This window comes from Bradyrhizobium macuxiense, assembly GCF_001542415.1.
In the GTDB taxonomy this organism is placed as follows: domain Bacteria; phylum Pseudomonadota; class Alphaproteobacteria; order Rhizobiales; family Xanthobacteraceae; genus Bradyrhizobium; species Bradyrhizobium macuxiense.
The window spans coordinates 10,124-51,522 of the sequence record NZ_LNCU01000049.1 but is presented as its reverse complement, the minus strand read 5'-3'; the positions used below and the strand labels follow the sequence as shown (position 1 = coordinate 51,522).

Annotated in this window: 38 protein-coding genes and 6 pseudogenes; 28 read left to right on the top strand and 16 right to left on the bottom strand. The window is 65.2% G+C overall.

Features of this window, described 5'->3' with window-relative positions:
• The first annotated feature begins 201 nt into the window (after positions 1 to 201).
• Entirely contained in the window at positions 202 to 771 is a 570-nt protein-coding gene (locus tag AS156_RS17460; protein WP_066506644.1) for a glycosyltransferase family protein, read from the top strand.
• A 43-nt stretch (positions 772 to 814) separates the two neighbouring features.
• A complete protein-coding gene (locus tag AS156_RS17455; protein WP_066506678.1) occupies positions 815 to 1,756 on the top strand; it encodes a bifunctional helix-turn-helix transcriptional regulator/GNAT family N-acetyltransferase in 942 nt (313 codons plus the stop codon).
• Positions 1,757 to 2,034: 278 nt separating this feature from the next.
• Here the strand turns inward: AS156_RS17455 and moaB are convergent, their stop codons facing one another.
• Both moaB and ypfJ read right to left on the bottom strand, forming a co-directional pair.
• A complete protein-coding gene (moaB, locus tag AS156_RS17450; RefSeq protein ID WP_066506642.1) occupies positions 2,035 to 2,598 on the bottom strand; it encodes a molybdenum cofactor biosynthesis protein B in 564 nt (187 codons plus the stop codon).
• A gap of 168 nt (positions 2,599 to 2,766) precedes the next feature.
• On the bottom strand, positions 2,767 to 3,705 hold the full coding sequence (ypfJ, locus tag AS156_RS17445; protein ID WP_066506639.1) for a KPN_02809 family neutral zinc metallopeptidase: 939 nt from the start codon (positions 3,703 to 3,705) through the stop codon (positions 2,767 to 2,769).
• Positions 3,706 to 4,085: 380 nt separating this feature from the next.
• Between ypfJ and AS156_RS17440 the strand changes: the two genes are divergently transcribed.
• Both AS156_RS17440 and AS156_RS17435 read left to right on the top strand, forming a co-directional pair.
• Positions 4,086 to 5,222, top strand: coding sequence for a site-specific DNA-methyltransferase (locus tag AS156_RS17440; RefSeq protein ID WP_066506636.1), 1,137 nt, complete (start codon positions 4,086 to 4,088; stop codon positions 5,220 to 5,222).
• Between the two features lie 298 nt (positions 5,223 to 5,520).
• Entirely contained in the window at positions 5,521 to 6,207 is a 687-nt protein-coding gene (locus AS156_RS17435) for a glutathione S-transferase family protein (RefSeq protein WP_066506633.1), read from the top strand.
• A 75-nt stretch (positions 6,208 to 6,282) separates the two neighbouring features.
• Here AS156_RS17435 and AS156_RS17430 read toward each other — a convergent pair whose 3' ends face one another.
• On the bottom strand, positions 6,283 to 6,708 hold the full coding sequence (locus AS156_RS17430) for a nuclear transport factor 2 family protein (protein WP_066506630.1): 426 nt from the start codon (positions 6,706 to 6,708) through the stop codon (positions 6,283 to 6,285).
• Between the two features lie 90 nt (positions 6,709 to 6,798).
• Here AS156_RS17430 and AS156_RS17425 point away from each other — a divergent pair, with 90 nt between their 5' ends.
• Positions 6,799 to 7,716 (top strand): LysR family transcriptional regulator, encoded by a 918-nt coding sequence (locus AS156_RS17425; RefSeq protein WP_066506626.1) that lies wholly within the window; start codon positions 6,799 to 6,801, stop codon positions 7,714 to 7,716.
• A 161-nt stretch (positions 7,717 to 7,877) separates the two neighbouring features.
• Here the strand turns inward: AS156_RS17425 and AS156_RS17420 are convergent, their stop codons facing one another.
• Entirely contained in the window at positions 7,878 to 8,498 is a 621-nt protein-coding gene (locus AS156_RS17420; RefSeq protein WP_066506624.1) for a glutathione S-transferase family protein, read from the bottom strand.
• Between the two features lie 183 nt (positions 8,499 to 8,681).
• On the opposite strand from AS156_RS17420, the gene AS156_RS17415 reads away from it, so the two are divergent.
• The gene (locus tag AS156_RS17415; protein WP_066506621.1) at positions 8,682 to 9,953 is read left to right on the top strand and encodes a flavin-dependent oxidoreductase; all 1,272 of its coding nucleotides are present in this window, start codon (positions 8,682 to 8,684) and stop codon (positions 9,951 to 9,953) included.
• A 9-nt stretch (positions 9,954 to 9,962) separates the two neighbouring features.
• Here AS156_RS17415 and AS156_RS17410 read toward each other — a convergent pair whose 3' ends face one another.
• Together AS156_RS17410 and mutY are read right to left on the bottom strand one after the other, a co-directional pair.
• Positions 9,963 to 10,382 (bottom strand): PaaI family thioesterase, encoded by a 420-nt coding sequence (locus tag AS156_RS17410; RefSeq protein WP_066506675.1) that lies wholly within the window; start codon positions 10,380 to 10,382, stop codon positions 9,963 to 9,965.
• A gap of 199 nt (positions 10,383 to 10,581) precedes the next feature.
• Positions 10,582 to 11,673 (bottom strand): A/G-specific adenine glycosylase, encoded by a 1,092-nt coding sequence (gene mutY / locus AS156_RS17405; RefSeq protein ID WP_066506619.1) that lies wholly within the window; start codon positions 11,671 to 11,673, stop codon positions 10,582 to 10,584.
• 167 nt (positions 11,674 to 11,840) lie between these two features.
• Between mutY and AS156_RS17400 the strand changes: the two genes are divergently transcribed.
• Together AS156_RS17400 and AS156_RS17395 are read left to right on the top strand one after the other, a co-directional pair.
• On the top strand, positions 11,841 to 12,320 hold the full coding sequence (locus AS156_RS17400) for a DUF721 domain-containing protein (RefSeq protein WP_066506617.1): 480 nt from the start codon (positions 11,841 to 11,843) through the stop codon (positions 12,318 to 12,320).
• Positions 12,321 to 12,441: 121 nt separating this feature from the next.
• Entirely contained in the window at positions 12,442 to 13,098 is a 657-nt protein-coding gene (locus tag AS156_RS17395) for a DsbA family protein (RefSeq protein ID WP_066506615.1), read from the top strand.
• Here the strand turns inward: AS156_RS17395 and AS156_RS42115 are convergent.
• Positions 13,064 to 13,363 (bottom strand): hypothetical protein, encoded by a 300-nt coding sequence (locus AS156_RS42115; protein ID WP_136626276.1) that lies wholly within the window; start codon positions 13,361 to 13,363, stop codon positions 13,064 to 13,066. The two genes, AS156_RS17395 and AS156_RS42115, sit on opposite strands and share 35 nt — an antisense overlap.
• Positions 13,364 to 13,474: 111 nt before the next feature.
• Between AS156_RS42115 and smc the strand changes: the two genes are divergently transcribed.
• From smc to AS156_RS44505, 7 genes and pseudogenes are all read left to right on the top strand, one after another.
• The gene (gene smc / locus AS156_RS17390) at positions 13,475 to 16,939 is read left to right on the top strand and encodes a chromosome segregation protein SMC (RefSeq protein WP_066506613.1); all 3,465 of its coding nucleotides are present in this window, start codon (positions 13,475 to 13,477) and stop codon (positions 16,937 to 16,939) included.
• 117 nt (positions 16,940 to 17,056) lie between these two features.
• Positions 17,057 to 18,022, top strand: a complete 966-nt coding sequence (locus tag AS156_RS17385; RefSeq protein WP_066506609.1) for a small ribosomal subunit Rsm22 family protein — start codon at positions 17,057 to 17,059, stop codon at positions 18,020 to 18,022.
• A gap of 159 nt (positions 18,023 to 18,181) precedes the next feature.
• Positions 18,182 to 18,742: a LemA family protein gene (locus AS156_RS17380; RefSeq protein WP_066506602.1), complete on the top strand. Its 561-nt coding sequence runs from the start codon at positions 18,182 to 18,184 to the stop codon at positions 18,740 to 18,742.
• Positions 18,743 to 18,776: 34 nt separating this feature from the next.
• Entirely contained in the window at positions 18,777 to 19,997 is a 1,221-nt protein-coding gene (locus AS156_RS17375) for a M48 family metallopeptidase (protein ID WP_066506599.1), read from the top strand.
• A 166-nt stretch (positions 19,998 to 20,163) separates the two neighbouring features.
• Positions 20,164 to 20,913: a P-loop NTPase family protein gene (locus tag AS156_RS17370; protein WP_066506597.1), complete on the top strand. Its 750-nt coding sequence runs from the start codon at positions 20,164 to 20,166 to the stop codon at positions 20,911 to 20,913.
• A gap of 70 nt (positions 20,914 to 20,983) precedes the next feature.
• A pseudogene (locus AS156_RS46000) lies at positions 20,984 to 21,124 on the top strand (hypothetical protein); the annotation flags it as partial.
• A complete protein-coding gene (locus AS156_RS44505; protein WP_430641798.1) occupies positions 21,063 to 21,674 on the top strand; it encodes a hypothetical protein in 612 nt (203 codons plus the stop codon). The pseudogene AS156_RS46000 and the gene AS156_RS44505, both read left to right, overlap by 62 nt.
• A 57-nt stretch (positions 21,675 to 21,731) precedes the next feature.
• On the opposite strand, the gene AS156_RS17360 is transcribed toward AS156_RS44505, so the two are convergent.
• Positions 21,732 to 22,271 (bottom strand): adenine phosphoribosyltransferase, encoded by a 540-nt coding sequence (locus AS156_RS17360; RefSeq protein WP_066506591.1) that lies wholly within the window; start codon positions 22,269 to 22,271, stop codon positions 21,732 to 21,734.
• A gap of 114 nt (positions 22,272 to 22,385) precedes the next feature.
• Positions 22,386 to 24,551: an anthranilate synthase component I gene (locus AS156_RS17355; RefSeq protein ID WP_066506590.1), complete on the bottom strand. Its 2,166-nt coding sequence runs from the start codon at positions 24,549 to 24,551 to the stop codon at positions 22,386 to 22,388.
• Positions 24,552 to 24,892: 341 nt separating this feature from the next.
• Between AS156_RS17355 and AS156_RS17350 the strand changes: the two genes are divergently transcribed.
• A complete protein-coding gene (locus tag AS156_RS17350) occupies positions 24,893 to 25,888 on the top strand; it encodes a VOC family protein (RefSeq protein ID WP_066506589.1) in 996 nt (331 codons plus the stop codon).
• A gap of 149 nt (positions 25,889 to 26,037) precedes the next feature.
• Here the strand turns inward: AS156_RS17350 and AS156_RS17345 are convergent, their stop codons facing one another.
• The 3 genes from AS156_RS17345 to petA form a co-directional block, all read right to left on the bottom strand.
• Positions 26,038 to 26,712 carry a dienelactone hydrolase family protein gene (locus AS156_RS17345; protein ID WP_066506672.1) on the bottom strand — a complete coding sequence of 225 codons (675 nt, stop codon included), beginning with the start codon at positions 26,710 to 26,712 and terminating at the stop codon, positions 26,038 to 26,040.
• Between the two features lie 204 nt (positions 26,713 to 26,916).
• On the bottom strand, positions 26,917 to 28,986 hold the full coding sequence (locus AS156_RS17340; protein ID WP_066506586.1) for a cytochrome c1: 2,070 nt from the start codon (positions 28,984 to 28,986) through the stop codon (positions 26,917 to 26,919).
• A gap of 72 nt (positions 28,987 to 29,058) precedes the next feature.
• A complete protein-coding gene (gene petA / locus AS156_RS17335; protein ID WP_066506584.1) occupies positions 29,059 to 29,589 on the bottom strand; it encodes a ubiquinol-cytochrome c reductase iron-sulfur subunit in 531 nt (176 codons plus the stop codon).
• Between the two features lie 277 nt (positions 29,590 to 29,866).
• Between petA and AS156_RS17330 the strand changes: the two genes are divergently transcribed.
• The 7 genes and pseudogenes from AS156_RS17330 (at position 29,867) to AS156_RS17305 (ending at position 33,471) form a co-directional block, all read left to right on the top strand.
• The gene (locus AS156_RS17330) at positions 29,867 to 30,331 is read left to right on the top strand and encodes a tRNA (cytidine(34)-2'-O)-methyltransferase (RefSeq protein ID WP_066506581.1); all 465 of its coding nucleotides are present in this window, start codon (positions 29,867 to 29,869) and stop codon (positions 30,329 to 30,331) included.
• 10 nt (positions 30,332 to 30,341) lie between these two features.
• Positions 30,342 to 30,584 (top strand): annotated as a pseudogene (locus AS156_RS44500) (radical SAM family protein); the annotation flags it as partial.
• 4 nt (positions 30,585 to 30,588) lie between these two features.
• Positions 30,589 to 30,966 (top strand): annotated as a pseudogene (locus AS156_RS44495) (7-carboxy-7-deazaguanine synthase QueE); the annotation flags it as partial.
• A gap of 123 nt (positions 30,967 to 31,089) precedes the next feature.
• On the top strand, positions 31,090 to 31,455 hold the full coding sequence (locus tag AS156_RS17320) for a 6-pyruvoyl trahydropterin synthase family protein (RefSeq protein WP_066506667.1): 366 nt from the start codon (positions 31,090 to 31,092) through the stop codon (positions 31,453 to 31,455).
• 2 nt (positions 31,456 to 31,457) lie between these two features.
• Positions 31,458 to 32,354, top strand: a complete 897-nt coding sequence (gene hemF / locus AS156_RS17315; RefSeq protein WP_201456050.1) for an oxygen-dependent coproporphyrinogen oxidase — start codon at positions 31,458 to 31,460, stop codon at positions 32,352 to 32,354.
• Positions 32,345 to 33,085: an HAD family hydrolase gene (locus AS156_RS17310; protein ID WP_066506578.1), complete on the top strand. Its 741-nt coding sequence runs from the start codon at positions 32,345 to 32,347 to the stop codon at positions 33,083 to 33,085. Before hemF ends, AS156_RS17310 begins: the two co-directional genes overlap by 10 nt.
• Before the next feature lie 113 nt (positions 33,086 to 33,198).
• The gene (locus AS156_RS17305) at positions 33,199 to 33,471 is read left to right on the top strand and encodes a YodC family protein (protein ID WP_066506576.1); all 273 of its coding nucleotides are present in this window, start codon (positions 33,199 to 33,201) and stop codon (positions 33,469 to 33,471) included.
• Between the two features lie 57 nt (positions 33,472 to 33,528).
• Here AS156_RS17305 and AS156_RS17300 read toward each other — a convergent pair whose 3' ends face one another.
• The 4 genes from AS156_RS17300 to AS156_RS17285 are packed head-to-tail and all read right to left on the bottom strand — an operon-like array spanning position 33,529 to position 36,351.
• A complete protein-coding gene (locus AS156_RS17300; RefSeq protein WP_066506572.1) occupies positions 33,529 to 34,785 on the bottom strand; it encodes a CCA tRNA nucleotidyltransferase in 1,257 nt (418 codons plus the stop codon).
• Positions 34,782 to 35,045 (bottom strand): DUF6111 family protein, encoded by a 264-nt coding sequence (locus tag AS156_RS17295; RefSeq protein ID WP_066506570.1) that lies wholly within the window; start codon positions 35,043 to 35,045, stop codon positions 34,782 to 34,784. Before AS156_RS17295 ends, AS156_RS17300 begins: the two co-directional genes overlap by 4 nt.
• Entirely contained in the window at positions 35,042 to 35,677 is a 636-nt protein-coding gene (locus tag AS156_RS17290; RefSeq protein WP_430641797.1) for a CoA pyrophosphatase, read from the bottom strand. The genes AS156_RS17295 and AS156_RS17290 overlap by 4 nt, the downstream gene beginning before the upstream one ends.
• Before the next feature lie 32 nt (positions 35,678 to 35,709).
• The gene (locus AS156_RS17285) at positions 35,710 to 36,351 is read right to left on the bottom strand and encodes a DUF1285 domain-containing protein (RefSeq protein ID WP_066506559.1); all 642 of its coding nucleotides are present in this window, start codon (positions 36,349 to 36,351) and stop codon (positions 35,710 to 35,712) included.
• A 242-nt stretch (positions 36,352 to 36,593) separates the two neighbouring features.
• Between AS156_RS17285 and AS156_RS17280 the strand changes: the two genes are divergently transcribed.
• From AS156_RS17280 to AS156_RS17275, 5 genes and pseudogenes are all read left to right on the top strand, one after another.
• Positions 36,594 to 37,598, top strand: coding sequence for an AAA family ATPase (locus tag AS156_RS17280; protein ID WP_066506557.1), 1,005 nt, complete (start codon positions 36,594 to 36,596; stop codon positions 37,596 to 37,598).
• Positions 37,598 to 38,434: pseudogene (locus tag AS156_RS40750) on the top strand (DUF58 domain-containing protein); the annotation flags it as partial. The gene AS156_RS17280 and the pseudogene AS156_RS40750, both read left to right, overlap by 1 nt.
• A gap of 3 nt (positions 38,435 to 38,437) precedes the next feature.
• Positions 38,438 to 38,540 (top strand): annotated as a pseudogene (locus AS156_RS44490) (DUF58 domain-containing protein); the annotation flags it as partial.
• A pseudogene (locus tag AS156_RS44485) lies at positions 38,540 to 38,738 on the top strand (BatA domain-containing protein); the annotation flags it as partial. The pseudogenes AS156_RS44490 and AS156_RS44485, both read left to right, overlap by 1 nt.
• Before the next feature lies 1 nt (position 38,739).
• Positions 38,740 to 41,344, top strand: a 2,605-nt coding sequence (locus tag AS156_RS17275; protein WP_245312890.1) for a DUF4159 domain-containing protein, incomplete at its 5' end; no start/stop codon positions are given.
• Positions 41,345 to 41,399 lie beyond the last annotated feature (55 nt).

Below are 41,399 nucleotides of genomic sequence, written 5' to 3'. Positions count from 1 at the left end.
CCGGCGGGTGCTTGAGGGCATGAGAGGATGCTCGGCTCATGCTGTGAAGCTAACACAGCTTAGGAACAAATCAAGAACACGCGCTGTAAAATTCCACACCGCACTGGCGCAAGAATCCGCAGCCGCACAGGCTGCTTTGAATATGACAAGGTGATAACACAGCTCAGCTTTTCAACCGTTTGAGCCACCGAAGCCTCACTCATGCTGAGCGTAATCATTCCGACCGACGGGATCGAACGTACCGTGGTCGCGACGCTGGCCGCGCTGGTGCCGGGCGCGGCCGCGGGCACCATCCGCGAGGTGCTGCTGGTCGATCGCACCAACACCGAGGTGATGGAGCGGGTCGCAGACGTCGCGGGCTGCCGGTTCCTGCGTTTCGAGGGCAGCCGCGCCGCAGCGCTCGCCGCCGGCGCGCGGCAGGCCCGCTCGCCCTGGCTGATGTTCCTGCATCCGGGCGCCGTGCTCGATCACGGCTGGATCGAGGAAACCACCCAGTTCATCCAGATGGTCGCGGCGAGCGGCAAGGACCGCGCCGGTATCTTCCGCTACGCCCGTTCGCCCTACACCGACGCCGGCCTGCGCGACGGCCTCAAATTCGTCGCCCGCATGATCGCAGGCCCCTCGGCCGAACAGGGCCTCCTGATCGCCCGCGACCATTATGAGCGGATCGGGGGCTACCGGCCCGATGCCCCCCGCTCGGAGGCGCGGCTGTTGCGCCAGCTCGGCCGGTCGTCCCGCACCATCCTGCGCAGCCGGATCATGGTCCCATAGAAAGCCCTTGCGCATTATTTGATTCCGTCAAATAATGTACTTGATGAAATCAAATATCATTGACGGCACACTCGAGAGCCAGGTCGCCGCGATCCGCGGCTTCAACCGGTTCTACACCCGCAAGCTCGGCATCATCGAGCCGAAGCTGCTGCACTCCCCGTTCACGCTGCAGGAGGCGCGGATCATCTACGAACTCGCGCATCGCGAACACTGCACCGCGACTGATCTGGTGGGCGATCTCGACCTCGATGCCGGCTTCGTCAGCCGCACGCTGCAAACGCTGCAGCGACGCCAGATCGTGACGCGCAAGCCGTCGAAAGCCGACAAGCGCGTCAATGAGGTGGCCCTGACCGCCAAGGGCCGAGCCGCAGCCGCCGACCTTGAAAGCCGCTCGCGCAGCGAGGTCGCGGCGCTGTTGAAGCAGATGGACGGCAACCGCCGCGTCGCAGTGGTCCGTGCCATGAGCACGATCGAGCAGTCGCTGGAGCCAGTGGCCGAGAAGCCGGTCGGCTTCCTGCTGCGCAGCCATCGCGTCGGCGACATGGGCTGGGTCGTTTCACGACAGGGACGCGCTTACGCGGAGGAATATGGCTGGGACATCAGCTACGAGGCATTGGTGGCGGAGATCTGCGCGCAATTTCTTAGATCGTTCGATCCGACCTACGAGCATTGCTGGATCGCGGAGGTCGACGGCGAGCCGGTCGGCTCGATCTTCCTGGTCAACGGAGGCAACGGAATCGCCAAGCTGCGGCTGCTGTTGGTCGAGGAAAAGGCGCGTGGGCTCGGCGTCGGCCGCGCGCTGGTCGAGCAATGCATCCGCTCCGCACGCGAGAAGCGCTACAAGAAGATGACACTGTGGACCCAGAGCATTCTGGTCGCAGCACGTGGCATCTACGCGCGCGCGGGCTTCCAACGCGTCAAGGAAGAGAACCACCACAGCTTTGGCGTCGACCTCATCGGCGAGACCTGGGAACTGGAGCTATGAAGCCACAGCGCCGCGGACCTGCGCGGCGCGTGACGGCGGAGCTCGTCACATTCTATACGCGCAGAGCCCACGCGCTTCGTGCGGAAGCGTATCGCAGCGCCGTTTGGGCGTTGTGGCGCGCGTTGATCAGATTCATCAGCCGCAGCTAATTGGCTTCCAGCCGTCATTCCGGAGCATCACGCAGCGATGAACTACGGTGCGCAATTGCGCACCGGAGAATCTCGAAGTTGTTGTGCGAGATTCCGGGTTCGTGCTTCGTACGCCTGGAATGACAGCTGCTACGCGCTCGCGCCCTTCGCCTTCGGCCGGCGCAGATGCTCGTCGAGCCGCGGCATGATCTCGACGAAATTGCAGGGGCGCGTGCGGTAGTCGAGTTGCGCGGCCAGAATGCCGTCCCAGCCGTCGCGGCAGGCGCCGGGCGAACCGGGCAGGCAGAAGATGAAGGTTGCGCCTGCGACGCCAGCAGTGGCGCGGCTTTGGATCGTCGACACCCCGATCTTGGCGTGGCTCAGCATGTGGAAGGCGATTGAAAAGCCGTCCATGCGCTTCTCGAACAGCGGCTCGATCGCTTCGGGCGTCACGTCGCGGCCGGTGAAGCCGGTGCCGCCGGTCGTGATCACGGCATCGACGCCGGGATCCGCGATCCAGCGCCTGACCACGGCGCGGATGGCCTCGACATCGTCGGTCACGATCTCGCGGCCTGCAAGCTTGTGACCGGCCGCCGTGAGCCGATCGGCCAGCGTGGTGCCCGACTTGTCATCCGCCAGCGAGCGGGTGTCGGAAATCGTCAGCACCGCGATGTTGAGCGGGATGAAGGTTTTGGATTCGTCGATCGAAGACATCGTGCACCTCATACACTGACGTCATCCTGAGGTGCTCGCGAAGCGAGCCTCGAAGGATGGGCCACGGGCTCCGTCATCCTTCGAGGCTCGCCAAGAGGCGAGCACCTCAGGATGACGCTATGACAGCGTGGCGCGGTGCATCACGCTACCAAGGGCCGCTAGCTAGAATTAACCGCCACCGAACGTGTTGCAGGCCTGCACCGTGCCCTGCTGATAGCCGGTCATAAACCATTGCTTGCGTTGCGCGGCGGAGCCGTGGGTGAAGGAGTCGGGCACCACCCTGCCCGTCGCCTGCCGCTGCAGCGTGTCGTCGCCGATCGCGTTCGCGGTGGTGAGCGCGGCGTCGATGTCGCCGGCCTCGAGGAAGCCCGGTCGCTTCTTCTCCTCCCGGTTGACCCAGACGCCGGAGAGGCAATCGGCCTGCAGTTCGACCCTGACCTGCAGCGCATTGGATTCCGCCTTGCTGCCCGCCTGCTGCTGCAGCCGCGTCACCCGCGGCAGGATGCCGAGCAGGTTCTGGATGTGATGGCCGGCCTCATGCGCAATGATATAGGCTGCGGTGAACTTGCAGGCATTGCCTGAGCAACCGCGGAAGCGGGTTTCGACCTCGCGGAAGAAGCCGGTGTCGAGGAAGATGGTCTTGTCCGGCGGGCAGTAGAACGGGCCCATCGCCGACTGCGCCATGCCGCAGCGGCCGCCATTGGTGGCGTTGCGGAACAGCACGACTTTCGGACCGGTGTAGGACTGGCCGCTGGCCTGGAAGATCTCGCTCCAGCGGTCGTCGATCTCGCCGAGGATGCCTGATATCATGCTGCCCATCTCATCGGTCGGCGCGCCGCGCTTGACCTGCCCGCCCGACGTCCGACGGTCGGTCTGGTAGGTCGGCGCCTGACCACCGCCAGTGAGAATTTCCGCACCGCCGATGAGGACGCGCGGGTCGATGCCGAAGGCATAGCCGAGCAGGCCGAGCACGATGATGGTGCCGATGCCGAGACCACCACCGCCGCCCATCGGAAGGCCGAAACCGCCGCCACCGCCGCCGCCCATCCCGCCTTCGTCGCGACGGTCTTCGACATCGTCGCTGCGGCGGAAGTCATCGTAGCGCATGACGCTTTCCCTTCATTCCAGTCGGCGCCCCAACGTGGGACACACCAACGTAAAATTTCCATTCTGTTAATCAATAACCCGCCCGGCAAAAATTGCCTAGTCCGCAGACGCGCATCCCTGCGGCGAACAAAGCTAGAGGTGCGGGCCAATCTACCGGTCCAATCGTGCCCGTTTGATGATCTGCGAAATTTTTCGCGGAACGCGCTGATGTTGCAGCACAACGCGAATGACGATGCGCCACCTCGCTCGAAAGGCGCGGCAATCTTTTACGCGATCATTTCCAATTAAGTCGATTTTTACTTTGGCCCGTCAATGTATGGCCAGTCGGTTGTTTAGTCCCGCGTCGCCGACAGCGTCGCCTGAGTCAGAGTTCTTGAGTCATGGTAGTGTCGCGTCGCGGGGCGTCTGCAAGGGCGCCCCGCACTAAATTTGAGAATGCCCCATCGAGCCACATCGTCATTGGCGATTGCGTGGCCGAGTTGTCGAAGCTTCCGGCCGGCTCGGTCGACCTGGTCTTCGCAGACCCTCCTTATAATCTGCAGCTGAAGGGTGATCTCAAGCGCCCCGACGAATCGCATGTCGATGCCGTCAATGACGAGTGGGACAAGTTCTCCTCGTTCTCCGCCTACGACGATTTCACCCGCGCCTGGCTGCTCGCCTGCCGCCGCGTGATGAAGCCGTCGGCCACGCTGTGGGTGATCGGCTCCTATCACAACATCTTCCGCGTCGGCGCGATCATGCAGGACCTCGGCTTCTGGCTGCTGAACGACATCGTGTGGCGCAAATCCAATCCGATGCCGAACTTCCGCGGTCGCCGCTTCACCAACGCGCACGAGACCATGATCTGGGCCGCGCGGGACGAGAAGGCCAAGGGTTACACCTTCAATTACGAAGCGCTGAAGGCGGCCAATGAGGACGTGCAGGCGCGCTCCGACTGGCTGATCCCTCTGTGCACCGGCGAAGAGCGCCTGAAGGGTGATGACGGCAAGAAGGTGCATCCGACGCAAAAGCCCGAGCAACTGCTCGCCCGCGTGCTGCTGTCGTCGTCGAAGCCCGGCGATCTCGTGATCGATCCGTTTAACGGCACCGGCACCACCGGCGCCGTCGCCAAGCGGCTCGGCCGCAACTATATCGGCTTCGAGCGCGATCGGGCCTACGCTGCCGCGGCCGAAGCGCGCATCGCCGCAATCGAACCGCTGCCGAACGCCACGCTCGCGCCGTTCATGACCGCGCGCGACGCACCGCGCGTCGCGTTCTCCGAACTGATCGAGCGCGGCATGATCATGCCCGGCGCAAAGCTGGTCGACGCCAAGAAGCGCCATGGTGCGCTGGTCCGCGCCGACGGTGCCATCATGCTCGGCGACAAGGTCGGCTCGATCCATCGAATCGGCGCGGTCGCGCAAGGATCCGGAGCCTGCAACGGCTGGACCTTCTGGCACGTCGAGACCAAGAACGGGTTGCGGCTGATCGACGAACTGCGCGCCGAGATTCGCTCCGAGATGGCGCAGGCCAGCTGAGGCCTCTCAAGGAATAGTCAGATGGGCATCGGCGCGACGCGTCGTGCCCACCGCATCTGCGTGATTTCCCCTGCCGGCGGCGGGCACGCCTCTCCTTGCCCAGCTTGCGAGATCGCTAAGGTATCTTTCTCCCTCCCGGTCATTTCCGAGGCGCCGCAAGGTGCGCGGTTTCACAAACTCGTCGCTTGCGCATCGCAATAAAATTTGCGCAAGAAGGATCGCTCGCGGCCTTCCCCCGCCGCGCCCCGATCTCATCGGTCACATCACCAGTCGGTCAGCAAACCAAGGGAGTCCCTTCATGATCAAATTCTATTTCAACGGCGCGCCGAACCCGAACAAGGTCGCACTGTTCCTGGAGGAGTCCGGCCTGCCCTTCGAGGCGATCCCGGTCGACACGCGGAAGGGCGACCAGTTCGCGCCCGACTTCCTGAAGGTCAATCCGAACGCCAAGGTGCCGGCGATCGACGACGACGGCATCTTCGTGTTCGACTCCAACGCCATCCTGCTTTACCTCGCCGAGGAGCACGGCAAGTTCCTGCCCGCCAACACGCCGGCCAACCGCGCGGCGACGCTATCCTGGCTGATGTTCATCGCGACCGGCCTCGGCCCCTATTCGGGCCAGGCCGTGCACTTCAAGCATTTCGCGCCGAAGGACCTCGACTACGCGAACAACCGCTACCAGTACGAGGCGCATCGCCACTACAAGATCCTCGACGATCACCTGGCGAAATCGCGTTACATGGTCGGCGACAGCTACACCATCGTCGACATGGCGTTCTGGGGCTGGGCGCGGATGGCGCCGTTCGTGCTTGGCGAGGAAGGCTACGCGAAATATCCGAACGTGAAGCGGCTGGTCGACGAGATCTCGGCGCGCCCGGCAGCGGCGCGCGCGATCGCGCTGAAGGACAAGCACACCTTCAAGACCGAGATGGACGACGAGGCCCGCAACATCATGTTCGGTCACCTCAAGAACAAGGTGGCGTGAGCCGGTCGGCATGACAAGCAAACGGCGCCCGTTCGGGCGCCGTTTTCGTTTCTGCCGCACCGTCGCGGCACGTGGCTATGGAGCCGGAAACGGGCCGAGCGCCTTCTCGGTCAGGACCGAGTCGCAATAGTCCCTCACCTCCTTGATCCTGCCGCCGTCGAACCGCAGCACCAGGCAATAATCATTGTCGTAGCGCTGGCCCGACTTGGTGAGGTTGTTGCCCTTGGCCTCGACCACGACGATGTCGCCGTCGGCGATGAAGCGATGCGCGATGGTGCGGCCGCGCTCGACCAGCTTCGACCGGACGTGGCCGTGCAGGTCGGTGAGGATCGATTGCTTGCCGGTGAAGGTGCGCGACCAGGAATACTGCCCCATCACGGTCCAGGTCGCGTCGTCGGCAAGACGCGCCATGAACAGGGATTTCTCACGCACGGCAGGATCGGGGTCACCCGCAATCGCGAACATCTCTTGCACCAGTGTCTTGTTGTCGGCTGCGCTCATGGCGGCTCTCCTTCGATTGGATGAGGGCGGATCCTGCGTCGCGAACGAACATTCTTCCAATCGATAGGTGGTATGATATATATCCACCGCATGAATTTGAATTCGCTTGACCTCAATCTGTTGGTCGCGCTCGACGCGTTGCTGAGGGAAGTCAATGTCAGCCGCGCCGCGATGCGGCTGCATCTGTCACAGCCCGCGACCAGCCATGCGTTGCAGCGGCTGCGCGACCTGATCGGCGATCCGCTGCTGGTGCGCAACGGCGCGCGGATGGAGTTGACGCCGCGGGCGCAGACGTTGCGCGGGCCGTTGGCGCAGGCGCTCGACCAGGTCCGCGCGCTGTTCGAGCCTGACGATTTCGACGCCGCGCGCAGCGAGCGGCATTTCCGGCTGATGATGCCTGATCTCGCGGTCGAGCTCATGATGCCGCGGCTGATGGAAAAGATCACGCAGGCCGCGCCGAACGTCACCATCGACGTGGTGCCGTGGCGCGGCCCCGCGATCTTCACGCCGGAGTTCGCCCGCACCATCGATCTCGTGATCTCGATCGGCGACGCCTTCAAGGGGTTTCACCGCCAGCGGCTCTATACCGACAGCGATGCGCTCGCAGTGCGGCGCGGCCATCCGGCTGGCACGAAGCTCAGGAAGCGCGAGGCGTTCCTCGCCGCGCGCCACGTCGCGGTGGTGATCCGCGGCCAGAACGAGGATCTGATCGACACCTGGCTGCGTCCGAAAGGCATCGAGCGGCGGATCGCGCTGGTGGTGCCGGGCTATATCGAGGCGCTGCACATCACCGCGCGCACCGACCTCGTCGCCTTCGTGCCGCGCCGGCTGATCTCGGCGCTGTCGAAGCAATTGTCGCTGGTGATGGTGACGCCGCCGTTCGATCCCGGGATCGACGAGCAGCACATGTTCTATCCGACACGCGCCCAGATGGATCCGGGCTCGATCTGGCTGCGCAGGCTGGTGCTGGAGACGGGGCCGGAGCTGGAGGCGCGGAAGGCTACTTAGCGCAATTCCATCCACATGTCGTCCCTGCGAAAGCAGGGACCCATAACCACCGCTTGTCGTGATGAAACAATCCAGCGGCCCCAGTGTCGCACAACAATCGCGATTTGGGGTTATGGGTCCCGGCTCGCGCTTCGCTTGGCCGGGACGACAGCGAGTGTTGCTTAACCCTTCTGCTCGGCGAGCACCTTCTGCACGGCCGGGCGCTGCTCCATTCGCTCCTTGTGCGCCTTCACCTTCGGCAAGGTTGCTATATCGACGCCGTCGCCGTCGAGCCAGAGCGTCAGCGTGTAGAGATAGCAATCGCCGACCGTGTAGTTCTCGCCCATCACCCACGGGCCCTGCAACATGTCGCGCTCGATCAGGTTGAAGCAGGCGCCCATCGTCTTCGGGATCATCTTCTTCATGTCGGCGAACGAGCTCTCTTCCGTCGCCCAGCGCGCGCCGCGCATCTTGTGCGCGTGGCAGACATGCACCGTCGAGCAGAGATAGGAGTTGAACGCCTGGAGCTTGGCAAACGCGAAAGCATCGTCGAGCGGCGCGAGCTTCGCCTGCGGGAAGCTCTGCGCGATGTAGGCCAGGATCGCCGGCGTCTCGGTCAGCACGCCGCGATCGGTCACCAGCGTCGGCACGCGGCCCTTCGGATTGATCTTCAGATACTCCGGGCTGTTCTGCTGGTTGGCCTTGAAGTCGAGCTTCTCGACCGAATAGGGCGTGCCGGCTTCGGCCAGCGCGATATGGGAGGCAAGCGCGCAGGTCCCGGGGGCGAAATAAAGCTTGAGCATGGTGCTGTCCTCTTCGGGCCTTGTCGGTTCGTTGAGAACCCGGCCCTCGCTTATTTGTTTTGACGCGGCGGACGTTAACGGCCCCGCCGTTTGCCGTCCATCCCTACCCAATGTCGCAAGGTTTCGCGGTTGCCCCCAGCGGCGCTGCCGTGCCATGACCATGGCCGATCGAGAGGGCTTTTCATGACTGTACTCATTGCCGGTGGCGGAATTGGCGGGTTGACGCTGGCGCTCAGCCTGCACCAGATCGGCGTTCCCTGCCGCGTGTTCGAGAGCGTGCCCGAGCTGAGGCCGCTCGGCGTCGGCATCAATGTGTTGCCGCATGCGGTGCGCGAGTTGATCGAGCTCGGCCTGCATGACCGGCTCGACGCCGAGGCGGTGCGCACGCGCGAGCTCGCCTATTTCTCCAAGCACGGCAAGCCGATCTGGAGCGAGCCGCGCGGGCTCGAGGCCGGCTACAAATGGCCGCAGTTCTCGATCCATCGCGGCCGGCTGCAGCAGATCCTGCTCGACGCAGCGATCGAACGGCTGGGGCGAGAGAACATCCTGACCAGCCATCACCTCGCCGGCTGGACCGAGACCGCGGACGGCGTCCGCGCCGACTTCATCGACCGGGCGACCGGCAAGCCGGCCGGCAGCTACGAGGGTGCGGTCCTGATCGCGGCCGACGGCATCCATTCCGTGGTGCGCGAGAAGCTCTATCCGAACGAGGGGCCGCCGATCTGGAACGGCCGCATCCTGTGGCGCGGCATCACGCGCGCCAACGCCTTCCTCACCGGCCGCACCATGATCATGGCCGGCCACGAGATCCTGAAATTCGTCTGCTACCCGATCTCGAAGCAGGCCGGCGCCGACGGCAAGTTCGACATCAACTGGGTCGCCGAGCGCCACATGCCGCCGACCTATCAATGGCGCCGCGAGGACTACAACCGCACTGCAAAACTCGACGAGTTCCTGCCGTGGTTCGAGAGCTGGGACTTCGACTGGCTCGACGTGCCGGGCCTGATCCGGAACTGCCCGCATGCCTATGAGTATCCGCTGGTCGATCGCGATCCGATCCCGCAATGGACGTTCGGCCGAGTCACGCTGATGGGTGACGCCGCGCATCCGATGTATCCGATCGGCTCCAACGGCGCCTCGCAGGCGATCCTGGACGCGCGGGTGCTGACCCGTGAGATCCTGGCGCACGGCGCGACGCAGGCGGCGCTGGCCGCCTACGAGGCCGAAAGGCGGCCGGCCACCACCGATCTCGTGATGCTGAATCGCCGCAACGGGCCGGAGCAGGTGATGCAGCTCGTCGAGGAGCGCGCGCCAAACGGTTTCGGTGTCGTCACCGAGGTGCTGTCGCAGCAGGAACTCGAAGACATCGCCGCCAACTACAAGCGCGTCGCCGGCTTCCAGGTCGAGGGCCTGAACGCCAAGCCGCCGATCGTACAGCGGGCGGGCATGACGTAGACGCGCCCCCTACCGTAGGGCCCGCGCCGACTCCACCAGCCGGATGCTGCTTGTCGCCGTCGCGAGCAACGTGCCGTCCTTGGCCGTCAGGCGGCCTTCGACAAAGGCAATCGTCTTCCCAAGCTGGGTCACCGTCGCTTCGCCGGTGATCGGCCCGGGCTTCGCGGGCGCCATGAAGTTCACGTTCATCGTAATGGTCGTGGTGTAGAGGCGACCCTCGGTCATCACAAACACCGCCGGCCCCATCGTGTCGTCGAGCATCGCCGAGAGCATGCCGCCCTGGACGAAGCCGGCGGGATTGCAGAACGCCTCCTTGCCGTCGAACAGGATCCTGATCCAGCCGTCCTGCGGGCGGGCATCGATGAGGCGCCAGCCGAGCAGCTTGGCGCAGGGCGGCGTGGGGATGTGGTCGAGCGCGGTTGCGAGCATGGCGGCCTCCGTTTGCCTGAGGTCGTAACCGAGCCCTGCTGCCAGCATGGTGTCAGCAGGATACGCCGGCGCCAAAACATGATCCGGAAAAGTGTGGAGCGGCTTTCCCTCGCGACAAACGCGGGACGCGTTTGCGCGGAGATCATGGTTAAACAAGAAGCTAAAGCGCGATGACGATCCAACCCGATCTCATCGCGCTTTAGAGATCGAGACCGTGCGCGACGACCTTGCGCATGACGTTCGGGAACGCCTCGCCATCCAGGGTCGCGACCGGCACCCAGCGCATGCCCTCGGGCGCACGCGTTCGCGACGGAACGCTGGCGGTGTAGACCACCAGTTCCAGCGGAAAATGCGTAAACACATGGGTGACGACGCCGGCCTTGCGATGCCAGCGCGCGACGCCTTTGAGCCCGGGCGCCTGCGCGAGCGCTGCCTTGTCCTCCTGCCCCGCAAGCCATTCCGATCCCGGCACCTCAGTCATGCCGCCGAGCAGGCCCTTTTCCGGGCGCGAGCGCACCAGCAATTCGCCGCCGCGCGTGACCACGAAGGCGGCCCCGCGGCGCAGCGTGCCGCTCTTCTTCGATACCTTGCGCGGGAACGTCTCCTGGTCGCCTCGGGCAAGCGCGGTGCAGTCGTCATTCAGCGGGCAGAGCGAACACGCGGGCTTCTTCGGCGTGCAGATCGTGGCGCCCAGATCCATCAATGCCTGCGCGCTGTCACCGGCGCGGGATGGGCCGAGCAAAGTCGCCGCCAATTGCTGGATCAGGGGCTTGGCCTGCGGCAGCGGCTCCTCGACCGCATAGAGCCGCGTGACCACACGCTCGATATTGCCGTCCACCGGCATGGTGTGGCGGTCGAACGCGATCGCGGCGATCGCCGCAGCCGTGTAAGGCCCGATCCCCGGCAACGCGCGAAGGCCGTCTTCGGTGTCCGGAAACACTCCAGCATGGTCATTCAACACCGCGACCGCACAGGCGTGCAGATTGCGCGCGCGGGAATAATAGCCGAGCCCGGCCCACATCCGCAGCACGTCGTCGAGCGAGGTGCGGCCGAGTGCCGTGACATCCGGCCAGCGCGACACGAATTTCTCGAAATAGGGCCCGACCGCCTTGACCGTGGTCTGCTGCAGCATGATCTCCGACAGCCACACCCGGTACGGATCAGCCAGCTCCCCCGCCGCGGCCCGCCATGGCAGCCGGCGGCGATGCCGGTCGTACCAGGCCAGCAGCTGCGCCGGGCGGTCGGCACGATCATCGGTCGGTTTCGTTTTGGCGGCCGCGCGAGAACTCATGGACGTATTCTAAGACCCCGACGCAGATCTCTCTACGTCGTGCCCGGGCTTGTCCCGGGCATCCACGCCTTTCTTCTTGGGCACAAAGACGTGGATGGCCGGGTCGCGCCCGGCCACGACGATTGACACGGTTTCGGTTGCGCTGGTCCCGCTGCTATAAGTCCCGCATGTCCAAGCCCGGCCCGATCAGCGCAAAACCCCTGTCCATCCTGCTCAGCGACGTCTTTACCGACGCCTACGCCAAGCAGGGCTTTGCCGCCCGCGAATTGGTGACGCGCTGGACCGAGATCGCGGGCGAGCGGATCGCGGCTTATTGCGAGCCGTTGAAGATGCAGTGGCCGCGGCCGGTGGAGGGGCAGCCGCAGGAGCCGGCAACGCTGGTGCTGCGCGTCGAGGGGCCGATGGCGCTGGAGATCCAGCATTCCTCCGACGTCATCCTCGAACGGGTGAACCGCTTCTTCGGCTGGCATGCGGTCGGCCGGCTGACCATCCGGCAGGCGCCGTTGTCGCGGCGCAGTCGTCCCATCCGCGCCCAGGCGCCCGATGGGAAGTCGATCGCCCGGGTCGCCGAAGGCCTCGCTGCCGTGGAGGACGAGGAACTGCGCGCGGCGCTGGCCCGGCTAGGCGCCTCGATCAAGCGAAATTGACGCTTTTCGACCATTCCGGCGAAGGAACCCGCCATTGCCACGATGGTCGTTTCAAGCTAGCGAAGGCTTCTTTTTCGGGACCCTTCTTTCCGGCGTGAATGCGCCAATCCGGGAGCAGACCTTGATCATCACCCGCCGCGCCTTCAACACCGCTCTCTCGTTGACCGGGCTTGCCGCCCTCGCCGGCCTCTCGCCGCTGCGCCTGATCAGCAGCGCCTTCGCGCAGACCGCCGCCGAGGTCGCCAAGCCGCAGTCGCTGCCCGACATGGCGCTCGGCCCGCAGGACGCCAAGGTGACCATCACCGAATATGCCTCGATGACCTGCCCGCACTGCGCCAACTTCAACGAGACCGTGTTCCCGAAGATCAAGTCAACCTACATCGACACTGGCAAGGTCCGTTACGTGTTCCGCGAATTCCCGCTCGATATCAAAGCCGCCGCCGGCTCGATGCTGGCGCGCTGCATCGCCAAGGATGACGCGCCGAAGTACTTCGCCGTGATCGACCTCCTGTTCCGCCAGCAGAATGACTGGGTGATGAAGAACACCACCGAGACGCTGACGCGGATCGGCAAGCAGGCTGGACTGAGCGAGCAGCAGGTCGAGGACTGCCTGAAGGATCAGAAGCTGCTCGACAAGATCGCCGCCGACCAGAAATACGCCAACGATGTGCTGAAGGTGAACTCGACGCCGACCTTCTTCATCAATGGCGAGACGCTGAAGGGTGAGACCTCGTTCGAGGAATTCAGCAAGCATATCGACGCGCTGCTGAAGAGCTGATCGGCTGCCGCCGACCGGATTGAGATTCGCCCTCGACGTCCCAAAGATCGACGGCGCGCCGCGCTGTTTCATCGACGACATCGTGATCGTCGATGAAATCCTGCTCCAGGAATCGAGCCTGCACATCGAATTCGCTGTTGAAAACTCGATTTACTGAAATTGAATTGTTGCGACCCGCCGATGTCGCAAAACTGCTGCAAAACCCCTGCAAATCCCTTGGGAAAAGCCGCGTCAAGCGGTTGCCCTTGCGCGCGGGCCTCGCCATTGTCCCGCTCCATGAGAGCTGCATGCAGCGACTCACCCACACACCGACATTGCCTTCTATGGTATTGTCACGGCAGGGAGATTCGCGCCCGGCCAAGCGAGATTTGTGTACATGAAGCTCACGCGCCTCCGCCTCCACGGTTTCAAGTCGTTCGTTGAACCCACCGACTTCATGATCGAACCGGGCCTGACCGGTGTCGTCGGACCGAACGGCTGCGGCAAATCCAATCTCGTTGAAGCGCTGCGCTGGGCGATGGGCGAGACCTCGCACAAGTCGCTCCGCGCCGCCGACATGGACGCGGTGATCTTCGCCGGTTCCGGCAATCGTCCGGCGCGCAACCACGCCGAAGTCGTGATGACGATCGACAATTCCGATCGCTCGGCACCGGCTGCCGTCAACGACAGCCAGATCCTCGAAATCTCCCGCCGCATCGAGCGCGAGGCCGGCTCGGTCTACCGCATCAATGGCCGCGACGTGCGCGCCCGCGACGTGCAGATCCTGTTTGCCGACGCCGCCACCGGCGCGCGCTCGCCGGCGCTGGTTCACCAAGGCAAGATCGGTGAAATCATCCAGGCCAAGCCCGAGCAGCGCCGCCGCGTGCTGGAAGATGCCGCCGGCGTCGCCGGCCTGCACGCCCGCCGTCACGAGGCGGAACTGCGGCTCAAGGCGGCCGAAACCAACCTGACTCGCGTCGAGGACGTGATTGGCCAGCTCACCGGCCAGATGGACGGGCTGAAAAAGCAGGCGCGGCAGGCGATTCGCTACCGCGAGGTCGCGGCCAAGGTGCGCAAGTCCGAGGCCATGCTGTTCCACCTGCGCTGGATCGAGGCCAACGCCGACGTCAACGACGCCGCGCACACCCACGATGTCGCCGTGCGCGAGATGGCCGAGCGGACCCGCGAGCAGGCGGAAGCCGCCCGCATCCAGGCGATCCGCGCCGCCGAACTGCCGGCGCTGCGCGATGCCGAGGCGCGGGCTGCAGCGGGCCTGCAGCGCCTGACCAACGCGCGCGAGATGCTCGACCGCGAAGAGCAGCGCGCCAAGGAGCGCGTCGGCGAGCTCGATCGCCGCCTGACCCAGTTCGCCGGCGACATCGCGCGCGAACAACAGCAGACCTCGGATGCCGACATCGCGCTGCAGCGCCTCGACACCGAAGACGCCGAGCTGAAGGAAGAGATCAAGTCGCGCGTCGAGAAACGTTCCGGTGTCGATGAACGCGTCGCCGAGGCCGAAGCCATTTTGGCGGCGACGGAACGGCAGTTCACCGAGCTCACCACGGAGCTCGCCGACCTCACGGCGAAGCGCAACCAACTCGAGGCCGGCGTGCGCACGCATCGCGACCGGCTGGCGCGGCTCGATCAGGAAATCGCCAACGTCCAAGCCGAAGAGGCCAGGCTTGCGCAGGAAACCGGCAATATCGGCGACATCGATGCGCTGGCGGCAGCCATGGAGATGGCGCAGCAGACGCTCGCCGAATCCGAGGCTGCCGTGCAGGCCAGCGAGTCCCATCACGCCGCGGCGCGGCAGACGCTGGAGTCCTCGCGCAACCCGCTCACGGAAGCCGAGAAGCGCGTGCAGCGGCTCGAGACCGAAGCCCGCACCATCTCGAAGCTGGTCACCAGCGAGACCAAGAATCTGTGGCCGCCGATCATCGACGGCATCACGGTCGCCAAGGGTTATGAGAAGGCGATCGGCGCCGTGCTCGGCGACGACCTCGACGCGCCGGTCGATCCCTCGGCGCCGATGCGCTGGACCAATGCCGGCGCAGCCGGGGATGACCCTGCGTTGCCCGACGGTGTCGAGCGGCTGGCCGACCATGTGCAGGCGCCGCCGGAACTGGCGCGGCGCCTGGCGCAGATCGGCGTCGTCACCAAGGACCGCGGCGCGGCGCTGGTGTCGCAGCTCAAGACCGGCCAGCGGCTGGTGTCGCTCGAGGGCGACGTCTGGCGCTGGGACGGCTTTGTCGCCGACGCGCATGCGCCGACCGGCGCCGCACGGCGGCTGGCCGAGCGCGCGCGCCTCGTCGATATCGAGCACGAGCTGGAACAGGCCCGCATCGATGCGGCCGCCAAGCGCCAGGCGCTGGAGACGGCGGAAGCGGAACTGCGGTCTGCGTCGGCGGCCGAAGCCGCCTCCCGCGAAGCCGTGCGGGCTGCCCGCCGCGAGACCGACGCGGCGCGCGAGCGTCATGCCGCGACCGAACGCGAGATCAACCGCCATGCCGCGCGCAAATCGGCGCTGACCGAGGCCCACAGCCGCGTCGCTGCGGACCGCGCAGAGGCAGAAGCCGCCCACGAGAGCGCGGTCGCAGCCCTGACCGAGCTGCCGCCTGGTGTCGAGACCGAGGCCCAGCTGGCCGCGGTGCGCGCCGAGATCGACAATCAGCGCCGTGGCGCGGCCCAGGTTCGCGCCGAGGCGCAGGCGCTCGCCCGCGAGGCCGAGCTTGCCGACCGCCGCGTGCAGGCGATCCTCGCCGAGCGCAACGATTGGCAGAACCGCAAGACCAGCGCGGCCTCACAGGTCGAGACCATCGAGGCCCGCATCGCCGAGGTCTCGATCGAGCGAGAAGAACTCGCCAACGCGCCGGAAGTGTTCGCCGAGAAGCGCAGCGCGCTGATCTCCGAGATCGAGCATGCCGAGAGCGACCGTCGTATCGCCGCCGACGCGCTGGCGACCGCCGAGGCCGCGATGGCAGAAACCGACCGCCTCGCCAAGACCTCGCTCGAAGCGCTCTCCAGCGCCCGCGAAGGCACCGCGCGTGCCGAGGAACGCATGGAAGGCACGCGCCGCCGTCTCGTCGACATCGAGCGCGAGATCCACGACATGCTCGAGGTGGAGCCGCAGGCGGTCGTCGGCCTCGCCGAGATCGAGCCCGGCGCAGAGTTGCCGCCGGTCGGTCAGGTCGAGGAAGAGCTGGAAAAGCTGCGCCGCGACCGCGAGCGGCTGGGTGCCGTCAACCTGCGCGCCGAGGAAGAGCTCAAGGAAGTCGAAACCCAGCACACCGCGCTGACCACCGAGCGCGACGACCTCGTCGAGGCGATCAAGCGGCTGCGCCAGGGCATCCAGAGCCTCAACCGCGAGGCCCGCGAGCGGCTCCTGACCTCGTTCGAGACCGTCAACAACCACTTCAAGCGGCTGTTCACCGAGCTGTTCGGCGGCGGCGAAGCCGCGCTGCATCTGATCGAGAGCGATGATCCGCTCGAAGCCGGCCTCGAGATCATCGCCAAGCCCCCGGGCAAGAAGCCGCAGACGCTGTCGCTGCTCTCGGGCGGTGAACAGGCTTTGACCGCGCTCTCCCTGATCTTCGCGGTGTTCCTCACCAACCCGTCGCCGATCTGCGTGCTGGACGAAGTCGACGCGCCGCTCGACGACCACAACGTCGAACGGTTCTGCACCCTCCTGCACGAAATGACCGGCTCGACCGACACGCGCTTCATCATCATCACGCACAATCCGATCACGATGGCGCGGATGAACCGGCTGTTCGGCGTCACCATGGCCGAACGCGGCGTGTCGCAGCTGGTCTCGGTCGACCTGCAGGGCGCAGTGGATATCCTCGACCAGAACGTGGCGTAGCACATTCTGGCGTCATCCCGAGGAGCCATTGCGCGGCGTCTCGAAGGATGGGCCACGACTCGTGATCGTCATGCTTCGAGGCTCGCAAGCGCTCGCACCTCAGGATGACGACAGACGATGACCTCACCCGATCTTCCCGCCGAACTGAAGGCCGCGCTCAACGCCAGGCTCGAAGGCCTGTCGCGCAACGATGCGGCGAGCCGGGCCTCGGTGATCTCGCAGACCTATCGCGACGGCGGCGGCTCGGGGACAATCAAGACCGAGACCGATGCACTGGCCTACGCGCTGGCGCGGATGCCGGCGACCTATGCGGCGGTTGTCGCGAGCCTCAATGCACTGACGGAGATGCGGCCGGACTTTGCGCCCAAAAGCCTGCTCGATGTCGGGGCCGGGCCCGGCACGGCGAGTTGGGCGGCAGCGGAAGTTTTCCCGTCGTTGCGGGATTTCACCTTGCTCGATGCCAATGACGCCCTGCGCACGCTGGCACTGGACCTCACCCGCAAGAGTGGACGGCTGCGCGGCCTCACCTACGAGCTCGGACAAGCTCGCGTCTTTGTCGCGCATGCCGACTCAGCCGACCTTGTCGTCGCTAGCTACATGATCGGCGAGATCGGCGACGCCGAGCGCGCCGCGCTCGCCGATGCGATGTGGGACAGGACGAACGACACGCTGCTGGTGATCGAACCCGGCACGCCCGCGGGCTATGCACGCATCATCTCACTCCGCGCACGCTTGATTGCGGCCGGCGCCCATGTCGCGGCACCCTGCCCGCATGACGGCGCCTGTCCGCTTGTCGCGCCGGACTGGTGCCACTTCTCGCAGCGCCTGCAGCGCTCGCGCGCGCACAAGCAGATCAAGGGCGCCGACGCGCCGTTCGAGGACGAACGCTTCGCCTATGTCGTGCTGACGCGCGCGCCCATGACGGCGCGTCCGTCGCGGGTGCTGGCCCAGCCCGATGTCGGCAAGGTCGAGATTTCAGCCAAGCTCTGCACGCCCGACGGCGTTGCCATTGCAAGGGTCCCGCGACGCGCCAAGGCCGATTACGCCCGCGCCCGCCGCTGGCGCTGGGGGGATGCGGTTTAAGCACGTCGGTCCAGCGAAGCGCCGGAACGACTCGGCGTCGTTGAACCGATCCCCGCACTGTTCCGACCAACACAGCGCCCACCTTTTCGCGGCGGGGTGGCGTGTGCCCTGTTTTGGGCTACGCTGCCGCCGTTTCGTCCCATCAGGAGCAGCCCAGTCATGTCGACCAGCTGGATCGTTATCGGCGTCATTGTCCTTCTCGTGCTGTTTGCGTTCAGCGCCTACAACCGCCTCGTCGCGCTCAGCCAGCGGGTCAATCAGGCCTTTGCCGACATCGACGTGCAGCTCAAGCAGCGCCACGATCTGATCCCGAACCTAGTCGAAACCGTGAAAGGTTATGCGTCGCACGAGCGCGGCACGCTGGAGGACGTGATCAAGGCGCGCAATTCGGCGATGTCGGCGCAAGGGCCGGCCCAGGTCTCGGCGGCCGAGAACCAGCTCTCCGGCGCGCTCGGCCGGCTGATCGCGCTGTCGGAGGCCTATCCGGACCTTAAGGCCAACGCCAACTTCCAGCAGCTCGCCTCGGAACTCTCCGATCTCGAGAACAAGATCGCCGCCAGCCGCCGCTTCTTCAACAACGCGGTCCAGGAGTACAACACCGGCATCCAACAGATGCCGGCCGCACTGTTCGCCGGCACGTTCGGATTCACCCGCAAAGATTTCTTCGACCTCGGCACCAGCCGTGCCGAAGTCGAGACGGCGCCGAGCGTGAAGTTCTGAGGCGCGAAGCGCGCCGGCGAAAGGCAGCTTCCTGATGGCCGCCTACGGTCTCTACACGCATATCGCATCGAACCGGTTTCGTTCGATGCTGTTGCTTGCCGGCCTGTTCCTGCTGATCTACGTGCTAGTGTATGCGGGCGCGCTGGTAGGCGAGGTCGTGACCGACGGCGGCCGCACGGTCGACTATTACCTCACACGGGCCTCGCACGACCTCGTGTCGGCGTTCCCCTGGGCTACGATCGCAGCCGTCGCCTGGATCGTGATCGCGTATTTCTTCCACCAGGACATGATCGACGCCGTCACCGGCGGCGAGTCCGTGACGCGTCAGCAGCAGCCGCGGCTGTACAATCTGCTGGAGAATCTCTGCATCTCGCGCGGCATCCCGATGCCGAAGCTGAAGATCATGGACAGCCCGGCGCTGAATGCATTCGCGACCGGACTGAACCCGCGGCAATATTCCATCACCGTCACCACGGGTCTGTTGAAGGCGCTCAACGACCAGGAAATCGAGGCCGTGCTCGGCCACGAACTCACCCATATCAGGAACGGTGACGTGCAGCTGATGGTGGTCGCCGTGATCATCGCCGGCGCGGTCGGTTTCTTTGGCGAGCTGTTCTTCCGCGTCTTCACAAATCTGTCGTGGAGCTCGGGTGGCGGCGGCTGGTCATCGTCCTCCTCGTCGTCGAGGTCCTCCTCATCGGACCGCGACAGCAAGGGCTCGGGCGGCGGCGCGATCATCGTGATCATCATCGCGGTCGCCCTGATCCTGCTGGCCTGGCTGCTGTCGCAGGTGGTGAAGCTGGCGCTATCGCGCTCGCGCGAATACCTCGCCGATGCCGGCTCGGTTGAGCTGACGAAAAATCCCGACGCGATGATCTCGGCGCTGCGCAAGATCGAGAACCACGGCGAGTTGCCGGGCGCGACATCGGCGGTGATGGAACTCTGCGTCGACAACCCGCGCGAGGGTTTTGCCGATCTGTTCGCGACCCACCCGTCGATCAAATCCCGGGTCGATGCGCTGGTGAAATACGCCGGCGGGCGCGATCCGGGACCGCTGGCGCTGCCCCAGGACAACGCAGACGATGCCGGTCCACCGGCAAATCAGCCCGACGGTACCTCCGATCAGCCACCACACCGCGGTCCCTGGGGCGAGGCCACAACGCCCGGTGGCACGCCGCCGCCGCTGCCAACGCCCGGCCCGGCGCAGGACCCGCTTCCGGGACCTCCTGCAGGACCATGGGGCCGGCGCGTCTAAAGTCCGGCGCAGCCCTCTCATTCCATTAAGGAAATCCCCACCAAACCGAATGTGGGCTCGTTAAGGAATTGAATTCTCCCTCGTTTCTGCCATGTTCGCGCCCAAAGCAGGCGTGGGGACTTGCCGATCGCCCTCGCGATCGGGAGCGCGCTTTTAAGGGACTTCCATGGCAAAGCCAGTCGTGATCGTGGTGGGCGCTGATAAGGGCGGGGTCGGCAAGACCACCGTCTCGCGGACCCTCCTGGACTATTTCAGTGCCAACAATGTGCAGACCCGGGCGTTCGACACCGAATCTCCGCGCGGCACGCTGAAGCGCTTTCATCCTGACATCACCGAGATCGTCGACATGACGACGACCGCGGACCAGATGAAGATCTTCGATACGCTGAGCGCCGGCCCCTCGGTGACCGTGATCGACGTCCGCGCCGGTCTGCTGTCGCCCGCTTTGGCCTCGCTGCGCGACATCGGTTTTCTCGACGCGGCGCGGTCCGGCCAGATCACCTTCGCCGTGTTCCATATCCTGGGCCCCTCGATCGCCTCGCTGGACGAGATCGCCGAAACCGCCAACTTCATGAGCGGCGCGAAATACTTCCTGGTGAAGAACTTCATCAACGACACCCAGTTCTTCCAGTGGGACCAGTCGACCTACAATTCCTACTTCCACCGCATCAAGGATGCGACCGACCTCACGATCCCCAAGCTCAACGAAATGGCCTATGAGCAGGTCGAGGTCTCGTCCGTTCCGTTCCTCAAATTCGTCGCCAACAAGCTCATGAATGACGACCCTGCGAACTATTCCTTCGTGCTGCGCGGCTATGTCCGGCACTGGCTGGCCAACGTCTGGAGCGAGTACGACCGGATCAAGCTGACCGATCTGGTCGGCGCCAAGTCGACCACCCGCGGCGGCGAAAAGTAGTTGCAAAGGTCGCGCCCGGGCGGCGAAAAAATCGCGCCCGGGGGCAGCGATGGGGCTGGATTAGGCGAAAATTTGGCCTGATATAGCGGGCGATGTCATCCACGCCCGTTTACATCATCTGCTCGCCCCGCCCGCAGGTCGGCAAGACGCTGATCGCGCGGCTGCTGAGCGAATTTCTGCTGCTGAAGAACGGCGACGTGGTTTCCTTCGACATCAACCTGAAGGAGCCGTCGCTGCTCGACTATCTGCCGCGGATCACGGAAACCGCCGACGTGATCGACACCTACGGCAAGATGCAGCTGATGGACCGCGTCATCGTCAATGACGGCATCGGCAAGGTGATCGACCTCGGCTACCACGCCTTCGACGAATTCTTCAAAATGTGCGACGAGATCGGGCTGATGAAGGAGGCGCTGCGCCGCCGCGTCGCGCCGGTGATCCTGTTCGTGGCCGATACCGACCGTGTCTCGGCGCGCGCGTATGACACGCTGCGCCGGCTGATCCCGCCGAACGCGCTCGTCGTGGTCGACAATGAGTTTGTGGTGCGCGGAGAATTGCCGCCGGTGATGGCGCACAGCCGCGCGCTCCGCTTCGGCGCGCTGCCAGTGTTTCTGAAGACCTATATCGACCGGTTGAACTTCTCCTTCACGGGCTATCTGCGCCAGGAGAAGGATTCATCGACCGAGCTGCATCAATGGATCCGGAGGAACTACACCACGTTCCGCGATCTCGAACTGGCCATGCTGCTGCAGAGATCGTAAGCCGTCGTCCAGGCCAAGCGAAGCGCGAACCGGGACGACATGTGGAGGGTGCGGGGCTCAATGCCCCTCGAACGCCATCAGCGTGCGCACGGGAACATCCATCGCGCGCAGCTTCGCGGCGCCGCCGAGATCGGGCAGATCGATGATGAAGCAGGCGGCGACGACGTTGGCGCCGATCTGACGCAACAGCTTCACCGCGCCTTCCGCGGTGCCGCCGGTGGCGATGAGATCGTCGACCAGGATCACGCGCTCGCCGGGCTGAACCGCGTCGGCATGCATCTCCATCTCGTCGAGGCCGTATTCGAGCGAATAGGCGATCCGCACCGTGGTATGCGGGAGCTTGCCCTTCTTGCGGATCGGCACGAAACCGGCCGAGAGCTGGTGCGCCACCGCGCCGCCGAGGATGAAGCCGCGGGCTTCAATGCCCGCGACCTTGTCGACCTTCGACCCCGCCCAGGGATGCACCAGTTGGTCGACCGCGCGCCGGAACGCCCGGGCATCCGCGAGCAACGTCGTGATGTCGCGGAACAGGATGCCCTTCTTCGGGTAATCCGGGATGGTACGAACGGTCGACTTGATGTCCTGGTCAAAGGTCATTGGTGTCTCGCTTTTCTCCGCATCGTCATTGCGAGGAGCGAAGCGACGAAGCAATCCATGCCTCCGCAAGCAGAAAGATGGATTGCTTCGCTTCGCTCGCAATGACGGTCCAAGTCAGTTCACTCCCGGATCGAGCCGGAATGCATTCTCCACGATGCGCAAGCCCACCTCGCCGCCAAGCGACATCAGCGATTCCGGATGGAACTGGACGCCGGCGACCGGCAACGTCTTGTGCTCGATCACCATCGCGACGCCGTCTTCGGTGGTCGCGGTCACCGCCAGCACGTCGGGAACACTGTCGCGCTCGACATAGAGCGAGTGGTAGCGGCCGATCACGATCTCATTGGGCAGATTGTGCATCAAGCGCCCGCCGCGCACCTGGACCCGCGAGGGCCGGCCATGCGCGGGCTGGCCGAGCTGGCCGAGCTGACCGCCGAAATATTCGCCGATCGCCTGCACGCCGAGGCAGACGCCGAAGATCGGCAGCTTGTTCTCCAGTGCCGTGCCGATGGTTTTCGAGATACCGAAATCCTCCGGCCGTCCTGGTCCGGGCGACAGCACCAGCAGGTCCCATCCCTTCCGCTTTAGCATCTCCTGGGCGTGGACGTGCCTGACAACAGTGACATTGGCGCCGACCTGGCGGAAGTAATCCGCCAGCATGTGCACGAAGCTGTCGTCATGGTCGATCAGGAGCACATTCTTGCCCGAGCCGGTGGCGTCAGGCGCGAAATCCGACAGCGGCTTCGGCGGATCGCCGCGCAGCGCCTGGAACAGCGCCGCCGCCTTGACCTGGCATTCGCGATCTTCGGCCGCCGGATCAGAGTCGAAAAGACAGGTCGCGCCGACGCGCACCTCGGCGAGGCCGTCCTTCATTCTGATCGTGCGGATGGTGAGGCCGGTATTGATGCTGCCGTCGAAATTCACGCAGCCGATCGCGCCGGCATACCAGCGCCGCGGCGAGCGCTCATGGTCCTCGACGAACTGCATCGCCCACAGTTTCGGCGCGCCTGTCACCGTCACCGCCCAGGCGTGGGTGAGGAAGGCATCGAGCGAGTCGAAGCCCGGCCGCAGCGTGCCCTCGACGTGATCGACGGTGTGGAACAGCTTTGAATAGGTCTCGATCTGCCGCCGCGCCAGCACCTTGATGGTGCCGGGCACGCAAACGCGCGCCTTGTCGTTGCGGTCGACGTCGGTGCACATGTTGAGCTCGAACTCATCCTTCTCCGAGTTCAGGAGCTTGCGGATCTGCTCGGCATCGCCAATCGAGTCCGAGCCGCGCGCGATGGTGCCCGAGATCGGGCAGGTCTCGACGCGCCGTCCGTCGGAGCGCACGAACATCTCCGGCGACGCCGAGACCAGGAATTCGCCGGCGCCCAGATTCATCAGCGCGCCATAAGGCGACGGGTTGATGCGGCAGAGCCGCTGGAATACCTCCGCCGGCGAGCGCTCGCAGGGCTCGGCGAACAGTTGCCCTGGCACCGCCTCGAACAGGTCGCCGCGGGCAAAGGCCGCGCGCGCGACCTCGACGGTTGCCTGGTATTCGCCCAACGCGTGATCGGCAAAACCCTGGCGATCGGTCCTGGCATAGAGGCTCGGCGCGGTCTCGTGCGGCAGGCCGGCGGTGGATTTGCCCTTCCACGAAAATTCGTACGAGAGCACGACGCCGCGGCCAGTGGCGCGGTCATAGGCGAGCAGGCGATCCGGCACGTAGAGCACAATGTCGCGCTGGTCGGCCTCGCGCGCTCGCTTCTGCACGAGATCCTCGATCTGGAACACGAGGTCGTAGGCGAAGGCGCCGAACAGGCCGAGCAGCGGATCAGCATTCGAGGTAAACGCCGCCACCATGTCGCGCACCAGCGACATCACGCTGGCGCGGCGGGTGCGCTGGTCTTCCTCGACCGGCGCTTCGCCGCGGATGATGAGACCCGACAGTTTCGTCGCGCTCCGCTCCGAGATCACGACACAGGGCTCGCGCAGCACGTCGCCGAGGAAGGCGATCAGCACCTCGCCGCGCGGATTGAGCGCCGAGAGCGAGAAATTGATGCCTGAGGTCTCCAGCACCAGCGGCGGATCGGCAAAGCCGAGGTCAAAGCTCTCGTAGCGCCCCGGCACCGTCGTGCCCGAGGACAGCACCACGCCGCGGCGGCGGTCGAGCAGCGCAATGAGGTCGTCGAGGCGGCTGGCGCCGCCGGTGAACTGCTCGACCACGCGCGCGACCGCGAGACCGCCATTGGTGAGGTACTCGCTCTTGGCCGGCAGGGAGAAGGCTGTCCTGTTCATGTGATCCTCTTACGAGACTTGCCGAGAGAGCGCCACACAGGACAAACGAAGGGCAAACAAACCACCGGTCGCACCGCGATGGCGACCTTCGACGTTTTTGGGAGATGAAAACGCACCGGCCACCTATGAGAAGGTGGGCCACCAACGACGGGATGGACTGGCAACGGTGCTCATGGACCGTTACTCACCATCCGGCGCGGGCCCTGTCAAGGGATGGTCCACAGCCCCTGCCCCGGCTTGGGACGGCTTTTCGGGGTTTGAAAGGGCGGAAATCCGCGTAGGATTTGGCCAATGGCGGCTGATCGACCGCCCAAAAACCAGATAATGGCGGAGACGCGCAGATGGCGATTTTGGGTCTCGGATATGCCGGGTTCGGCTCCGACGCGCTCGACGACTGGCGACAGTTCGGCACCGGCCTGGTCGGGCTGCAGGCGATCGAGCGCGGCAATTCGCTGCTCGCCTTCCGGATGGACGACCACAAGCAACGGATCGTGATCGACCGCGCGCAAGGCGAAGGCGCCAGCTTCTTCGGTTGGGAGGTCGCCGACGCCACGGCGCTGGACGCACTGGCGGCGCGGCTGGAGCGCGCAGGCGTTATGGTGACCGCCGAGCTGCAATCGCTCGCCGATGCCAGGCGCGTGCGCGGCCTGATCTCGTTCCACGATCCCGCCGGCAACCGCCTCGAAGCATTTCATGGCGCCGAGATCGACGACACGCCGTTCAAGCCGGGGCGATCGATCTCCGGCTTCCGCACCGGGCCGCTCGGTCTCGGCCATGCCGTGCTGACGGTCGAGCACATTGCTCCCGTCATGGCCTTTTACGTCGACGTACTCGGCTTCGGGCTGAGCGACTACATCGAGAAGCCGTTCCGCGCCTATTTCTTCCACGTCAATCCGCGCCACCACTCTCTGGCGCTGATCGAGACCGGAAAGAACGGCATGCATCATCTGATGATGGAATTGTTCTCGCTCGACGATGTCGGCCAAGCCTACGACATCGCAATGAAGGAGGACCGCGTCAACGTCACGCTCGGCCGCCACACCAACGATCTGATGACGTCGTTCTACGCCAAGTCGCCGTCGGCCTTCATGGTCGAGTGCGGCTGGGGCGGCCGCGAGATCGATCCGGTCAACTGGACGCCGTTCGAGATGCATGACGGCCCGAGCCTGTGGGGCCATGAGCGCGTCTGGCTGTCGCCGGAGGACCGCGCGGTGGCGCGCGAGATGCGCATGCGCGCCGCCGCTGAGGGCAAGCGCGCCCCCGTGCAGGTGATGGAAGGCAATTTCAAGCTGATGTCGGGGACATGCCCGTGGTGGGACGGAGTGAAGAGCGCGTAATCCACTCTCGGCGTCGTCCCTGCGAAAGCAGGGACCCATAACCACAGGGTGCAGTGCTCTGGCGGGATGACGGCCAACGTATCCATTGCCGCGGCCGCGGCGTATGGGTCCCTGCTTTCGCAGGGACGACAGCTCGCTTGAGGATACGCTTACCCCAGATGCTTCTTGAAGAAGTCCGTTGCCCTGCCCCACGCCAGCTCGGCAGCCTGGCGGTCGTGCACGGACTGGCGCTGCTCGTTGACGAAGGCGTGCTCGGCGTCATAGCGGAACAGCTCGAGCGACTTGCCGGCGGCCTTCATCGCCTTCTCGAAATTGGTGACCAGCTCCGGCGTGCACCAGTCATCCTTGTTGGCGAAATGCGCCTGCAGCGGGATCCTGACGTCGGCGGGCTTGGCGGCCTGCTCCGGCGGGATGCCATAGAACACGACGCCCGCGGTCAGTTCCGGCACATGCACCGAGCCAATGATGGTCACGGCGCCGCCGAGGCAGAAACCGGTCAACCCGACCTTGGCGCTGTTCTTGGCAAGATACTGCGCCGCGCCGCGCACCGTCTGGGTGGTGGCGTCCATGAAGTCGAGCGAGTTCATCTCTTTGCCGGCCGCGTCGGTGTCGTGATAGGGCACAACCTTGCCCTTGTAGAGATCGGGCGCCAGCGCGTCGAAGCCCGCGACAGCGAAGCGATCGCACAGGCCCCTGATCTGGTCCGACAGGCCCCACCATTCCTGAATCACGACCACACCCGGCGCGTTGCCGCGCGCAGCGTTGGCGAGATAGCCGGTCGCGTCCTTGCCGTCCGGGCGCTTGAAGCTGATGCTGGTACCCATGAGTTCCTCCGCAATGTTGCCGGCTGATTGACCGGCATCTTGTCCGCACTCGGCCGCAGACGCAATCGCCCTGCGGCATCCTCGCGCACTCGTCATTCCGTCCGCCAGCGGCGGCATTTCCGCGACGACCATCCGGTTCGGATCACGCGGCAAATAAAAAAGCCCCCGCAGGGGCTTTCTCAATTTCGTGACACGGGCCTCGCATCAATGTGCGTTGGCCCAGACCCGCTTCTTGGTGAAATACATCAGGAAGGCGAAGATGATCAGGAACACGAACACCTGCATGCCGATCCGCTTGCGCGCCTCCATGTGCGGCTCAGCGGCCCACATCAGGAAGGTCGTGACGTCGTGGGCGTACTGCGCCACCGTCGCCGGCGAACCATCGTCGAAGGTCACCTGACCGTCGGAGAGCGGCTTCGGCATCTTGATCGCATGGCCGGGGAAGTACTTGTTGTAGTACGTGCCCTCGGGGACGGTCACACCCGCCGGCGGCTTGTCCTCGAAGCCCTGCAGGATCGCGTCGACGTAGTCGGGTCCCTGCTCCTGGTACTGGGTGAAGAAGTCGAAGATGAACTGCGGGAAACCGCGCTCATAGGACCGCGCCTTGGTGATCAGCGACAGGTCCGGGGGCGCCTTGCCGCCGTTGGCAGCAGCCGCGGCCTGCTCGTTCGGGAACGGCGGCGGGAAGTAGTCCGCCGTGCGACCCGGACGCTCAAACATCTCACCCTGGTCGTTCGGGCCATCCTTGATCTTGTAGTCGGCCGCGAAGGCAGCCGCCTGCGCCGTCGAATAACCGGGCCCGCCGGGATCGGCGAGATTGCGGAACGCGACGTAGTTCAGGCTGTGGCAGGCCGAGCAGACTTCCTTGTAGACCTTGAGGCCACGCTGCAGCGAGGCACGGTCGAACTTGCCGAAGGGGCCGGAGAACGACCACTTCTGGGGCGGCGGGGTGTCGTCCTCCGCCGCCTTGGCGGACTGCGCAGAACCCGCCAACAGGCCACCGGCGACCACCAGCGCGAGCGCGACGGACGCCGCGGTCGCAGCCTTGCCCCTGCTCTTCGACAGCACGTCGTCGGCGATCGAGTTCGGCACCGGACGCGGCGTCTCGATCCGGGAAAGCAGCGGCAGCACGATCAGGAAGTAGGCGAAATAGCAGACCGTGAGGATGCGGCCGGCGATCACGTAGATGCCTTCCGGCGGCTGCGAGCCGAGATAGCCGAGCAGGACACAGACCACCACGAAGAGCCAGAAGAACTGCTTGGCCAACGGGCGGTACTTCGACGAACGGGTCCGCGCGCTGTCGAGCCAGGGCAGGAAGCACAGGACGATGATCGCCGAGAACATCGCCACGACACCGGCGAGCTTGTTCGGGATCGAGCGAAGGATCGCGTAGAACGGCAGATAGTACCATTCGGGCACGATGTGCGCCGGCGTCACGCCCGGGTTCGCCGGGATGTAGTTGTCGGCGTCGCCGAGATAGTTCGGCATGTAGAAAATGAACCAGGCGAAGAAGATCAGGAAGCAGGACACGCCGAACAGGTCTTTGATCGTCGCATACGGCGTGAACGGCACGGTGTCCTTCTCGGTCTTGGCTTCGACGCCGGCCGGGTTGTTCTGCCCTGCGACGTGCAGCGCCCAGACGTGCAGCACGACCACGCCGGCGATCACGAAGGGCAGCAGGTAGTGCAGCGAGAAGAAGCGGTTCAGCGTCGGATTGCCGACCGAATAGCCGCCCCACAGCAGCGTCACGATGCTCTCGCCGAAATAGGGAATGGCCGAGAACAGGTTGGTGATGACGGTGGCGCCCCAGAAGCTCATCTGGCCCCATGGCAGCACGTAACCCATGAAGCCGGTGGCCATCATCAGGAGGTAGATGATGACGCCGAGGATCCACAGCACCTCGCGTGGTTCCTTGTACGACCCGTAATAGAGGCCGCGGAACATGTGGATGTAGACGGCAAAGAAGAACATCGACGCGCCGGCGGCGTGCATGTTGCGCAGCAGCCAGCCGTAATTGACGTCGCGGACGATCAGCTCAACCGACTTGAAGGCGAGGTCGGCGTGCGGCGTGTAGTGCATCGCCAGGATCACGCCGGTCAGGATCTGCAGCGCCAGCATCATCGAAAGGATGGCGCCGAAGGTCCACCAGTAGTTCAGGTTGCGCGGCGTCGGATAGGCCACGAACGAAGAGTGGATCAGGCCGAAAATCGGAAGGCGCCGTTCGATCCACTTCAAGGCGGGGTTGGTCGGTTGATAATCGGATGGTCCGCTCATTGATGCGATCCTGAAGAAGAAAAACGACGCGATGGGTCCAAGTCGAGGCCGAAGCCCGGAGAGCTCCGGGACTTAGCCAATCTGGATTTTGGTGTCGGAAACGAAGGTATAGGGCGGCACCGCCAGGTTAGCGGGCGCGGGTCCCTGCCGGATGCGACCGGACGAATCGTACTGCGAGCCGTGGCAGGGGCAGAAGAAGCCGTCGTAATTGCCCTCATGGGCGATCGGGATGCAGCCGAGATGGGTGCAGATGCCGATCACGACCAGCCACTGATCATGGCCAGCCTTGACGCGGGCCGAGTCGGCCTCCGGGTCCTTCAGGCTCGAGAGCGGCGCCTGCTGGGCCTCCTCGATCTGCTTCTTGGTGCGATGGCTGATGTAGATCGGCTTGCCGCGCCAGAAGACCTTGATGTCCTGGCCCTCGGCGACAGGCGTCAGGTCGACCTCGATCGGCGCGCCGGCCGCGATCGTGGCGGCGTCCGGGTTCATCTGGTTGACCAGCGGCCAGACGGTGGCAGCTGCACCGACGACGGCGGCAGCTCCGGTTGCAACAAAAAGGAAATCACGGCGTGTCGGATGATCCGCCGAAGACGCTGTCGTCACGTTTCCAAGCCCTTTCTTATCCGCAGCCGGTGGAACCGCCCCGGAGACGCAGAACGCGCCCAGGAAAGGCTGCCGGCGCCCGCGGCCCCCGCGGCGGCAGAAAACTGCCAATCCCGCACCCCAAACGGCGGAACAGCAGTCCAGAATCGTTCTATTGGCACCCTTGCCGGACGAGCGCAAGCCCGCTATCGGCTCGCGAGCGTGCAATGCACGAAATCCGCGCCAAGCGATGTTTTATTGAGACAATTTCATCCTGAGGTCACAGGTCGCCAGCAACATGCAGATCGCGCTGTTCCAGCCCGATATCCCGCAGAATACAGGGACGATTCTTCGTCTTTGCGCCTGCCTGGACGTGTCAGCCCATATCATCGAACCGGCGGGCTTCGACACGTCGGACCGGCATTTCCGCCGGGCCGGCATGGACTATCTTGATCAAGTCAGGTTGAAGCGCCACGACTCATGGTCAAAATTCGAAGAATGGCGTACCGAGGCAGGGTGTCGGCTGATCCTGTTCACGACCAAGGCGGCGAAATCCTACCTTGATTTCGCGTATACCGCCTCCGATGTGCTGCTGTTCGGGCGCGAGTCCGCTGGCGTCACCGACGCGGTCGTGGCCGCCGCGGATGCGCGGCTGGTGATTCCGATCAAACCGTCCTTGCGCTCGCTCAATGTGGCCGTCTCGGCTGCCATGGCAGTGGGAGAGGCGCTGCGCCAGACCGGTTCGGCAACGTCGGTAACTTAAGGGATTTTTGGTGAGCTACGCGGTCAAGGAGATCTTTCTGACCCTGCAGGGCGAAGGCGCCCATGCGGGCCGCGCATCCGTGTTCTGCCGCTTTGCCGGCTGCAACCTGTGGAGCGGCCGGGAACAGGACCGCGCCGGCGCGGTCTGCCGGTTCTGCGACACCGATTTTGTCGGCACCGACGGCACCCTGGGCGGCCGCTATGCAACCGCCGAAGAGCTCGCCGACACCATCGCCGGGCAATGGACCGGCGGGNNNNTACGTGGTGCTGACCGGCGGCGAGCCGCTGCTGCAGGTCGATGCGGCCCTGATCGAGGCCCTGCACGGGCGTGGCTTTACGATCGCAATCGAGACCAACGGCACCATCGCGCCGCCGGACGGGCTCGACTGGATCTGTGTCAGCCCCAAGGCAGCCGCCGAGCTCGTGGTGCGCAAGGGGCACGAGCTGAAACTGGTCTACCCGCAAGCCGAGAATGCCCCGGAGGATTTCGCGGGCCTGTCCTTCGAGCGCTTCTCGCTGCAGCCGATGGACGGCCCCGACGTGATCGAGAACACCGCGCGCGCGATTGACTATTGCCTCAAGCACCCACAATGGCGGCTCAGTGTGCAGACGCACAAGGCGATCGGGATCAGATGAACCGGAGCGTTTTCGTGCGAAGTGAATGCCGTCAAGAAAACACGACCAAACAAAAGATAAGAGCATGATCCGCTTTGATCGGATCACGCTCTCAACTCTGACAGAACTGGACTGTTGAACGAGATGTGGGAATTGACGAAATCGTTCCGATTCGAGGCTGCGCATGCGCTGTCCGGAACGACTCTAGGAAGCGGCAGCGAGGAGATCCACGGCCACTCCTTTCGCGCCGAGGTCACCGTGCGCGGCACTCAGGATCCGAAGACCGGAATGGTGGTCGACCTCGGCCTGCTCGAACGCAGCATGGCCGAGGTGCAGAAGACGCTCGACCACAAGTTCCTGAACAAGATCGAGGCGATCGGGTTGCCGACGCTGGAAAACCTCTCACGCTTCATCTGGGAACGGTTGCAGCACGCCGGGACGCTGGCACGGGTCAGCGTCCATCGCGACAGCTGCAACGAGAGCTGCACCTATTTCGGACCGCAGGATTAGCCATGTTGCCCACAGACCCTGCCATCATCGAGGATCGCAAGGCGCGCGCGCGACGCTGGTTCGAGGCGTTGCGCGATGACATCTGCGCGGCCATCGAGCGGCTCGAGGACGATGCTCCCGCCGCGCTCTATCCGGGCAGCGCCGGCCGGTTCGCGCGGACGCCCTGGGACCGTACCGACCATTCCGGCAAGCCCGGCGGCGGCGGCGTGATGTCGATCATGAAGGGCCGGCTGTTCGAGAAAGTCGGTGTGCACTGCTCGACCGTGCATGGCGAATTCGCTCCTGAATTCCGCGCGCAGATTCCCGGCGCCGCCGATGATCCCCGCTTCTGGGCGTCCGGCATTTCGCTGATCGCGCATTTGCGCAATCCGCACGTGCCCGCGGTGCACATGAACACCCGCTTCGTCGTCACGACCAAGGCATGGTTCGGCGGCGGCGCCGACCTGACGCCGGTGCTGAACCGGCGGCGCACCCAAGAGGATCCCGACACGATCGCCTTCCATGCCGCGATGAAGGAAGCGTGCAGCGGACCGAACGGCGTCGCCGACTACGACAAGTACAAGAAGTGGTGCGACGAGTATTTCTACCTGCCACACCGCAAGGAAGCCCGCGGCATCGGCGGCATCTTCTACGACTGGCACGACAGCGGCGACTGGGAGGCCGACCTCGTCTTCACCCAGGACGTCGGGCGCAGCTTCGCGAAGATCTATCCCGAGCTGGTGCGGCGCAACTTCGCGACCGCCTGGACCGCGGAGGATCGCGACGAGCAATTGATTCGCCGCGGGCGCTATGTCGAATTCAACCTGCTCTACGACCGCGGCACCATCTTCGGCCTGAAGACCGGCGGCAACGTGGACTCGATCCTGTCGTCGCTGCCGCCGGAGGTGAAATGGCCGTGACGAGCCTGCCGCGTGCGATGCTGATCGACATGGATGACACCATCCTGTCGGCCTATGGTCGCCCCGAAATCGCGTGGAACAAGATCGCCACTGAATTCGCCGACGAACTCGCTCCCCTGCTCCCTGACCAGGTCGCGACCGCGCTGCTCGCATCCGCGCGGCAATTCTGGTCGACGGCGGAGCCGATCTGGCGGATCAGGCTCGGCGAAGCGCGGCGCCTGACCGTGAAGGGCGGTTTCGACGCGCTCGCGGCCGCCGGCCATCGCGCATTGCCTGATGATCTCGCGCATCGCATCGCCGATCGATTCACGACGTATCGCGAAGAGGAAATGTTCGTCTTCCCCGGCGCGCATGAGGCGATCGATGCGCTGAAGGCGCATGGCGTCAAGCTCGCGCTGGTCACCAACGGCAACGCCGACATGCAGCGCGCCAAGGTCGAGCGCTTCGCGCTGGGCCACCGCTTCGATCACATCCAGATCGAGGGCGAGCACGGCTTCGGCAAGCCGGAGGAGCGTGCCTATCTGCACGCGATGGAGGCGCTCGGCGTCACTGCTCCTGACACCTGGATGGTCGGCGACAATCTGGAATGGGAAGTCGTGGCGCCACAGCGGCTTGGCATCTACGCGATCTGGATGGACGTGCATGGCGAGGGCCTGCCGTCGGGATCGACGGTGAAGCCCGACCGCATCATCCGCTCGCTGACCGAGTTGCTGCCTGCCGCGCGCAAATAGCGCCGCACCGGTTGTTTTCACAGCAAATCGACTGGACGCGGCGTCGGCCGTGATCGGACTGTCATGACCGCTCGATAGCCTGCCGTTCGCGTTATCAAGCGCGGAGGGAAATCATGGAACTGAAACCAGGCGACGTCGTCATGCTGAAATCCGGCGGCCATCCGATCACGGTGGTGGAAGTCGAGGACGACAAGGTCGAGTGCCTCTGGATGGGGACCGACGGCGATCTGTTTCGCGAAACGTTGCCACTCGTGGCGCTCGAATCGACCGAACTCGATCCTGAAGACGCCGAAGAAGAGGATGACGAGGACGAGGAAGAGGAAGAGGACGACGAGGATGAAGACGAAGACGACGACGGCCGCAAGAAGAAGCGCAAGGCCGCCTAGCATGTCCGCGCGCGATGCTGCCTGGCACGCCGCCGGCAGCATCGTCTCGCCGGCAACTCAGAGCCGGTGATCGCGGGTGAAGCGGGAAACCGTCTGGTCGGCGATGCCAGACAGCACCTTCGGATCCAGCGGAAAGTCTGCGGCAAGCCAGGCATCCTCGGCCAGGGTCAGCACATGCCCGAGCGCCGGCCCCTCGGCGATTCCCCGCGCAATGAAATCCAACGCCCGCAAGGGAAAGTGAGGCGCGCGCCAGCGCTGCGGCAGCGTGACGAGCGCATGCCATTGATCGTCATCGCGGCCGACGCCGCTCCGCGCCCAGGCCAGCAAAAGCCGATCGCGATAAGGTTGCTCGTCGAGCCGGTAGAGCCTGCGCTTGGCATGCGCCTCATCCATGCCGGGCAGCCGCCACCAGCGATGGCCCATCGAGTCGAGCGCCTTGGCCTCGACGTTCGACAGCCTGAGCCTGCTTGCGATACGCCGCGCGTCTTCGGTCACGGCAACCGTCAGCGCGGCGAGCCTGCGCACCGCGCTTGGCGCGAGCCCCATCAGCTTCTCGATCTCGATCATCGCCGCGAACGGCCCGGTATAGGCGATGCCGCCGAACAGCGGCAGCAGCAGGCCGCCATCGGCCATCGCGACAACCGCGGGCGCGGCCCCGTTCGCGACCACGAGCTTGAGCATCTCCATGCGGATGCGCTCGGCCGATAGGCCGGCAAGTCCGGCGCGACCGTCGATGCAGGCGAGATAGCCGGCGCGGTCGACCTCGCCGGCGCCATAGGCCGCGTGGAAGCGGAAGAAGCGCAGGATGCGCAGATAGTCTTCCGCGATCCGCTGCGCGGGATCGCCGATGAAACGCACGCGCCTGGCTTCGATATCGGCGAGCCCGCCGACATGATCGTGCACGACGCCCGCAGCATCCACCGACAGGCCGTTGATGGTGAAGTCGCGCCGCTCGGCATCGCGCACCCAGTCGCGGCCGAACGTCACCTTCGCCTTGCGGCCATAGGTCTCGGTGTCCTCGCGCAGCGTCGTCACCTCGAAGGGCTGGCCCTCGACAACCAAGGTGACCGTGCCGTGTTCGATGCCGGTCGGCACGCTCTTGATGCCGGCCTGCTTGGCGCGGCGGACCACTTCGTTGGGCAGCGCGGTCGTGGCGATGTCGATGTCGCCGAGCGGAATCCGCATCAAGGCATTGCGGACGGCGCCGCCGATCACGCGTGCCTCCTCGCCGTCGGCGTTGAGCAGGCCGAGCACGCGCGCCGCCGGACCGGAGGCGAGCCATGGCGCGTCGGACAGCAGGCGCACCTCGCTCATCTCTCAACTCCCGGCACCAGCCTGCCATTCTCGATATGGGCAGGAACGTAGGTCGAGTTCGGCGGCGCGCCGGTATACTCCGCGAGCAGGATGAAGCTCACGATGACAAGCACCAACGCCGCCAGCGTCAGCTTCGCCAGCCTGCCGAGTGCCCATGACGCCGGCAGCGTCACGCCGGCACGCGTCGCGACGAGGAAGATGGCATAGACCGCGAACGGGATCAGGAAGATTCCGACCTCGGTCAACACCGTTCGGATCATGACAGATAAATCCGCTCATACAACACGCGCAGTATGCCCGCGGTCGCGCCCCAGATGTAGCGCTCCGCGAACGGCATCGCGTAATAGGAACGATCGATGCCGCGGAATTCCTTGGTGTGTATCTGGTGATTTTCCGGATTCATCAGGAACGCGAGCGGCACTTCGAAGGCATCGACGACCTCGGCCTCGTTGATCTCTAGTGTGAAGCCCGGCTTCACCTTTGCGACCGTCGGCAGGATGCGAAAGCCGAACGCGGTGCCGTAGAGGTCGAGATAGCCGACCGGCTCGATGAAGTTGCGCTTGAGCCCGACCTCTTCGCAGGCCTCGCGCAGCGCCGCATCGAGCGGCGAGGCATCGGTGGCGTCGATCTTGCCGCCCGGAAACGAAATCTGGCCAGCATGGCTCGACAGATGCGGCGAGCGCTGCGTCAACAGCACCGTCGGCTCGGGATGATCGACCACCGGGATCAGCACCGCGGCAGGCCGCACCGGCTGCTCCCTCGCGACGATCTCGAGCATGCGATCGTTGCCGGAATCTCCCGTGCGCGGAATGATATGTGGATCGACAAGGCCCGGCGGCACCTCAAAATCGAGCCGCGCGCGGGCCCGCGCAAAGAATTCGGCCGAGTTGATCGTCGCCGGCTTCGCCCTCAGCAACGGCTCGTTCAAAGTGCGTCCCTCACCTGCTTCGCATCTGCCATCGCGAAGAACTCGCCCCCGGACTCGACGCCGAACATTTGTTCACCATCGACCATCCGCTCCTCACCCATGTCAACCAGATCGTAATAGAGCGCACGGGTAACCTTGGCCCAAAGATCGGCGCGGACATGCAGATAGGGCGTCAGCCCGCCATCCGCGGCGGCCTCGAATCGGAGGCCGTGGCCTTTTTCGCAATCGACCCAATCGTCGACATTGGTGCGGAACCTGAGCAGGCGACCGCGGTTGTCTTCCTGCTTTTGCATTTCGACGGCAAGGAAGGGCGCGTCATCGACGCGGATGCCGACCTTCTCCACCGGCGTCACAAGAAAGTGCTTGCCGTCCTCGCGCTTCAGGATGGTGGAAAACAGCCGCACCAGTGCCGGGCGGCCGATCGGTGTTCCCATGTAGAACCAGGTGCCATCGCCTGCGATTCGCATGTCGAGGTCGCCACAGAACGGAGGATTCCACAGATGCACCGGCGGCAATCCCTTGCGCCCCGCCGGATTCGATGTCGCAGCTTGATTGGCCGCAGCGGTGATGCCTTCGAGACCCTTGCCTTCGAGGCCCGTGGTTTCGCGGCCCTGCTCGGTCTGCCCTTGCTTCGCCATTGTTTGCCTTAAAGTTTCCTACCTTCAATCCGGCACGATTGGTGCTCATGTCCTGATGCACATGTCTTGAGATGTGATCGGGATGACATTCTCGCCACATCGTGATGCCGTTCATACCCTGAAATACCGATAAGGTGGGGATAGTTTAATTCAACGAATACATGGCCTTCGTGCAGGTTTAGCATGAGGGCCATGATATGAGGACGCGGGAATGCGCGCGTCGTCAAGAAGGAGCGGACGGAATGGCCGGAGCAGATAGCGTCGAGAAACTGGAGGATGTGATCGTCCGTTCGGCCGAGCAGGTCGCGGGCCAGATTCGCGCCGCCAAGGAAGCGGTGTCCACCGTCATTTTCGGCCAGGACCAGGTGATCGACAACACCCTGGTGACGATCCTGTCCGGCGGACATGCGCTGCTGATCGGAGTGCCCGGCCTTGCAAAGACCAAGCTGGTCGAGACGCTCGGCATCACGCTCGGGCTCGACGCCAAGCGTATCCAGTTCACGCCGGACCTGATGCCGTCGGACATTCTCGGCGCCGAGGTGCTGGACGAGAGCTCGGCCGGCAAGCGCTCGTTCCGCTTCATCTCGGGTCCTGTCTTCGCGCAGCTCCTGATGGCCGACGAGATCAACCGCGCCAGCCCGCGTACCCAGTCGGCGCTGCTGCAAGCCATGCAGGAACAGCACATCACCGTTGCCGGTGCGCGGCATGACCTGCCGAAGCCGTTCCACGTGCTCGCGACACAGAACCCGCTGGAGCAGGAAGGCACCTATCCGCTGCCCGAGGCGCAACTCGATCGCTTCCTGATGGAAATCGATGTCGACTATCCCGATCGCGACGCCGAGCGGCGCATCCTGTTCGAGACCACCGGCGCCGAGGAAACGCTCGCCAAGCCGGCGATGGATGCGGAGACGCTGATCGCTGCGCAACGGCTGATACGCCGCCTGCCGGTCGGCGATTCCGTGGTCGAGGCGATCCTGTCGCTGGTCCGCGCCGCGCGCCCCGGCCCCGAGGGCGGCGAAGCCGGCAAGCTGATCGCCTGGGGACCGGGTCCCCGCGCCAGCCAGTCGCTGATGCTGGCGGTGCGCGCCCGTGCGCTGCTCGACGGGCGGCTCGCGCCCTCAATCGACGACGTGCTCGATCTCGCCGAGCCTGTGCTCAAGCACCGCATGGCGCTGACCTTCTCAGCGCGCGCCGAGGGCCGCACCATTCCTGACGTGATCAAGCAATTGAAGACGCGGATCGGTTGATGGCCGCAGACAACAGGCACCTGAACGAGGAGATACTGGCGGTCCGACGTGCAGATGGCGAAAGCCGAACGCTCGCCGCGTCGCTGCCGCGCCTGGTGCTTGAGGCTCGCCGCATCGCCGCCAACGTGATCCACGGTCTGCACGGCCGCCGCCGCGCCGGCGCCGGCGAAAGCTTCTGGCAGTATCGCCGCTTCGTCTCCGGCGAGCCGGCGCAGCGCGTCGACTGGCGCCGCTCCGGCCGTGACGACCATCTCTATGTCCGGGAGCAGGAGTGGGAGGCCGCGCACACCGTGTGGATCTGGCCCGACCGCTCGCCCTCGATGGCCTTTGCCTCACGCGGTGCGCGTGACAGCAAGCTCGAGCGCGGCCTGATCGTCGCCTTCGCGCTGGCCGAGCTTCTGGTCTCCGGCGGCGAGCGCGTCGGCATTCCCGGCCTGATGAACCCGACGGCGAGCCGCGCCGTGATCGACAAGATGGCGGAGGCGATGCTGCACGACGACAAGACGCGCGCGAGCCTGCCGCCCTCTTTCGTGCCGTCATCGCTCGCCGAGATCGTGGTGCTGTCGGATTTCTGGTCGCCGCTGCAGGAGATCAAGACCATGCTAGCCGGGCTCGCCTCATCCGGCGCGCATGGCACACTGATCCAGGTCGTCGATCCCGCGGAAGAGACCTTCCCCTATTCGGGCCGCGTCGAGTTCGTCGAGCCTGAAGGCGGCGGCGTGATCACCGCGGGCCGCGCCGAAAGCTGGACCACCGACTACGTCGCGCGCGTCGCGCTGCATCGCGACCAGATCCGCGGCGAGACCAACCGGCTCGACTGGCTGTTTTCGACCCACNNNCACGAGCCGCTCCGCCGCCGAGCTGCTCCTGTTCCTGCATGCCGGTATGATGGCGAGCAAAAGCGGCGGACGCTCGATCGTCAAGGCGGGACGAAGCGCATGATCGCGGGCCTCCCCCTCTCCTTTGCCGAACCGATGCTGCTGCTCGGGCTGGTCAGCCTACCCGTGCTGTGGTGGCTGCTTCGCGTGATGCCGCCGCGACCGCGGCGCATCGAATTCCCGCCGACGCGACTGCTGTTCGACATCTCGCCGAAGGAGGAGACGCCCTCGCGCACGCCGTGGTGGCTGACACTGCTGCGGCNGCTTGCCGCCGCCGCGCTGGTCATCCTCGCCGCCGCCGGCCCGATTTGGAATCCGCAAACCGGAATTGCCGCCAGCAAGTCACCGCTCGTGATCCTGCTCGACGACGGCTGGAGCGCCGCCTCGAGCTGGGATGCGCGGATCAAGGCTGCGGACGAGCTGATTGCCGATGCCGAGAGCGACCGCCGCGGCGTGGCGCTGGTGCCGCTGTCGGAGCCCGCGCGCGACATCACGCTGATGCCGGCCGGCGCCGCCCGTGTCGCACTGCGCCAGCTCGCACCAAAACCCTACTCGATCGATCGGGTCGACACCCTTGCGACGCTCGGACGCTTCCTCAAGACGACAGGCGATTGCGACATCGCCTGGCTGTCCGATGGCGTCGACACCGGCCGCGGCACCGAATTCGCCGAAGGCCTCGGCAAGGTGATCGAGAACCGCAACCTGACGATCTTCGAAGGCGGCGCGCCGCCCGCGCAGGCACTGGTCGCGGCCGAGAACGCGGCCGCCAAGATGACCGTGAAGGTGTTGCGCACCGAGGGCGGGATCGCCGGCGGCACCGTGCGTGCGCTCGACGCCAAGGGCTCGCCGATCGGCGAGGCTCACTACACCTTCGGCCCGCAGGAACGCGACACCGAAGCCTCCTTCGATCTTCCGGTGGAGTTGCGCAACGACATCGCCCGGCTCGAAATCGCCGGCGAGCGATCCGCAGGCGCGGTCCAACTTCTCGACAAGCGCTGGCGCCGCCGCGCGATCGGCGTGGTCTCGGGATCGAGCACGGATACCTCGCAGCCGCTGCTCGCCTCGACCTTCTATCTCTCCCGTGCGCTGCAGCCGTTCGCCGATGTCCGGCTGGGCGATCGCGGCGCGCCGCAGCAGGTGATCGCACAGTTCCTCGATCAACGGCTGCCGATGATCGTGATGGCCGATGTCGGCACGCTGTCGCCGGAGATTCGCGACCGGCTCAACGCCTGGATCGAGCAAGGCGGCGTGCTGGTGCGCTTCGCCGGCCCCCGTCTCGCGCAGGCCGATGACGATCTCGTTCCCGTCAAGCTGCGCCGCGGCGGCCGCACTCTCGGCGGCAGCCTGACCTGGGAGAAGCCGCAGCATATGGCCTCGTTCGCAGCCGACGGCCCGTTCGCTGGATTGAATGTGCCCAAGGATGTCACCGTGAGCAGGCAGGTGCTGGCCGAGCCCGATGCCGTGCTCGCGACCAAGAGCTGGGCCTCGCTGGAGGATGGCACGCCGCTCGTCACCGGCGAACATCGCGGCAAGGGCGTGATCAGCCTGTTCCATGTCGGTGCCGACATGCGCTGGTCGGACTTGCCGATGTCCGGCACCTTCGTCGAGATGCTGCGGCGGCTGGTCGACATGTCCGGCTACACCTCGAAGCCCGGCCCCGGCGTTGCGGCCGATCCCAAGGCCGAGACGGTGGCGCCGCTGCGGACGCTCGACGGTTTCGGCGCGTTCGGCCCGCCGCCCTCGACCGCCAAGCCGATCTCGGCGGATTATCGCGACCGCGCCACGGCGGAGCATCCGCCCGGTCTCTACGGCCCGGCCGACGGTCCGGTCGCGATCAACACGCTCGCCTCCTCCGACCGCATCGCGCCGCTCGACACATCGAGCCTGCACGCGCGGCGTGCGAGCTACACCAACACCGAGCCGCGTGACCTGCGCGGCATCATGCTGTCGTCGGCGCTCGCGCTGTTCCTGATCGATGCGATCGTGGTGGCGATGCTCGGCGCCGGCCTTGCCGCCGTGCTGCGGCGGCGCACAGCGCCCGTGGTGCTTGCCTTCGCGTTCATGCTCGTGGCGATGGCGCCCTCGGCGACGCGCGCCGAGAACGGCGACGACTTCGCCATCAAGGCGACGTCGCAAACCCGGCTCGCCTATGTCGTCACCGGGAATGCCGACGTCGATTCCATCGTCAAGGCCGGGATGTCCGGGCTGACGCTGTTCCTGGCGCAGCGCACCGCGCTGGAGGCCGGCGATCCCGTGGGAATCGATCCTGCGCATGATGAGCTCGCTTTCTTCCCGCTGATCTACTGGCCGATCGTGCCGGGCGCGCCGAAGCCGCCGCAGGACGCCATCAACAAGATCGACGCCTACATGAAGCAAGGCGGCACCGTCCTGTTCGACACCCGCGACGCCATCGAGGCGCCGCCGGGCGACAACGGCTCATCGCAGACGCCGGGCATGCAGACGTTGCGCGAATTGCTGTCCACGCTCGACGTCCCCGAACTCGAGCCGGTGCCGCGCGATCACGTGCTGACCAAGACGTTCTACCTGCTGCGCGATTTCCCCGGGCGCTTCAACACCGGCCAGACCTGGGTCGAGGCGCTGCCGCGCGAGGGCGACGACGAGGCGACGCAGCGCCCGGCACGCGGCGGTGACGGCGTCTCGCCGATCATCATCACCTCGAACGATCTCGCCGGCGCCTGGGCAATCCGCACCGACGGCCAGCCGATGCTGCCGCTGACACCGGGCGAGCCGCGCCAACGCGAATTCGCCTTCCGCGCCGGGGTCAACATCGTGATGTACACGCTGACCGGCAACTACAAGGCCGACCAGGTGCACGCACCTGCCCTCATCGAGCGGCTGGGCCAATGACAAATCCGAGACCGATCCCAACCAGAGCCGCCATGGCCGGGCTTGTCCCGGCCAT

Bases quoted from the DNA above. Each gene is read 5' to 3' on its own strand.
- AS156_RS17460 (WP_066506644.1), top strand. From the start codon at position 202: ATGCTGAGCGTAATCATTCCGACCGACGGGATCGAACGTACCGTGGTC.
- AS156_RS17455 (WP_066506678.1), top strand. From the start codon at position 815: ATGAAATCAAATATCATTGACGGCACACTCGAGAGCCAGGTCGCCGCG.
- moaB (WP_066506642.1), bottom strand. From the start codon at position 2,598: ATGTCTTCGATCGACGAATCCAAAACCTTCATCCCGCTCAACATCGCG.
- ypfJ (WP_066506639.1), bottom strand. From the start codon at position 3,705: ATGCGCTACGATGACTTCCGCCGCAGCGACGATGTCGAAGACCGTCGC.
- AS156_RS17440 (WP_066506636.1), top strand. From the start codon at position 4,086: ATGGTAGTGTCGCGTCGCGGGGCGTCTGCAAGGGCGCCCCGCACTAAA.
- AS156_RS17435 (WP_066506633.1), top strand. From the start codon at position 5,521: ATGATCAAATTCTATTTCAACGGCGCGCCGAACCCGAACAAGGTCGCA.
- AS156_RS17430 (WP_066506630.1), bottom strand. From the start codon at position 6,708: ATGAGCGCAGCCGACAACAAGACACTGGTGCAAGAGATGTTCGCGATT.
- AS156_RS17425 (WP_066506626.1), top strand. From the start codon at position 6,799: ATGAATTTGAATTCGCTTGACCTCAATCTGTTGGTCGCGCTCGACGCG.
- AS156_RS17420 (WP_066506624.1), bottom strand. From the start codon at position 8,498: ATGCTCAAGCTTTATTTCGCCCCCGGGACCTGCGCGCTTGCCTCCCAT.
- AS156_RS17415 (WP_066506621.1), top strand. From the start codon at position 8,682: ATGACTGTACTCATTGCCGGTGGCGGAATTGGCGGGTTGACGCTGGCG.
- AS156_RS17410 (WP_066506675.1), bottom strand. From the start codon at position 10,382: ATGCTCGCAACCGCGCTCGACCACATCCCCACGCCGCCCTGCGCCAAG.
- mutY (WP_066506619.1), bottom strand. From the start codon at position 11,673: ATGAGTTCTCGCGCGGCCGCCAAAACGAAACCGACCGATGATCGTGCC.
- AS156_RS17400 (WP_066506617.1), top strand. From the start codon at position 11,841: ATGTCCAAGCCCGGCCCGATCAGCGCAAAACCCCTGTCCATCCTGCTC.
- AS156_RS42115 (WP_136626276.1), bottom strand. From the start codon at position 13,363: ATGGCGAGGCCCGCGCGCAAGGGCAACCGCTTGACGCGGCTTTTCCCA.
- smc (WP_066506613.1), top strand. From the start codon at position 13,475: ATGAAGCTCACGCGCCTCCGCCTCCACGGTTTCAAGTCGTTCGTTGAA.
- AS156_RS17385 (WP_066506609.1), top strand. From the start codon at position 17,057: ATGACCTCACCCGATCTTCCCGCCGAACTGAAGGCCGCGCTCAACGCC.
- AS156_RS17380 (WP_066506602.1), top strand. From the start codon at position 18,182: ATGTCGACCAGCTGGATCGTTATCGGCGTCATTGTCCTTCTCGTGCTG.
- AS156_RS17375 (WP_066506599.1), top strand. From the start codon at position 18,777: ATGGCCGCCTACGGTCTCTACACGCATATCGCATCGAACCGGTTTCGT.
- AS156_RS17370 (WP_066506597.1), top strand. From the start codon at position 20,164: ATGGCAAAGCCAGTCGTGATCGTGGTGGGCGCTGATAAGGGCGGGGTC.
- AS156_RS17360 (WP_066506591.1), bottom strand. From the start codon at position 22,271: ATGACCTTTGACCAGGACATCAAGTCGACCGTTCGTACCATCCCGGAT.
- AS156_RS17355 (WP_066506590.1), bottom strand. From the start codon at position 24,551: ATGAACAGGACAGCCTTCTCCCTGCCGGCCAAGAGCGAGTACCTCACC.
- AS156_RS17350 (WP_066506589.1), top strand. From the start codon at position 24,893: ATGGCGATTTTGGGTCTCGGATATGCCGGGTTCGGCTCCGACGCGCTC.
- AS156_RS17345 (WP_066506672.1), bottom strand. From the start codon at position 26,712: ATGGGTACCAGCATCAGCTTCAAGCGCCCGGACGGCAAGGACGCGACC.
- AS156_RS17340 (WP_066506586.1), bottom strand. From the start codon at position 28,986: ATGAGCGGACCATCCGATTATCAACCGACCAACCCCGCCTTGAAGTGG.
- AS156_RS17330 (WP_066506581.1), top strand. From the start codon at position 29,867: ATGCAGATCGCGCTGTTCCAGCCCGATATCCCGCAGAATACAGGGACG.
- AS156_RS17320 (WP_066506667.1), top strand. From the start codon at position 31,090: ATGTGGGAATTGACGAAATCGTTCCGATTCGAGGCTGCGCATGCGCTG.
- hemF (WP_201456050.1), top strand. From the start codon at position 31,458: ATGTTGCCCACAGACCCTGCCATCATCGAGGATCGCAAGGCGCGCGCG.
- AS156_RS17310 (WP_066506578.1), top strand. From the start codon at position 32,345: ATGGCCGTGACGAGCCTGCCGCGTGCGATGCTGATCGACATGGATGAC.
- AS156_RS17305 (WP_066506576.1), top strand. From the start codon at position 33,199: ATGGAACTGAAACCAGGCGACGTCGTCATGCTGAAATCCGGCGGCCAT.
- AS156_RS17300 (WP_066506572.1), bottom strand. From the start codon at position 34,785: ATGAGCGAGGTGCGCCTGCTGTCCGACGCGCCATGGCTCGCCTCCGGT.
- AS156_RS17295 (WP_066506570.1), bottom strand. From the start codon at position 35,045: ATGATCCGAACGGTGTTGACCGAGGTCGGAATCTTCCTGATCCCGTTC.
- AS156_RS17285 (WP_066506559.1), bottom strand. From the start codon at position 36,351: ATGGCGAAGCAAGGGCAGACCGAGCAGGGCCGCGAAACCACGGGCCTC.
- AS156_RS17280 (WP_066506557.1), top strand. From the start codon at position 36,594: ATGGCCGGAGCAGATAGCGTCGAGAAACTGGAGGATGTGATCGTCCGT.